Source organism: Vibrio splendidus, from assembly GCF_001557875.1.
Taxonomy (GTDB): domain Bacteria; phylum Pseudomonadota; class Gammaproteobacteria; order Enterobacterales; family Vibrionaceae; genus Vibrio; species Vibrio splendidus_F.
In genome coordinates this window covers 1-40,375 of sequence record NZ_LNRF01000017.1, presented here as the reverse complement: position 1 = coordinate 40,375, position 40,375 = coordinate 1, and the positions used below count along the sequence as shown (strand labels likewise).

Annotated in this window: 34 protein-coding genes, 2 tRNA genes, 2 rRNA genes and 1 riboswitch; of the genes, 24 read left to right on the top strand and 14 right to left on the bottom strand. The window is 45.4% G+C overall.

Annotated elements, in window-relative coordinates; all coding sequences use genetic code 11:
• From ATB74_RS22895 to thiH, 12 genes are all read left to right on the top strand, one after another.
• Positions 1 to 102 (top strand): 23S ribosomal RNA (locus ATB74_RS22895); the annotation flags it as partial.
• 94 nt (positions 103 to 196) lie between these two features.
• Positions 197 to 312: ribosomal RNA gene (gene rrf, locus ATB74_RS22890) — 5S ribosomal RNA — on the top strand.
• A 43-nt stretch (positions 313 to 355) separates the two neighbouring features.
• Positions 356 to 432: transfer RNA gene (locus tag ATB74_RS22885), tRNA-Asp, on the top strand.
• Positions 433 to 491: 59 nt separating this feature from the next.
• Positions 492 to 568 (top strand) — tRNA-Trp (locus ATB74_RS22880).
• A 344-nt stretch (positions 569 to 912) separates the two neighbouring features.
• Positions 913 to 2,295, top strand: a complete 1,383-nt coding sequence (locus ATB74_RS22875) for a multicopper oxidase family protein (RefSeq protein ID WP_061019823.1) — start codon at positions 913 to 915, stop codon at positions 2,293 to 2,295.
• Between the two features lie 100 nt (positions 2,296 to 2,395).
• Positions 2,396 to 2,779, top strand: coding sequence for a fluoride efflux transporter CrcB (gene crcB, locus ATB74_RS22870; protein ID WP_004736665.1), 384 nt, complete (start codon positions 2,396 to 2,398; stop codon positions 2,777 to 2,779).
• A 62-nt stretch (positions 2,780 to 2,841) separates the two neighbouring features.
• A riboswitch (TPP riboswitch) is annotated at positions 2,842 to 2,940 on the top strand.
• Positions 2,941 to 3,069: 129 nt separating this feature from the next.
• On the top strand, positions 3,070 to 5,019 hold the full coding sequence (gene thiC / locus ATB74_RS22865; RefSeq protein WP_061019822.1) for a phosphomethylpyrimidine synthase ThiC: 1,950 nt from the start codon (positions 3,070 to 3,072) through the stop codon (positions 5,017 to 5,019).
• Positions 5,019 to 6,302: a thiamine phosphate synthase gene (locus tag ATB74_RS22860; protein ID WP_060983703.1), complete on the top strand. Its 1,284-nt coding sequence runs from the start codon at positions 5,019 to 5,021 to the stop codon at positions 6,300 to 6,302. Before thiC ends, ATB74_RS22860 begins: the two co-directional genes overlap by 1 nt.
• A complete protein-coding gene (locus ATB74_RS22855; protein WP_061019821.1) occupies positions 6,292 to 7,074 on the top strand; it encodes a HesA/MoeB/ThiF family protein in 783 nt (260 codons plus the stop codon). Before ATB74_RS22860 ends, ATB74_RS22855 begins: the two co-directional genes overlap by 11 nt.
• The gene (thiS, locus tag ATB74_RS22850) at positions 7,071 to 7,280 is read left to right on the top strand and encodes a sulfur carrier protein ThiS (protein WP_061019820.1); all 210 of its coding nucleotides are present in this window, start codon (positions 7,071 to 7,073) and stop codon (positions 7,278 to 7,280) included. The genes ATB74_RS22855 and thiS overlap by 4 nt, the downstream gene beginning before the upstream one ends.
• A gap of 2 nt (positions 7,281 to 7,282) precedes the next feature.
• Positions 7,283 to 8,047, top strand: a complete 765-nt coding sequence (locus ATB74_RS22845; RefSeq protein ID WP_017067772.1) for a thiazole synthase — start codon at positions 7,283 to 7,285, stop codon at positions 8,045 to 8,047.
• 7 nt (positions 8,048 to 8,054) lie between these two features.
• Complete coding sequence (thiH, locus tag ATB74_RS22840; RefSeq protein WP_061019819.1) at positions 8,055 to 9,167, top strand: 2-iminoacetate synthase ThiH; 1,113 nt, start codon at positions 8,055 to 8,057, stop codon at positions 9,165 to 9,167.
• Positions 9,168 to 9,280: 113 nt separating this feature from the next.
• Here the strand turns inward: thiH and ATB74_RS22835 are convergent, their stop codons facing one another.
• Both ATB74_RS22835 and ATB74_RS22830 read right to left on the bottom strand, forming a co-directional pair.
• Positions 9,281 to 11,071 carry an aminopeptidase P family protein gene (locus ATB74_RS22835; RefSeq protein WP_061019818.1) on the bottom strand — a complete coding sequence of 597 codons (1,791 nt, stop codon included), beginning with the start codon at positions 11,069 to 11,071 and terminating at the stop codon, positions 9,281 to 9,283.
• A 122-nt stretch (positions 11,072 to 11,193) separates the two neighbouring features.
• Positions 11,194 to 12,135, bottom strand: coding sequence for a LysR family transcriptional regulator (locus ATB74_RS22830; RefSeq protein ID WP_060983708.1), 942 nt, complete (start codon positions 12,133 to 12,135; stop codon positions 11,194 to 11,196).
• 101 nt (positions 12,136 to 12,236) lie between these two features.
• Here ATB74_RS22830 and ATB74_RS22825 point away from each other — a divergent pair, with 101 nt between their 5' ends.
• On the top strand, positions 12,237 to 13,436 hold the full coding sequence (locus tag ATB74_RS22825) for a multidrug effflux MFS transporter (protein ID WP_208982503.1): 1,200 nt from the start codon (positions 12,237 to 12,239) through the stop codon (positions 13,434 to 13,436).
• Between the two features lie 102 nt (positions 13,437 to 13,538).
• Positions 13,539 to 13,820, top strand: coding sequence for a hypothetical protein (locus ATB74_RS22820; protein WP_009848181.1), 282 nt, complete (start codon positions 13,539 to 13,541; stop codon positions 13,818 to 13,820).
• An 84-nt stretch (positions 13,821 to 13,904) separates the two neighbouring features.
• Here ATB74_RS22820 and ATB74_RS22815 read toward each other — a convergent pair whose 3' ends face one another.
• The 4 genes from ATB74_RS22815 to ATB74_RS22800 form a co-directional block, all read right to left on the bottom strand.
• Complete coding sequence (locus ATB74_RS22815; RefSeq protein ID WP_061019817.1) at positions 13,905 to 14,363, bottom strand: DoxX family protein; 459 nt, start codon at positions 14,361 to 14,363, stop codon at positions 13,905 to 13,907.
• The gene (locus ATB74_RS22810; RefSeq protein WP_061019816.1) at positions 14,356 to 15,132 is read right to left on the bottom strand and encodes an HvfC/BufC N-terminal domain-containing protein; all 777 of its coding nucleotides are present in this window, start codon (positions 15,130 to 15,132) and stop codon (positions 14,356 to 14,358) included. The genes ATB74_RS22815 and ATB74_RS22810 overlap by 8 nt, the downstream gene beginning before the upstream one ends.
• Positions 15,129 to 15,989: an MNIO family bufferin maturase gene (bufB, locus tag ATB74_RS22805; protein WP_061019815.1), complete on the bottom strand. Its 861-nt coding sequence runs from the start codon at positions 15,987 to 15,989 to the stop codon at positions 15,129 to 15,131. The genes ATB74_RS22810 and bufB overlap by 4 nt, the downstream gene beginning before the upstream one ends.
• An 80-nt stretch (positions 15,990 to 16,069) precedes the next feature.
• Entirely contained in the window at positions 16,070 to 16,330 is a 261-nt protein-coding gene (locus ATB74_RS22800; protein WP_060983713.1) for a BufA1 family periplasmic bufferin-type metallophore, read from the bottom strand.
• 264 nt (positions 16,331 to 16,594) lie between these two features.
• Here ATB74_RS22800 and uvrD point away from each other — a divergent pair, with 264 nt between their 5' ends.
• A complete protein-coding gene (gene uvrD, locus ATB74_RS22795; RefSeq protein ID WP_061019814.1) occupies positions 16,595 to 18,772 on the top strand; it encodes a DNA helicase II in 2,178 nt (725 codons plus the stop codon).
• A 748-nt stretch (positions 18,773 to 19,520) separates the two neighbouring features.
• Here the strand turns inward: uvrD and ggt are convergent.
• The 6 genes from ggt to rarD all read right to left on the bottom strand — a co-directional run bounded on the left by ggt (position 19,521) and on the right by rarD (position 27,589).
• Complete coding sequence (gene ggt, locus ATB74_RS22790) at positions 19,521 to 21,278, bottom strand: gamma-glutamyltransferase (RefSeq protein ID WP_061019813.1); 1,758 nt, start codon at positions 21,276 to 21,278, stop codon at positions 19,521 to 19,523.
• 91 nt (positions 21,279 to 21,369) lie between these two features.
• The gene (locus tag ATB74_RS22785) at positions 21,370 to 22,032 is read right to left on the bottom strand and encodes a LysE family translocator (RefSeq protein WP_060983716.1); all 663 of its coding nucleotides are present in this window, start codon (positions 22,030 to 22,032) and stop codon (positions 21,370 to 21,372) included.
• Between the two features lie 98 nt (positions 22,033 to 22,130).
• Entirely contained in the window at positions 22,131 to 22,925 is a 795-nt protein-coding gene (locus tag ATB74_RS22780; RefSeq protein ID WP_060983717.1) for a helix-turn-helix transcriptional regulator, read from the bottom strand.
• Between the two features lie 123 nt (positions 22,926 to 23,048).
• Positions 23,049 to 24,812: a DUF1501 domain-containing protein gene (locus ATB74_RS22775; protein WP_061019812.1), complete on the bottom strand. Its 1,764-nt coding sequence runs from the start codon at positions 24,810 to 24,812 to the stop codon at positions 23,049 to 23,051.
• 3 nt (positions 24,813 to 24,815) lie between these two features.
• Positions 24,816 to 26,318, bottom strand: a complete 1,503-nt coding sequence (locus tag ATB74_RS22770; RefSeq protein ID WP_061019811.1) for a DUF1800 family protein — start codon at positions 26,316 to 26,318, stop codon at positions 24,816 to 24,818.
• Positions 26,319 to 26,683: 365 nt separating this feature from the next.
• Positions 26,684 to 27,589: an EamA family transporter RarD gene (gene rarD, locus ATB74_RS22765; RefSeq protein ID WP_061019810.1), complete on the bottom strand. Its 906-nt coding sequence runs from the start codon at positions 27,587 to 27,589 to the stop codon at positions 26,684 to 26,686.
• A 179-nt stretch (positions 27,590 to 27,768) separates the two neighbouring features.
• Here rarD and recQ point away from each other — a divergent pair, with 179 nt between their 5' ends.
• From recQ to ATB74_RS22750, 3 genes are all read left to right on the top strand, one after another.
• Positions 27,769 to 29,607: an ATP-dependent DNA helicase RecQ gene (recQ, locus tag ATB74_RS22760; RefSeq protein ID WP_060983721.1), complete on the top strand. Its 1,839-nt coding sequence runs from the start codon at positions 27,769 to 27,771 to the stop codon at positions 29,605 to 29,607.
• Positions 29,608 to 29,656: 49 nt separating this feature from the next.
• The gene (locus ATB74_RS22755; protein WP_017061332.1) at positions 29,657 to 29,968 is read left to right on the top strand and encodes a DUF3630 family protein; all 312 of its coding nucleotides are present in this window, start codon (positions 29,657 to 29,659) and stop codon (positions 29,966 to 29,968) included.
• A 245-nt stretch (positions 29,969 to 30,213) separates the two neighbouring features.
• Positions 30,214 to 30,885, top strand: a complete 672-nt coding sequence (locus ATB74_RS22750; protein ID WP_048613244.1) for a 7-cyano-7-deazaguanine/7-aminomethyl-7-deazaguanine transporter — start codon at positions 30,214 to 30,216, stop codon at positions 30,883 to 30,885.
• A gap of 96 nt (positions 30,886 to 30,981) precedes the next feature.
• Here the strand turns inward: ATB74_RS22750 and gppA are convergent, their stop codons facing one another.
• Entirely contained in the window at positions 30,982 to 32,475 is a 1,494-nt protein-coding gene (gppA, locus tag ATB74_RS22745; protein ID WP_061019809.1) for a guanosine-5'-triphosphate,3'-diphosphate diphosphatase, read from the bottom strand.
• Positions 32,476 to 32,481: 6 nt separating this feature from the next.
• Positions 32,482 to 33,792: an ATP-dependent RNA helicase RhlB gene (gene rhlB / locus ATB74_RS22740; protein ID WP_048610414.1), complete on the bottom strand. Its 1,311-nt coding sequence runs from the start codon at positions 33,790 to 33,792 to the stop codon at positions 32,482 to 32,484.
• 111 nt (positions 33,793 to 33,903) lie between these two features.
• On the opposite strand from rhlB, the gene trxA reads away from it, so the two are divergent.
• From trxA to fre, 6 genes are all read left to right on the top strand, one after another.
• Positions 33,904 to 34,230 (top strand): thioredoxin TrxA, encoded by a 327-nt coding sequence (trxA, locus tag ATB74_RS22735; RefSeq protein ID WP_010440700.1) that lies wholly within the window; start codon positions 33,904 to 33,906, stop codon positions 34,228 to 34,230.
• Between the two features lie 200 nt (positions 34,231 to 34,430).
• Positions 34,431 to 35,690, top strand: coding sequence for a transcription termination factor Rho (rho, locus tag ATB74_RS22730; RefSeq protein ID WP_017062978.1), 1,260 nt, complete (start codon positions 34,431 to 34,433; stop codon positions 35,688 to 35,690).
• Positions 35,691 to 35,801: 111 nt separating this feature from the next.
• On the top strand, positions 35,802 to 36,797 hold the full coding sequence (locus tag ATB74_RS22725; protein ID WP_060983724.1) for a hypothetical protein: 996 nt from the start codon (positions 35,802 to 35,804) through the stop codon (positions 36,795 to 36,797).
• Positions 36,798 to 36,895: 98 nt separating this feature from the next.
• Entirely contained in the window at positions 36,896 to 38,737 is a 1,842-nt protein-coding gene (ubiD, locus tag ATB74_RS22720; protein ID WP_060983725.1) for a 4-hydroxy-3-polyprenylbenzoate decarboxylase, read from the top strand.
• Positions 38,734 to 39,003, top strand: a complete 270-nt coding sequence (locus tag ATB74_RS22715) for a 2Fe-2S iron-sulfur cluster-binding protein (RefSeq protein WP_008224727.1) — start codon at positions 38,734 to 38,736, stop codon at positions 39,001 to 39,003. Before ubiD ends, ATB74_RS22715 begins: the two co-directional genes overlap by 4 nt.
• Before the next feature lie 20 nt (positions 39,004 to 39,023).
• Positions 39,024 to 39,737, top strand: a complete 714-nt coding sequence (gene fre / locus ATB74_RS22710) for an NAD(P)H-flavin reductase (protein WP_061019808.1) — start codon at positions 39,024 to 39,026, stop codon at positions 39,735 to 39,737.
• The last annotated feature ends 638 nt before the right edge of the window (positions 39,738 to 40,375 follow it).

Below are 40,375 nucleotides of genomic sequence, written 5' to 3'. Positions count from 1 at the left end.
GTCCTAAAGGGTTGTCGTAGACTACGACGTTGATAGGCAGGGTGTGTAAGTGCTGCGAGGCATTGAGCTAACCTGTACTAATTGCCCGTGAGGCTTAACCATACAACACCCAAGGGGTTTTGTGGACTCAAAGACAGACCTTGAATGAGTTTGAAGAGATAGACTTTTAGATAAGCTTTCCGAATTTTAAAATTTGCTTGGCGACCATAGCATTGTGGACCCACCTGATTCCATGCCGAACTCAGAAGTGAAACACAATAGCGCCGATGGTAGTGTGGGGCTTCCCCATGTGAGAGTAGGACATCGCCAGGCTTTAAATTTGAACACTTGTCAGCGACGACAAGTATTCCACTGCGGAGTGGTAGTTCAGTTGGTTAGAATACCGGCCTGTCACGCCGGGGGTCGCGGGTTCGAGTCCCGTCCACTCCGCCACTTATTCGATAACCTCGCCTAGTGCGAGGTTTTTTCGAATCTGTAGTAATGAAAGTTTTAGGGGTGTAGCTCCAATTGGCAGAGCAGCGGATTCCAAATCCGCGTGTTGGGAGTTCGAATCTCTCCACCCCTGCCATATTTAAGGCTCTAGCAGAAATGCTGGAGCCTTTTTGCTTTCTGAATCTAATATACGCCATTAGCAAAGCAGCGGATTCTCTGACTTACTAAAACAGCGCGTGTTGGGAGTCTAAACCTCCAACCTTTCCATATACTAAGCCTCAGCAGAAATGCTGGGGCTTTTTTGCTTTCTATTTTTAGTCGATAATTCTTAGCTTTAATAAAACCGAGCCTTAAAAGTGTAAGTGCTTACTTATCTCAGACTCTTTTATAAACAACCAACAGCACAAACCACGCTTCTTTATGAGAATTATTCTCAATATTTTGTTACATTTTGGTCGTTATTACTAAAAGGTAACAAATATGGATATCTCCCGTCGTAAGTTTATTCAATCATCTCTCGCTATATCTGCACTAACCGTCCTACCAGCTTGCTCAATGAAGCGGTCTGTTGATGAGCAAGGAAAGTTCGTTTATGACTTAACAGCTGAGCCTTCAACCGCTGAGTTGGTGAAGGGATTTAGTACTAATGTTTTAGCCTTTAATGGACAGACTCCAGCGCCGATTATTCGCTGTCGACAAGGCGAAAAGGTAACGATTCGATTTACCAACAAGCTATTAGAACCGACCACAATTCATTGGCATGGCCTGAGAATTCCGATTGAAATGGACGGGGTTCCTTTCTTAAGTCAGTCTCCGATTATGCCCGGTGAAACGTTTGTCTATGAGTTCACGCCACCAGATGCGGGTACATTCTGGTATCACCCACACATGAACAGTGTTAAGCAACTTGGTATGGGCTTGGTCGGGCTTATTATTGTCGAAGAGAGTGCGGCAGTTCAGTTCGATGAAGAGCATGCTCTTATGCTTAAACATTGGCATATCGACAAACAAGGTCAGTGGAAAGACTTAATGATCCCTCGCCTCAGCGCTCGTATGGGCACGCCGGGAGAGTGGAGTAGCGTTAATGGAGTACATGAACCTATCTATCAATTGAAGCAGCATGCAACGACTAGGCTGCGTATCGCTAATGTTGATAACACGATTACCTATCCTATAGCCATTGAGGGCGCTGAGGCATGGGTCATTGCTATTGATGGTAACCCTGTAAAGACACCTTATAAGCTGACTCAACACAAGATTGGCCCAGGTATGCGTGTCGATCTCGGGCTAATTGCTCCCAAGGTGGGGGAGCGAGTGAGTGTCCTTCAAATGAAAGGGCGTTTTCCTTTTTCCTTGTGTGAGTTTGAGGCTGTTGATTCAACGTTAATCGAAGGCCAAACACTTCCTTTATTGCCCCTCAATCCTGTGCCTAACTTAAATCTCGCTAATGCAGAAGAAATCGATTTTGTGTTCGAGTGGGAGGGTGCAGTTTCACCTCTATCTAAAGATGGTAAATCGATGCCTAAATTTTGGCTTACTAATAAACGAGCGTGGGAGGGGATGAGCAAAGACAATATCCCTGAGCCGTTGGCGATTTTAGAACTAGGTAAAACTTACATATTCGATCTTAAGAACGTCACTCAATATCATCACCCGATTCATATTCATGGGTATACATTCACTGTATTGGAACTTGATGGTAAAAAAATTGACGAACCTTTCCATACCGATACCGTGCTACTTGGAAAAAACGGTCGAGCGAAAGCCGCATTTGTTGCCGACAACCCAGGACGTTGGATGTATCACTGTCATGTTATAGAACACATGAAAACGGGTTTAATGGGATATATCGAAGTTAAGTGACACCTGTAACGTTTAATATTTGCGCATGCATTCTTAGTTTCTACCCTCGCTTTTATCGGCGTTAAAGCTAGAATATAGGGATTATTGTTTGGGAGGATTCATGGGTCAGTTATCTATTTTAGGTTTTATTGCCATTGGTGGCGCATTTGGTGCTTGTTCGCGCTATTTGATTTCAGAGTTATGTGTGGTGATGCTAGGGCGTGGTTTTCCTTATGGTACGCTAACTGTTAACGTGATTGGCTCTTTAATTATGGGCTTACTCATCGCAGCGTTTGAGAATGAGATGGTTGCAACAGAACCATGGAGACAAATTATCGGTCTTGGCTTCCTTGGAGCACTGACTACATTTTCTACATTTTCGATGGATAACGTGCTTCTTATGCAGCAGGGTGCTTTCTTTAAGATGGGACTCAATGTGCTGCTCAACGTGGTTCTCAGCATCTCAGCTGCATGGATCGGCTTCCAACTTTTGATAAAGTCTTAAAACTTTCTTACGATTTGTTAACAACTCGGCTTGGTTTATCCAAGCCGTTTTTATATACTCGATCGAACTTGTCGGAGTGCCATATGGCTGAGACCGTTAACTCGGGATCCGTTGAACCTGATCAGGCTAATACCTGCGAAGGGAACAAGAGTAGATATCTAACTAGAATCCTTCTAGAGATCTATCTCCAGATCACAACTGTATTTCTTACCGTGATCCCTCTTGTAGCATCTAATCCGTCAAGCATTTTTATCCCTATAAATAATGGCTAAAAGCCAAGGAAAAATGCTATGTCGAGTCGTAAACAAGCAAGACTGGAAGCGAAGAATTTCATCGATTCTTTATCCGTACAACCTTATCCAAATTCAAAAAAAGCTTACATCCAAGGATCTCGAGAGGATATTCAAGTCCCTGTACGAGAAATATCACTCGCAGATAGCCTTGTTGGTGGTACCAAAAAAGAGCCTGTATACGAACCTAATGCCCCAATTCATGTATACGACACCTCTGGTGTTTATACTGACCCTACGCACGAAATTGACCTTTACAGCGGCCTTCCTAAGTTACGAGAGCAATGGATTGAAGAGCGTGGTGATACGGAACTGTTAGACGATGTAAGCTCTGTATACACCAAAGAGCGTTTAGAAGATGAAACTCTAGACGACCTTCGTTACGGTAATCTGCCTAGAATTCGTCGCGCGACTGGCGATCAATGTGTTACTCAGTTGCACTATGCTCGTCAGGGAATTATTACTCCTGAGATGGAGTACATTGCGATACGTGAGAACATGGGACGTCAGAAATTTGCTGATGAGCAGTTGAACCACCAACACCCTGGCCATAACTTTGGCGCAAACCTACCGAAAGAAATCACCCCTGAGTTCGTGCGTAAAGAAGTCGCTGAAGGCCGAGCTATCATTCCGTCGAACATTAACCACCCTGAATCCGAGCCGATGATTATTGGCCGAAACTTCTTAGTGAAAGTGAACGCCAATATCGGTAACTCTTCAGTAAGTTCTTCGATTGAAGAAGAAGTTGAGAAGCTAGTATGGTCTACTCGCTGGGGTGGCGATACCGTGATGGACCTTTCTACCGGCCGTAATATCCACGAGACTCGCGAATGGATCCTACGTAATAGCCCAGTACCAATTGGTACGGTTCCTATGTATCAAGCGCTTGAAAAAGTGAATGGTATTGCGGAAGACCTTAACTGGGAAGTGATGCGCGATACCTTGATTGAACAAGCAGAGCAGGGTGTTGATTACTTTACTATTCACGCAGGCTTATTGCTTCGCTACGTTCCTATGACCGCTAAACGTGTGACTGGTATTGTCTCTCGTGGCGGCTCTATCATCGCGAAATGGTGTCTTGCTCATCACCAAGAGAGCTTCCTTTATACCCACTTCCGCGAGATCTGCGAGATCTGTGCGAAGTACGATGTGGCTCTGTCATTAGGTGATGGTCTACGTCCTGGCTCGATTGCAGATGCCAACGATGAGGCTCAATTCTCAGAGTTACGCACTCTAGGTGAGTTGACTAAAGTGGCTTGGGAATATGACGTTCAGGTGATCATTGAAGGCCCTGGACATGTACCTATGCATCTTATTAAAGAGAACATGGACGAGCAGTTAGAGCACTGCCATGAAGCGCCTTTCTATACTTTAGGTCCACTGACTACAGATATTGCGCCGGGTTATGACCATATTACCTCTGGTATTGGTGCAGCCATGATCGGTTGGTACGGCTGTGCGATGCTTTGTTATGTAACTCCTAAAGAGCATTTAGGCTTGCCAAACAAAGAAGATGTGAAGACTGGCTTGATTACTTACAAGTTGGCAGCACATGCTGCAGACTTGGCAAAAGGGCACCCGGGCGCACAAATACGAGATAATGCATTATCTAAAGCGCGTTTTGAATTCCGTTGGGAAGACCAATTTAATCTAGCTTTAGATCCGGAAACAGCACGTTCTTTCCACGATGAAACCTTACCGCAAGAGTCGGGCAAGGTTGCTCATTTCTGTTCAATGTGTGGCCCTAAATTCTGCTCAATGAAGATATCTCAAGAAGTTCGAGAGTACGCGAAAGACACCGAACAAGTAGCCGCTGATCAGGCTATCGAGATTAAGATGCTAGACAACCCGTTGGAGGGAATGCGTCAAAAATCACAAGAGTTCCGTGATACTGGCTCTGAACTTTATCACCCTGCAGTAGGCGCAAAAGAAGCTCAACTAGAGGAGTAATGACAGTGAAGATTCTCATCCCATCTCAAGACATCGAGTTAACGGGAGAGGTTCAAAACTGTCTATTGGTTGCTAAGCGACAAGGTTTAGCAACTGATGCAGTTGAGTTGGGCGTAAGCCCAACTCAATACTTCTCTATCATTGATGCTCAACAGGTATTAGCCATTGGCTTTGCTGATGATGTTGATTCATTGGCGGAATGTCGCTCAAGAGATCTTGATCATATCGTTGATTACAGTCATTCAGTGGCGCTAGCCGATGTCTTGTCACAAACTCCGAGTACCATCTATATCGGTGTCTTAGATGACTCAGCTGTATTGGATATCTGGTCACAGCTAGATTCTAATCGTGCTATCAAGAGTGAAACTTCAGCTCATCAGGAGTTAGATAGTCGTGGTCACTTTGCTTGGCTACTTACTTTGTTGGCGTTGGAATTCCCATTAGAAGACGCACTGGTTTTAGCCCGCGCAGCATCTAATGTTTCACGTGGAACATGGCCAGCAAACTACCAAAATTTCCCTATTCCTGTTCTCGAAGATGAGCGCTTAGATATTAGTGTTGGTTGGGCGTACCAAGGAACATCACTTTCGTTCCCTGAATTAAGCAAGAGTAGCCTAGGACTATACCCAGTAGTTGATGATGTTGAGTGGATCGAAAGGCTGCTCAAGCTTGGAATCAATACAGTTCAACTGCGTATTAAGAACCCGCAGCAAGCAGATTTAGAACAACAAATCGCACGATCTATCGAACTCGGTAGAGAGCACAACGCACAGGTTTTTATCAATGACTATTGGCAATTGGCACTTAAGCATGATGCTTTTGGTGTTCATTTGGGCCAAGAGGACATCGAAGAATCCAACCTATCTCAATTGAGCCAAGCAGCTATTAAGATCGGTCTTTCGACTCATGGTTATTACGAGTTGCTACGTATTGTGCAAATCAACCCAAGCTATATTGCGCTGGGGCATATATTCCCAACCACTACTAAGCAGATGCCATCGAAGCCTCAGGGGCTTGTGCGTTTATCTCTCTATCAGCAGCTGATTGATACTATCCCATACACAGAAGAACTCACTGGTTATCCGACGGTTGCGATTGGTGGAATTGACCAGTCGACTGCTGCACAGGTGTGGAGGTGTGGGATATCGAGCCTTGCTGTTGTACGTGCGATTACGTTAGCCGAAGACCCAAAACAAGTGATTGAGTTCTTCGAAGCATTAATGGCTGACAGTTCTACAAGTGCTGCTAATGAGGTAACTCAGGAGCTAAGTCATGCTGAGTGATTTCGAATTCATTCGTTATCAACGACAACTCGCACTTCCTGAAGTGGGTGAGCAAGGGCAACGCAATCTACTAGACAGCCATGTGTTGGTTATTGGTTGTGGTGGCTTAGGCAATGCAGCGGCTCTCTATATTGCGGCTTCCGGTGTCGGAAAAATCGTGTTGGTTGATGATGACTGTGTGGATTCGTCCAACCTGCAACGACAGGTAGCGTTCAAGGAAAGTCAGTTAGGTTCACCTAAGGTTGGAGCTCTGAAGCAACAACTGACTGAGCTTAATGGTCGAAGTCAAGTAAGAACCATCAATAAGCGAATGACTCAAAGCCAACTTGAGCTTGAGGTGATGCTCGCTGATATGGTGTTGGATTGTACTGACAACTTTGAGTCGCGCCAACAGGTTAACCAAGCATGTTTCGGCAGCAATACGCCTTTGATTTCTGGTTCTGCGATCGGCTGGAAAGGTCAGTTTATTGTCTTTGATTATCAGAAGCAGAAAGGGTGCTATCACTGTTTGTTCCCGTTCAATCATCATCCACAAACGACACGTTGTAGCGATAGCGGGATCATTGGTCCAGTCGTTGGCACGATAGGCAACCTCCAAGCACTGGCTGCTATTCAACGTATTAGTACTGGCGAGTTCCAGGTTGCAACACATCAGCTCAAACTGTTTGATGGCCAGACGATGAACTGGCAAAACTTAAGTGTCACTCAAGATAGTGAATGCCCCGTTTGCTGCACATCTACAGTTAACTATTTAGAAGAAGAAACCAAATGAGCCAGATAACTATTTCTATAAACGAGCAACCAGAGCAGGTCGCGCAATCGTCGTCTCTAGCGGATATCATCCAAGCGCTCTCGTTGCCCGATCTAGGTTGTGTCTTTGCTATCAATAATGCGGTTGTCCCGCGTAGTCAGTGGCAACAAACGGTCGTCAATGAAGGCGATGCTATTTCTCTTTTCCAAGCCATTGCAGGAGGCTAACTATGTTAACTATCGCAGATAAAACGTTTCAATCACGACTCTTCACTGGAACGGGTAAGTTCGCGAATAAGCACTTGATGGCGAGCGCTATCGAAGCTTCCGGTTCTCAACTGGCAACCATGGCGTTGAAGAGGGTTGATATTCGCTCTGAGCAAGATGATATTTTGCAGCCGATTATTGATGCTGGTGTGAACTTGCTACCGAATACCTCCGGGGCGAAGAACGCAAAGGATGCGATCTTTGCTGCACATTTGGCTCGCGAAGCGCTAGGCACAAATTGGCTCAAACTTGAAATTCATCCAGACCCAAAGTACTTGATGCCAGACCCGATCGAGACATTAAAAGCAGCTGAGCAATTGGTTAAAGATGGCTTTGTTGTGTTGCCTTACTGCCATGCCGACCCAGTATTGTGTAAACGCCTAGAAGAGGTGGGTTGTGCTGCGGTTATGCCGCTAGGTGCGCCGATTGGGTCGAACAAAGGTATCGCTTCGGCAGACTTCTTAGAAATCATTATCGACCAAGCGAATGTCCCTGTGATTGTTGACGCCGGTATTGGTGCGCCTTCTCATGCTGCTCGTGCAATGGAAATGGGCGCAGATGCCGTGTTAGTGAATACTGCAATAGCTGCCTCTCAACAGCCTGTTGATATGGCAATTGCTTTTAAACTGGCAGTTGAAGCTGGGCGTATGGCTTATCTTTCTGGTCTTGCTGGTCAGGTGTCTCACGCGGTTGCTTCTAGTCCGCTAACTTCATTTCTAGACGAGTAGTGTCCCTATGACGTTTGTTGATCGATTTAAACAGCTCAACTGGGATGACATTGGTATGTCCATCTTCAGTAAAACGGCTGCGGATGTTGAGCGTGCTCTGAGTAAGCCAAAACGCGATTTGGAAGACTTTAAGGCTCTTATCTCTCCGGCAGCAGAACCTTACTTAGAGCAGATGGCACAACAATCGTTGGCACTTACACGCAAGCGATTCGGCAATACGATATCGTTGTATATTCCATTGTACCTTTCAAACCTATGTGCGAATGCGTGCACCTATTGTGGTTTCTCTATGGAGAACCGTATTAAGCGTCGCACACTTACTTTGGATGAAATCGATGCTGAAAGTGCAGCTATCAAAAAGATGAAGTTTGATAGTGTACTGTTGGTGACTGGTGAACATGAAACCAAGGTCGGGATGAAGTACTTCCGTGAAGTGCTACCGAATATTAAGGCACAATTTAACTATCTTGCGATGGAAGTGCAGCCGCTTGATCAAGATGACTACGCAGAGCTTAAAACTCTCGGCTTAGATGCGGTGATGGTTTACCAAGAAACCTATAGCCCAAGTACCTACGCGGAACACCACTTGCGTGGCAATAAAATGGATTTCGAATACCGGCTCGAAACACCCGATCGTTTGGCAAGCGCGGGTATTGATAAGATAGGTATTGGCGCTTTGATTGGTTTGGAAGATTGGCGTACCGACAGCTTCTTCGTGGCCGCTCACTTAGACTATCTTGAGCGTACTTATTGGCAAACACGTTACTCGATTTCATTCCCACGTCTTCGTCCGTGTGAGGGTGGTTTACAGCCTAAATCGATTATGAGCGATAAACAGTTGGTTCAACTTATCTGTGCGTATCGCTTATTAAATCCTGAGGTTGAATTGTCTCTCTCGACTCGAGAGTCTGCAGTTTTCCGCGACAATGTATTGCCATTGGGAATCACCAGTATGTCGGCTGCGTCTAAAACCCAACCCGGTGGTTATGCTTCAGGTGAACAAGAGCTCGAACAATTTGAGATAAGCGACGAGCGAAGTGCTGCTGATGTTGAGTCAATGATTCGTCAGCGTGGTTTTGATCCTGTGTGGCGAGACTGGCATAGCGCTTACTCTGGTTAGTGAGCATATAGATTGATGTTCCACGTGAAACATCGACGAAGTTAAATCGACAAATAAAAACGGCTACCCTAAGGTCGCCGTTTTCATTTCATTAAGTTTGAATTAGCTAAGCATTAAACATGAGCAAGTGGGGTGGTTGATTGACGTAACCATTCCAACGTATCACCTTCAACTAATGGGCTAACATCGTTCCATACTTTCTGGTGGTAATCGTTAAGCCATGCAAGTTCAGGTCGTGTCAGTAGATCGACGTTGATGTTGCGCTTATCGATAGGGCAGCGTGTTAGCGACTCAAACGTTAGTACTGAGAAGTCACCTTGAGTTGGCAGCTCAGCCACCAGTTCTAGGTTTTCGATACGGATACCAAATTCATCTGCACGGTAGTAACCCGGCTCGTTTGATAACACCATGCCTTCAACAAGAGGTACGTCGATTAGCTTCTTAGAGATGCTTTGCGGACCTTCATGAACACTTAGGAAATGACCAACACCGTGACCAGTACCGTGGTCGTAGTCGAAGCCTTCTGCCCATAAGTGTTGGCGAGCTAGGATGTCCAGTTGGAAACCACGAGTACCCTGTGGGAAACGTGCACGCGCGATACCGATGTGACCTTTAAGCGCTAGCGTGAACTGCTGGATCATTTCGCCGCTTGGCTGGCCAATTGCGATAGTACGGGTAATGTCGGTCGTGCCATCTAAATACTGACCGCCTGAATCGACTAGGTACAGAGTATTCATCTCTAACTGACCTGGTTCAGGTTGGTTCTCGTGGTTGTAGTGACACATTGCTGCGTTGCCGCCTGCTGCTGAAATCGTGTCAAAACTTAGGTCCATCAGCGTTGGGTCTTGCTCGCGGAATGACTGTACTTTGTCTGCGAGTACAGCTTCGTTGTGCAGATTACCTTGCGCGACTTCTGCATCAATCCAAGATAGGAATTTCGCCATCGCAACACCATCACGAACGTGACATGCTTTCATGCCGGCAATTTCAGTTTCATTCTTTGCTGCCTTTGGCATTAGGCATGGGTCTGCAGCTTCAATGATATGAGCACCAGCATTTTGCAGAACCAGCGTGTACCAAGCGTTACTGGTACCTGAATCGACAGATACATTCTTTCCTTCTAAAGATTGAAGTCGGGCTTCAAGCTCTGATGGGTGAGATACACGAATACCATTGCCAACGTGTGCTTCAAAGCCAGTAGGAATACGAGCAGGGTCTAGGAAAAAATCTACGCTTTCATCTTCGTGAATGATCGCGTTGGATAACACAACAGGTAGGCGTGATACGTCCAAACCACGAATGTTAAGCAACCAACAGATCGAATCGAGTTCCGTAAGGATAGCGGCATCAGCACCTTTGGCTTTTAGTAAGCCAGCAATCTCCGCACGTTTGCTTTCACTTGATTGGCCTACGGCGTCTGTTGCCATTAGGCGAACATCAGATACCACAGGCTCAGGACGATCAGACCAAAGCTCATCAATTGGATTTGAAGATAGCGTTGTTAGTTCAACTTTCTCTGCAAGTTTAGCTTGGGCGCCTTTCAACCAAGCAGCAGTGTGCATGCGTGGATCGAATGCAACCTTGCTGCCTTGTGCTAGAGAATTGATGATCCAATCTAAAGCCGGTTCTTCAATAAGATGGCGATACTCAAATAACTCTGCTGGTACCTGCTTACGAACCTGAACCGTGTAGCGACCATCAACAAAAATAGCAGCGTTCTCACGAGTGATAACTGCCGCACCAGCAGAGCCAGTGAAACCTGTTAGCCAGTGAAGTCGCTCGTTATGAGCTGGAACGTATTCACCTAAATATTCGTCTTCGTGTGGAATGATAACGGCATCTAGGTTGTTTGTTTCAAGCCAAGCTCGAACCGCAGCAACGCGTTCAGCAGTGATATTGTGCATCTGTGTTTATCCTTATTGTTAGGGTCCTTGTTAACACTCACAGTAGATATACCTATGAGGGGACTTATTAGGTCAATAAGCTAGCGCTTTTGTTCGTTTGCTGCAAACGCTGTACGCCATTTTTATCTAAGATGCAGAGTTTTTTCTTTGATGATATCTCGTAGCCAAGTTAGCGCTGGGTCATTTTCTCTATCACGGTGCCAAAACAGAGTGTATGCCATCGGCGGGAACTCCATTGGTAAAGGCACAACCACTAAGTCGAGTTGTTTGGCGACAAGGTAAGTAAAGTGGCTTGGTGCGGTAAAGACAAAGTCGGTGTAGGTACACAGGCTAGCGGCGCTATTGAAGTCCGGTACTGAGATTGCGATATCACGTTGGTGGCCAAGGTCGGCAAGTTTGTAGTCGAGCAGCCAACGGTCGTTACCATCGCATCTTACTTGTACATGACGCTGGGCGAGATAGGTTTCTAGATCCCATTTGCCACTCAGAGCAGGGTGGTTGCGTCTTAACACACACATTTGTGCATCGCGGTAGATCTCTTGTTCGCAGATGTCATCTGGCGGCAGCATGGTTAAACGTGCATCGTTAATATCGATGTCTTTTCCGGTCAGTCCAATATCTAATTCACCAAGCTGTAGCTTTTTAAAGGTTTGTTCGGTCCACGCGTGGGTGTTGATATTGACCTTAGGCGCTTGTCGAAATATAGCCGGTAAGAAATGGGGAAGAATAAGCGGGTATACACTCTCAACAGCCGCAATGTGAAAACTGTGGTCACTGTTGTTGGGAATGAATGTCTCAGGTTGAGTGATCAGATCAAGCTGGTTGATCAACGTTTCTAAGCGAGGCTTCAGGAAAACGGCTTTTGGTGTTGGCCTCAAGCCATGAGCGCTTCGTGTGAAAAGGGGATCATTAAATTGTTCACGAAGTTTGGCTAGTGATTTACTCACTGCCGATTGGCTTAAGCACAATCGATGTGCGGTGCGCGTGACGCTTAGCTCTTCCATCAGCACCTGTAAGCAAACCAGTAGGTTTAAGTCGAGGCGCGATAGTTTCTCAATATTCATGTAAGTTTCCTATTTGGAATAATGCTAATGAGTATATGCCATTTTTGTTCATATCTTTAGTTGGTTATTATGCACCTAAATTAACTCATCCGGAGAATCTTGTGCCTTCTAACGCGCTTCCAACCCCTAGTAAACTGCAGGTTGCTTTATTGGCAATGTTGGTTCTATTTAGCCCTTTGGCTATTGATATCTACCTACCAGCTCTGCCACAAATTTCGACAGCGTTTCACGTGGAACATGCACTAGCACAAGATACGATTACTTGGTTTTTATTTGCCATGGGTGTCGGCCAACTGTTTGCTGGCCCTTTGGCTGATAAGTTAGGACGTCGAACCGTTGCATTGGGAGGTGTTAGTATCTATGCATTGAGTGCTTGCTTGGCGTGGGCAGCTCAATCGATTGATATGATGCTAATAGCTCGGCTGCTACAAGGCTTAGGAGCTTGTGCGACTTCTGTAGCAGCCTTTGCAACGGTTCGCGATCTATTTGGCCCAGAGAAGAGTGGCCGTATGATCAGCTACCTTAATGGTGCAATCTGTTTTATTCCTGCTTTGGCACCGATTCTTGGCGCTTGGTTAACTCATCAATTTGGTTGGCGTTCGAACTTTAGCTTTATGGCGGGCTTCGCTGTCGTTGTTGGCACTATCTTATTCTTCCAAATGAAAGAGTCTAACCCTGCGACAGAAAAGGTTGCGGTGTTCAAGCTTGAGCGATATTGGTCAGTATTGAAAACACCATCATTCCTTTTTCACGCAACCTTGTGTTTGATGGCGATGGCGGTCATCCTCGCTTATGTAACCTCGGCACCGGTTGTGTTGATGGAAAGCCTAGGCTTGACCATGAAAGAGTTTACTTTCTGGTTTGGTGTTAATGCAGCCATCAACATCGTAGCTGCGTTTACTGCACCTAAATTTATGGACCGTTTTGGTACCTATAAAGCACTGGTCGTTGGTATCTCAACGCTAGGTTTAGCGGGCGTGATTATGTTAGTGCTTGCAGAACACGCTAGTCCAATCGCATTCATGCTGCCAATCTTCTTATCGTCAGTGGGTTTTGCTTGGATTCTCGGTGCAGCAGCCGGCAAGGCGCTTGAACCTTTTGGTGACCGTGCGGGGACCGCAGCTGCGTTGCTTGGCTTGTTCCAAATGAGCGGTTCAGGGTTACTTGTTGGTACCATGCAGCGTCTTGATTTAACGTCTCAAGTGATGATTGCGCTGCAAATGTTCCTTATTGTTCCGGCATTATTAGTGCTTGCGAGCAAAGCAGGTAAGTCGTGGCACACGACGTTTGCCAAGGCGTAAGTCTCAAGGGTGACAAAATATACAAATGGCGGTTTGCGAAACGTTAAAACATGGTATATTTGTCACTCATTGAAACGTTAGTCCCCAACGGAAAATACTGTAATGTCATTAACAACCTACGAAATGGCGCGCGTCTTAGAACAAATGGAAGATGCACCTGAAAAGGTCATGTTTGGTAAACTGCTTAAAGAGCTAGGCAACCAAAGTGAAGAGCGTATTCGCAGTGCGGCAAAACAAGTTCCAATCGATACTTTGCGAGACATCATTTACCAATTTCAGCGTGTGGTAGAGTCTCGTAAGGGTGAGCAGGTTCAGCTACTAGCAAAAGAGCTAGCCGAGCAAGGCATCTCTGCTGAAGAGCTACAAGCTTTTTTGAATAAGTAGTTTATCCCAGTTAAAAAAGAAACCACTCAATTGAGTGGTTTTTTGCGTTTAGGCTGTAGCAATTTAATAGAGGTGAAAGCTCATTTAATTCCTGAACTGCGCTTTTAAAATTCTATCAAGTGAGAATGGTCCTGCGCCCCACACAACAACGATAAGAATCATTAATCCCCAAAGTTGATGGTCGTAGAAGCCTTGATCCCATAATACAGGGTAAGAAACGACTGCAATGATATTGAAAACGAATAACACCGCAGCCATAGGTCGTGTTAATAAACCGAGAGCTAAGAACACCGGTAGAATCAATTCAGCGGCAGTACCCATATAGGCCGATAACTCCCAAGGTAACAGCGGTACTTGGTATTCCAACTCAAACAAGTAAAGGGTGCTATCCCAAGTCGCTATCTTGGTGAGGCCAGAATTAAAGAATATCCACGCCACCCATAGGCGACAAAATAGCAGTAGCAGCGGAACAAAGAGTGCCTGTGATTTCTCAATCAAGCTGTCGTATTGAGCCATCATGTTCGTGACTGTATTGTTATCCATAATATGTCTCCAATTCGGCATTGATTGAAAAGCCTGAGATGACGTTAAGCGTCATGACAGCATTCAGATGTTGTAGTAATGAAGGGTCTATTGCTGAGAGCGTTTGACCCGATTGCAATTCAGTTAATAGTTGATGGCATTCTTCACTCAAGCGATGGCTCTCAATCTGTGAATTCTCGGCTCGGATTAACACTCCAAATTCAGGTTGGTTGATGTCTAATCCGTCGAGTTGTTGCTGGTAGATAGCTTCTTCAAGCGCGATAACCGTATAGCTAGAATTGACTAGCGTTATTGAACCTTTGAGATGAAAGACTAACGCGCCTTGTTGTTCTTGTGGTACCTCAGCTAAACGAAAAAGAGGACGTTGGTCGACATGTGATTCTGAAACACATCTTACCAAGCTATCTTTTCGCCATTCATACAAAGCCATTTCACCGAGATAAGGTGCAGCTTCGATAACGGTAGGAAAGGTTTGTATGGTTTGATCAAAGTGTTCACCGTAGCTACTGACATCACCAGAGGTTGATGGATAACTTAAGACATGTTGACGAGCCATTTGTTGGAAGCACTCTTCACCAACCAGCATTTCAGTCAGCGGATACGTAGCAGCCAGTACTTCGCTCAAGCTGATCACAAAGTTATTGCGGTAAATCTGAATGCGTTGCTCATCCGTAAAATGGTCGCTCACTATGTCACAGAGCTCACCATTACTTTGGTAGCGCAGGGCGTTAGCAAACTCTAATTGAACATCTGCTAGGGAGTGGCTCATGATACGCGACTCCTTTGGTTGAAGCTGTTGTGTTGATACAAGATATCACTGGCTTTGGTGGCTTCAACCAATAAAACTTGTGGCTCAGGGATATCTAAATCCCACTCAATCAAGGTATGGCGCAAACCATGTTGCGCTATCCAGTCAGTGTAGAGCTGCCACACTTCATCACAGACAGGTTTACTGTGAGTGTCTATCCAGATCTCACCTTGTTCGAGTTTCTTCTTGGTGAAACCTGCCAAGTGGATCTCTTCCACTTTGTTTGCAGGTATTCCACTTAGATACTCTTTGCAGCTGAAGCCATGATTAAAAGATGAGACAAAAATATTATTGAAATCGAGCAGTAGGCGACACTCGGTGCGCTTCTGTACCTCGGCTAAAAATTCCCACTCTGGAATCGTTGAATGCTTGAAGGCAAGGTAGCTCGATGGATTCTCTATCAGTATAGGGCGTTGCAGGCTGTCTTGTACTTCGATGACATTGCGACAAAAGATTTCTAGCGCTTCTTCGGTATAAGGCAGCGGTAACAAGTCATTGAAGTAATGACCGCCAGTCTGACTCCAGCTGAGATGGTCAGAAACCAAAAACGGCTCTATATCATCGATAAGCTCTTTTAATTGAAGTAGATGGTGTTGATTGATGCGCTCAACAGAACCTAGAGACAATCCAACACCGTGACAACTGATGTTGTGTGCGCTACGAATTTCTCTGAGTTGTTGACGTTGCGGTGATTGAGCTAAGAAGTAGTTCTCGCTGTGAACTTCTAACCAACTTACTAAGGCTGGATTTTGGCTAAAGAAGTCCAAGTGCGGTGTTCTAAGGCCAACCCCTGTGTTGGGGTGAAGAGTCTGAGCCACAACGATTCTCCTAATAGGAAGTGGAGATGAGCCGAGTCTCAGCTCATCTTACTTAGTTGTTTAATTATGTCTGAAGGTGATTATGATGATTGAGTACTACCACCTGACAATTTGCCGCACAGTCCTTTAGGAACAACCACGAATGCATCAGACTGGTTGTCTTCTTTTGCTGTACCCGCACATGAACTTGTTTTGGTCGCACAATCATTTTGCCCAGCTTTTGCCACGCCGTAGCATTTTTCTTTTGCTGCTGCTTCCGCAGGTGCTGATGTAAGAACTGCACCGCCGAATGCTAGTACACTTGTGATTGCAGCTGTAACAGCAAGATTAGAATTTTTCATAGTCATTCCCTCTAGGACTTAATAGTATTTTCACATCGCAGGTTAATGAGTTGTTAACTTGCTTACTAAAAAGGATAGGAACAACCGGGAAATAATTTCACGGCATTATAAAAAATATCAATATTAATGATGTTTTATCGTTTAACTTGTTGAATTTATGATGTTAATTTTTGATTGTTTTTTCTTCTTATTATCCTAAACGCAGCCTAGTGTTTAGGTTATAATCAACTTTTATGTATAAATACCCAGTAGTGAGCATATCCAATGATAGATCCTTCGCTTTTACTCGATGGCCTAAACGATAAACAACGTGAGGCGGTCGCGGCACCTTTAGAAAACCTACTTATTTTGGCAGGTGCAGGCAGTGGTAAAACGCGAGTGTTGGTGCATCGTATTGCTTGGCTGCAAAGTGTAGAGCAAGCATCACCGTTCTCTATTATGTCGGTTACCTTCACCAATAAAGCGGCCGCAGAGATGCGTGGTCGTATTGAAGAGTTGATGATGGGTAGTTCGTCAGGCATGTGGAACGGTACTTTCCACGGTATTTGTCACCGCATCCTTCGTGCTCACTACCTAGATGCAAAACTGCCAGAAGATTTCCAGATCATAGATTCTGATGATCAGATTCGTTTGCTACGTCGCTTAATCAAGGCGCAAAACCTGGATGAAAAGCAGTGGCCTGCCAAGCAAGCTTCTTGGTGGATTAATGGCAAGAAAGATGAGGGATTACGTCCAAGTCACATTGACGCCTATCATGATCCAATAACTCAAACGTGGTTAAAGATCTACTCTGCTTACCAAGAAGCGTGTGACCGTGCTGGATTGGTCGACTTTGCGGAGATTTTGCTGAGATCACACGAGCTATTGCGCGATAAGAAACACATTCGCGAGCACTACCAAGCTCGCTTTAAGCATATTCTGGTCGACGAATTCCAAGATACCAACAATATCCAATATGCTTGGCTGCGTATGATGGCTGGCCCAGATTGTCGCGTGATGATCGTAGGTGATGATGACCAATCTATTTATGGTTGGCGTGGTGCGAAGATCGAAAATATTCAGAAGTTCTTGGATGAATTCCCAGGTGCTTCGACGGTTCGACTCGAACAAAACTACCGTTCAACCAAAACCATTCTACAGGCGTCGAACGAGCTTATCTCGAACAACACTGAACGTATGGGTAAAGAGCTGTGGACCGATGGTAATGATGGCGAGCCCATCTCTGTGTACTCAGCATACAACGAGCTCGATGAAGCGCGTTTTACGGTCAGTAAAATAAAAGAGTGGCAAGAGAAAGGCGGCGCGCTAGAAGATACAGCAATGCTTTATCGTAATAACGCCCAGTCTCGTGTCCTGGAAGAAGCGCTGATTCAAGCGGGCTTACCATACCGAATCTACGGCGGCATGCGATTCTTCGAGCGTCAAGAAATCAGAGATGCTTTAAGCTACATGCGCCTAATGAGTAACCGCAGTAATGATGCGGCGTTTGAACGTGTCGTAAATACGCCAACGCGTGGCTTGGGTGATAAAACGTTAGAAACAATTCGTCTTGCAGCGCGTGATCGTGGTGCAACCATGTGGGAAGCAAGTGTTGCTTTGATAGAAGAGCAAGTGCTCCCCGGCCGTGCTGCTGGTGCGTTGAGTCGCTTTATCGAGCTTATTAATGCGCTTGAAGACGATACGCTAGAACTTAGCCTGCACGAGCAAACTGACCACGTGATCAAATCGTCGGGTCTGTTTGCGATGTACGAGCAAGAGAAAGGCGAGAAGTCGAAGGCACGTATTGAGAACTTGGAAGAATTAGTAACGGCAACGCGTCAGTTTGAAAAACCAGAAGAAGCGGACGAGATGAGCATGCTAACGGCATTCTTAACTCATGCGGCTTTGGAAGCGGGTGAAGGTCAGGCTGATGAGTTTGATGACGCGGTTCAACTAATGACTTTGCACAGTGCCAAAGGCCTAGAGTTCCCAATAGTATTCATGGTGGGTGTCGAAGAAGGCATGTTCCCAAGCCAAATGTCTGCAGAAGAAGCGGGGCGTTTAGAAGAAGAGCGTCGCCTGTGTTACGTCGGCATGACTCGTGCGATGGAGAAGCTTTACATCACTTACGCTGAGATGCGTCGTTTGTACGGTCAGGATAAATACCATAAGCCATCACGCTTTATTCGTGAGCTGCCAGAGACCTGTTTGGATGAAGTGCGTATGAAGGCGCAAGTGAGCCGTCCAGCAAGCAGCGGCCGCTTTAGCCAAACCGCCGTGAAAGAGAACTTTAACGAGACTGGATTTAGCTTAGGTGCTCGAGTTAAGCACCCTAAGTTTGGTGAAGGCACTATCATTAACTTTGAAGGTAGTGGTCCACAGAGTCGAGTGCAAGTAGCGTTTAACGGTGAAGGTATCAAGTGGTTGGTGACAGCCTATGCTCGCTTGGAAAAGCTAGGTTAATTGCTAACGCGACAAGATGTAAACTATGAATTGCTGCCTCAGGGCAGCTTTTTATTGCTAGTGAGTATGGCTATAGCGATTACAGAACTCTTATTGCCATGAATAAGCGATTAGTAGACTAATAAAGAAAAACCCCGAGAGCTTACGCTCATCGGGGTCTATAGTCTTACTCGCAGCAATCCGGCTACTAAGTGTGCTCCATGCATCAAATCCATGATAGTGTGCTGTTATCCTTCAGCGTATTCCTTTCGTCGCCTTCCTAGCGGTGTCCTTGATCTTATCCTGATCTGCCAACAATCCTCGTCAGCGCGCGTCACTTGTTCCTTGAGCGGTGTCCTTTACATCATCCTGATGTTCAGTCCTTTCCTCGTCCAGAGGTGTCCATTGTCTTTCCTTAGTAGCAACCATCCTAGTTACTATTGCGTCCATTCAATGTCCATTTCGCTATCCGTGCCGATTATTCATCCTGAGTAATCGAATCTTCATCCTGAAGATAACCAAGTCCTTGGCGTTTCCTGTTCCGTGTCAGCATCCTTCCGACACCATTCATATTACCGATTCCTTATTTATCAGCAATGGTGCATAAGCGAATTTCTATATAATTATTTGAAGGATAAATGTACGTATTGTTTAATTTCAATCGGTTACGATATCTAGGTGCCTAATTTCGCAGTTAAATATCGATATTTACTCACTGCCTTGTGAGAGATCTCGCACAAGGCAGCGAGTAAAAAGGGAGGGTTATTCCCTACTGACCAATGGCTGCTCCTTCACGACGAGGGTCTGCAGCGCCTTCTAAGCCGTCTTTTGTGATGCGAATCGCGTGTAAACCAGAGTTAAGATCACGAACGTTGACCTCAAATCCCATATTTTCTAGCTCAGGTTTGAAGTTTTCCGCTGATGTTCCTTTTTCTAAATCTAAGGTACCGAAGCGGTTTAGGAAGTGCGGTTGATTGATGGCTTGTTGAATATCCATGTCCCATTGGGTATGGGCAATAATCGCTTGTGCTACATAGCCTATGATACGGCTGCCACCCGGAGAGCCAATCGCCATGTAAGGCTTATCGTTTTGCATGATGATAGTCGGTGCCATTGAAGAGCGTGGACGCTTGCCCGGTTCAAGTCGGTTCGCGATAGGTTTGCCGTCGTTGTGGGTCTTGAACGAGAAGTCGGTCAGTTCGTTGTTGAGTAAGAAGCCTCTCACCATTAAGCGTGAGCCGAATGCATTCTCAATGGTGGTCGTCATAGATACGACATTGCCATCACTATCGACAATATTGAAGTGGCTGGTGGACGGCAGTTCAATAGATACATCTTGGCTGCGTAGCATTGCGTGATCCCACGGCGGGGTGCCTGATGGCGCACTCTCTAGTGCCTTACCTGCGGTAATTAACTGGGCACGTTCCTGCAAATAGTCAGCATTCACTAACCCTTGAGTCGGCATTGGTACGTAATCTTGATCTGCCATGTACATACCACGGTCTGCAAAGGCTAGGCGAGAAGCGTCCGCTAACACTTGCCAAGATTTCGCATCGTTTGGTCCCCAGGATTTGAGGTCAAACTGCTCGGTCATCGCTAAGATTTGGCCAACGGTTAACGCGCCTGAACTTGGCGGCCCCATACCACAGATATCGTAGCTCTCATAAGTAGAACAAACTGGTTCGCGTTGTTTGATTGAATAGGTGTCGAAGTCTTTTTGTGCCAATACACCCGGATTGCCTTTGGCGGTTTGTACCGTGTTGATGATATCAGCAGAAATCTTGCCTTGGTAAAACGCCTTAGCACCATCCTTTGAAATAGCGTTTAACGTTGCGGCGTATTCAGGGTTCTTAAGTAGTGTACCCGCTGTTTTTGGGCTGCCATCGGCATTAAAGAAGTAAGCTTTTGTCGTGGCAAAACGGCTAAGTCGTTCTTGGTCATTTTCAATCAAGGTGGCTAAACGTGGGCTGATGGTAAAGCCTTTTTCAGCCAGTTGAGCAATAGGTTTGATCAGCGATGCCCATTCTAACTTGCCATATTTCTGGTGAGTGTCCCACAACAATTGCACGGTGCCCGGTGTAGCAACAGAACGACCGCCAACCACGGCATCATAAAACTTAAGCGGTTGACCGTTTTCATTTTGGAATAGACGTGGTGTTGCATCAAGCGGTGCGGTTTCGCGGCCATCGTAGGTTTTGAGTTGCTTGTCTTTGCCATCAAAATAGACAAGGAAAGCACCACCGCCAATACCGGACGACTGTGGTTCAACTAAGCCAAGCATCAGCTGTACCGCAACCATGGCGTCAATGGCGTTACCACCACGAGCAAGTACATCGGCACCAGCTTGGGTCGCCAGTGGGTTGGCCGCGGTGACCATCCAGTCATTGGCTTTAACGAGTTGTTTGGTTTCTAAACCACTACTTTGTTCGGGTGCGACGGAATCGGCAGCTTGGTTTGCCCAACTGACGTGAGAGGCAAAAAGTAGGGTAGAAGTGGCGAGGGTTGTTAGTTTTGTTTTCCACTGCATGATCTTCTCCTTTTAATATGCAGAGCTAGATTGGCAGTGGAAACATGAGATAGCCAGTGTGTTGTTAACGAATTGTAATCTTGATTCGAATTTAAGCGATTAAATCAGATAGTGACTGCCAAAGGATACTCGCGCCAATTAGGCTGAACACCACGCCACACAAGCCATCGATGTATACCGTTGCTTCGCTAAGTTTCTTCTGTAGAGCCTTAGTAGAAAGCATCCACGCCAGTAGTGAGAACCAAAACAGAGACAGACCAAATAGGATGATAAGCGCAAAGCCTTTACCCGACAGAGACATGTCGGCAGGGACTAAGCTCGACATCAAGCTAATAAAGAACACCAAAGCTTTTGGGTTGAGAATATTGGTCGCAAATCCTTTCGAAAATGCCTGACGCTTGTTGGTCAGAATCAGATCTTTGGCATTGACGGTATCGTCGTCATCGTCGTGGTTCTGAATGATTTGCCAGGTTGCTTTAAGTGCACCGAAACCTAAGTACAGCAAGTAGCTACCGCCAGCTAATTGGATAATGGCAAATAGGGTTGGTTGCTGGTGGACTAGGTAACTGATTCCCGTCAGGCTCAGTAACGAATGCAGTAAGATCCCGCAAGATAAACCAAGCGCGATATACAAGCCTGTTTGTCTGCCGTGACGTGTCGCATTTTGCACGACTAACGCAAAGTCAGGGCCGGGGCTCATCAAAGCGATGAAATGGATAGAGGCGAGGGTGATCAGTATGGTGACTTCGTTCATGTCAGTTCTCAATAACGTTGCCGCTATTTTTAAATAAGTAATCGTATTGAGCGTAGCTTACCGTGATTTGAAATCGAGCAATTGTAAATTATCAACACTTAGTTGATTTGTGAGGGTGGTACGCCGAATGTGGTTTTGAATGCCTTGGAGAAGTGTGCCTGATCATAGAAGCCCACTTGGTGCGCGACTTTTGTACCACATATTCCAGACTTAATCAGGCGCATGCTCTGCTCCATGCGTAAACGGCTCAGCCATGCGTAAGGCGTAATGCCCATTTTGTTTTTGAAATGGCGTTGGAATTGAGTCGTGGTTAAACCACACAACTCAGACAGTTGTTCTAGTCGCACTGGCTGATCCAAATTCGCCATTAAATAGTCTTTTAGTGCATCAATCGATTGATTACCCAGTTTGATGTCGCTCTTCGATCCAAATTTCGCATAACGATCGACAATCGTCGAGAATCCCTCGAATGGTAAGCAATCTTGAGCGAGTTGGCTGATGTTTTGATTGATTAACAGGCCGTGTAAGTTGCGTAATTGTAAAAATGCAGCTTGATCGGAGAGGATCAACTCAGAGAAGCCTAATGTGTGACCATTTTGCTTGGGATCGGCAAGATCTTGAAACCACTTAGGAGAAACTGCAAACACACTGACTTGATAACCTGAATCGAGTTTGGAGTGCCCATCATGCAGCTCATCAGGTGGCATGATAACAACTTGGCCAGCACCAACATGGTGGCTCGTCCCTTTATAGACGAATTTTTGCTGCCCTTGGGTAATTAAGCCGACGTGAAAGTCCAAATGATAGTGGCGCTGAAAGGCAAACTCTTGGTATTGAGCTTGGATCAGGCTGATATCTTCTGTTGGGGTAGAGTAATAGTGGACTTTATCCATGGTACAAAAAAGCTTGGTCAAATAGTCATCAATTTAACCAAGCTTATCTTCGTATTCAGCGGTTGTCTTGTAAAAAACGATCAGTGCTAGTGGTTTCTGACTGATTATTGAAGTGTCGTGATACTAATAACCGACCACTTTGAGTTCTTGGAAGTTATTCCATAGAACTAAGCTTGAAACATCGCCATTATTACCGTTACAAGTGAGGCGAATAAACTTAACCGATGTTCTATTCACGGCTTGTTCCACCAAACTGGTTGTGGTTCCAGGCGTCAAGACGTTGGTTACCAGATCGAAGCTGATGCCATCGTTACTAACTTCGAGATCAAATAGGTATTGTCGAACATCCCCTTTAGCTTGAGAGTAGAGGAGCTTAGTGACGTTCGCTGCAGCGCTAAGTTCAATTAGATATTGAATACCTTGCCCTTTCGCTGTCCACTTGGTTGTACTGTCTCCGTCTACGGCCATTTGCGGTGTATGGTCGGCGCGAGTTTCAGTGGCATTGACGTTAGCAATGGATAGTTCGGTTTCTTGCCCTTCCTGATGATAGTCTCCCAGAACGCCAAGATATCGACTAGCAAATGGATTGCTGTTGGCTGGCAAAAGCGATGGGAAAATGACATCCACACCTTGTTCACTTAACCCCATCCAACGACATAAGGTCGCAGCAAGTTGTTCTGAGGATTGGCTCGGGATAAATTTATTGCCCCAAGCATCTTGACCATCTTTGATAAATTCGGGGTATCGCCCATAGCTGTTACCTCCATTGACGGCATTACCGACCACTAGCTGATTACTTCCCCAACCATGGTCGGTGCCTGATTTACTGTTGTTTTCTATGGTTCGCCCAAAATCTGACATGGTCGATGTCACAACACTGTCTTCCAAGCCAAGTTCAGCAAGAGAGGCATGGAAAGCGCTAACGGCTTGGTCGATGGTAGAAAGAAGCCCATCATGGCGTCCACGTTGGTTACTGTGATTATCAAATCCACCAATATTAACAAAAAAGACCTGACGGCTATGACTGAGATCGGATGATGCTTGGATCATTCGTCTGACCATTTTTAGTTGTGAGCCTAGTGAGCTACTTGGAATGGAGCCGTCTTCTGGGTATGAATCGAGCACGAGTTGGATCTCCTGCTGGAAGTCTAATATGCCTTTCAGCCGTTTTGTATACTCTTGTTTGAACGGTGAACCGTAAGGTGCATTAACCAATTTGATGAAGTTATTGTTTATTGCACTTGAATGCCCAAGAGCATCCATAGCTCTTACACCACCAGAGGACATCGAGATATCTTTAGAATTTGCGCCAGTTAATAGTTCATTTCCAGCAAATGAAATGGAGTCGGAAATGATCGCTGTTTCACTGCGAAGGACATCCATCATCATTCCTGCCCAACCGTAGCTATGGTAACCATTATCTCCCCAACTCGACTGCCAAGCGGCTTGTTGCTTATTGTGGGCTCCAAGGTTCGATGGCTTCCTGACATCGTAAAGGTTGGATTTGTTGGTTGGCTCTACTAATGGTCCTACGTTAACTATGGCTGCGGCTTGGCCTGAGCTCATCATGCTGGCAAGGTTAGACATGCTAGCGTTGATGCCAAGCGCTTGCCCAGATTCTGTGTTTGGAATGGCTAAGATCTCAGAGCTGGCGAGTTGGATGTTTGGTCTCGCGGATTGGTAGTTACTTTGGTTGTTAGCGTCGGTAGGCACGATCATATTGAACGAGTCATTTCCGCCATGTAAGAAAAGACAGACCAACGCTTTATATCCACCTTGTTCATTAGCAAAGGCGCTGCTGACTGGGATGGATAAAGAGAGTGGGACCATCCCAGATACGGCTGTACCTGAGGCACCTTTGAGAAAACTTCTGCGTGTAATTGACATAATCTACTCCTGAACCATGAAATCGGGTGAAATGAATGCCATGAACAGCATCTTGGGTACTGCGTAATATTTGTTCCCATGACCGTGATAGATAGCGGATAGTAGGTCAGTAATTTCCTGGGACGCTTGTCCATTGAGAATGCGCAAATTAATCGCTTGAATAAGCTCAGTTTCACTTTCTGCTCTCGCTAAATCTTCTAAATCAGAAGGGGCAATATAGAGCTCTTTATTGTTGTTGCTATTTCCACGGTTCTGCCCAAAGTCTTTGAGTGTTCTGTAAAAAATGTTGTTCATGTCGATAAGTTGATTCCAGTCAATAATCTCTAATTCGGGTGCTGTTAGGCCTGCATCTGCAAGCGCACCTTGTGGGCTGTGACTCGGCTGATAAAAATTAAATACCGAATTAGACCCAAGTGGGTACTGATTAAAGCTTTCTTTATAGTTCATTGGGTCATAAACAATATCTCCGCTGCCACCTACGTACGCTTCCATTGCTCTATAGAGATAGGTCATCGCTAGGATAGGCTCTCTGACTTTGGTGACATTGATATCACTAGTTTTGAGTAACTCTGAGTCGGTTAAAATTGCTTTGATCACCGAGCCTAAATTTCCGCCTGAATTAATAAACTCAGCGGATACACGAGAAACGTACGCTTGAGTTGGGTTAGAGGTCGTTAACTGTTTAATCAGCATTATTGAAATAAAAGGCGCGACATTGGTATGGGTGGTGATTTGGGCAATAAATTGGTCAAGATCTTCTTCAGCAGTTTGGCCGGGAGGGTAATACTGACCAAGTACCCATTTTTCATCCATGTCATGCAGTGAGTTGTCTGCAGTCATGGGTTCAAGCGTGTTGTTATTGGTGATATCCCAGCCAGTAAAGACTCTTGCAGCTCCTTCAACATCGACATCATCATACGTCTCGATAACGCTACCATCTGGGTAAGTGGCTTGAGTTCCATCTTGGTTTAACTCATAAAGCCCAATGGTAAAGAGTTGCATGACTTCTCTGGCGTAGTTCTGATCGGGCGCTTGTCCGGTCACGCTTTCCGGTTTATTGCCATTCATGGTGAGATACTGTCCCATAGCAGGAGAGAGAGTGATGTGCTTAAGTAGCGTAGCAAATGATTCAAAGGCATTGTCGGCAAGCAAATCATAGTAGTTTGCTAACGCTTCTGGATCGGTAGCAAGGTTGGCATCTTTTTCACTGACTACAAATATTTGGCTTAGCGCGAACGCGATCCGTTGACGTAGTTGTGCTTCGTCCCATAACGCAGTGTCAAACCATGCCCCTACACGACACTCCTGATTTGGGTTGGTGAGATTCCTTCGGTTCGCTTGATGATAAGTTCGCTCAAGATGGCGCATGTATGGTTTAGCAATTTGTTGATCTATCCAATAAGAGCGATCGTCTTGTTCTTTAAACGCATTTAACTCCGATTGACGAACCCCCATGGTTGCCAAGTCTAAGAATCGAGAAGCCTGTTGGTGAGTTAAGTTATCCATATGATTTCCTCTAGCCAAATAGTGATCCCCAGAAAATGAATAGCTGGTTTCCATTTATATTTCTGGTGTATTAAGGATTAGTTGCTAGAAGGAGATGAATCTAGTCAGAAGTTGAGGGCTTCCCGAGAGTGTGAACCTGTGTGAAAACCCCAATGAAATGCATGATGTTGCATACCGAAATGTTGAAGTGGAATGCTATCTAAATGTATGAATTTATTGGATAGATCAATTCAGTGAATATCACTTAGAGTTACTTTGAGTCATCTGTGGTGAATGGGCGGTAGCAGGGTTTATAGCTAAAGGGGAAGAACTTGGCGTGATTACCAAGCTCTGATTTGATGTTTAGGTTGATTATACGCTTGAGGTTAGAGCTGCTTTTTGCTCTTTTTATTCGTTCGATAAGCATCAAAGGTAAAGACAAGCAGCGCGCTCCAAATAAAGGCGAAGGTGACTACTTTATCTTGGGTGAATGCTTCTCCATAAATCAGTACGGCCAGCAGTAGCATCAAGCTTGGGCCTATGTACTGGAAGAAACCGAGTGTCGATAGCTTCAATCGAGTTGCAGCGCCAGTAAAACACAGCAGTGGGATGGTTGTAATAACACCTGCAGCAACCAGTAATAGGTTGAGTTGCATTGGGTTCATCGATAAGTCTGAAGTTGGGCTATCGGCAATAAACAGTAAGTAGGTAGCTGCGAGAGGTAGCATCACCAGAGTTTCAATGAACAACCCCGTTTGCGCTTCTAAGCTAACTTTTTTACGCAGCAAACCATAAAAACCAAAGCTGAAGGCTAGGGCAATGGCGACGATCGGCACTGAGCCAAATGCAATCAGTTGGACTAATACACCAATGGCAGCCAGAGCAACCGCAAACCATTGTAGTTTACGCAACCGTTCGCCTAGGAAGAGCATACCGAGCAACACGTTAATCAGCGGGTTGATGTAATACCCTAAACTGGCATCAAGCATGTGATTAGAGTTGACCGCCCAGATAAAGATCAGCCAGTTGGCACCCACTAAAGTGGAGGTCGCCACTAAATAGAGCATTTTTGGTTTTGATGTCAAGGTGTCGCGCACTTTACGCCAGCTGCGGCCAATGTGTAGTAAAAAAGCGAGTAGGAAAAAAGACCATACTACACGGTGGCTAAGGATCTCTAACGGGGAAACGTCACTTAAAGATTTGAAATATATAGGGGCGATACCCCACATGGTGTAAGCACCGACAGCAAGCAAAATACCTTGGCGCGTACGTTGTTGTTCTTCTGGAGTCATGCATCTTTCTCTAGCACTGAGTGCTTATTAATAAGATTTATAAGAGAGTTGGTCAGTATAGGAGCGATAACCCTTTTCACCTAACAATTTGCGGTTTAATTCGCCAGCGTTCCCCTCTACAATGTGCGACTTGCTTGCCGAAGATGCTTGCTGATTTCATACCTCGATTAGGAACCACAATGACCGCCACTCTGATTGCTGAGCAAATACCAACTCCCGCGAATGATGCGCAAACCATCTTACAAGATGTGTTTGGCTATCAAAGCTTTCGCGATGGTCAGCAAGAGGTCATTGACCTGGCCGTTGAAGGCAAAGACAGTTTGGTGATAATGCCAACCGGTGGTGGTAAATCACTGTGTTACCAAATTCCCGCCTTGGTTCGTGAAGGGCTGACTCTGGTTATCTCGCCGTTGATCTCGTTGATGAAAGACCAAGTCGATCAACTGAAGGCCAACGGTGTTGCTGCTGAGTGTATTAACTCTTCAATGCCCCGCGACCAGTTGCTGAATGTGTTCAATCGTATGAATTCAGGTCAGCTGAAAATGGTGTATGTGTCACCAGAGCGTGTGTTGATGCGTGACTTTATCGAGCGCCTTCAGGGTTTACCGCTTTCGATGATTGCGGTTGATGAAGCGCACTGTATCTCTCAATGGGGACACGACTTCCGCCCTGAATACGCATCATTAGGTCAGCTTAAACAGTATTTCCCGCATGTGCCTTACATGGCGCTAACGGCAACCGCTGATGATGCGACGCGCAAAGATATTATCTCGCGGTTACAGCTCCTGGATCCGCATACTTATTTAGGCAGCTTTGATCGCCCTAATATTCGCTACAACCTGGTTGAGAAGCACAAACCCGTGTCACAGGTGGTTCGTTATCTAGAAACACAAAAGGGTAATTGCGGCATTATCTATTGCGGTAGCCGTAAGAAAGTGGAGATGGTGACCGAGAAGCTGTGCAATAACGGTATTCGTGCCGCTGGTTATCACGCTGGCATGGACACCGATGAGCGCGCTTATGTTCAAGAAGCCTTCCAGCGTGATGATATTCAGATTGTTGTCGCGACTGTGGCTTTTGGTATGGGTATCAACAAGCCCAACGTACGCTTTGTGGTGCACTTTGATATTCCACGCAACATCGAATCTTATTATCAAGAGACAGGCCGTGCAGGTCGTGATGGTTTGCCTGCTGAAGCAATGATGTTGTTTGACCCAGCTGATATGGGGTGGCTGCGTCGTATGCTGGATGAGAAAGAAGAAGGCCCACAGAAACAAGTTGAGATGCACAAGCTGAATGCGATGAGTGCTTTTGCCGAAGCGCAAACCTGTCGTCGTCAGGTTCTGCTTAACTACTTTGGCGAATATCGCGAGAAGCAATGTGGCAACTGCGATATCTGTCTCGATCCACCCAAGCATTTTGATGCGACCCAAGAGGCGCAAAAGGCGTTGTCTTGTGTGTACCGTGTGAATCAGTCCTTTGGTATGGGCTACGTGGTTGAAGTGATGCGTGGTATGCAGAATATCCGTGTCCGCGATAATGGTCATGACAAGCTCTCTACCTACGGTATTGGCCGTGACCATAGCCACGACTACTGGATCAGTATCTTCCGTCAGCTGATTCATAAAGGCTTGTTGTTCCAGAACATCACTCGTAACTCGACATTACAGTTAACAGAAGAAGCCCGCCCGCTGCTGCGTGGTGAGATGTCTTTGGAGTTGGCTGTGCCTCGTTTAGATACAGCGGTGCGCAATGCTAAGTCTGACAAGCTAAGCAGTAAGAACTACGATAAGAAGTTGTTTGCTAAGCTGCGTAAGCTACGTAAGTCGATTGCAGATGAAGATGGCTTGCCACCATATGTGGTATTCAGTGATGCGACGCTGATTGATATGGCTGAAGTATTGCCAACCTCATACGGAGAGATGCTAGCGGTTAATGGTGTTGGTCAACGCAAGCTCGATAAGTACGCCGATCCATTCTTGGATTTGATTCAAGAGCACATCACGACACACGGCTAGTTTATAAAAAACGATTGGCTCATAGAAAAAGAATAAGGTTGATAGGGACATGACAACACAAACAGAATTTGGCTTAAGAGAGTATTTGGCTGAGGAAGGGCGTTTATTGATTACGTCTCCAAGTTTTGATTTTGATTCTTATGAAGTGCTAGGTGAAAAGCTGGTGGCATTGCTGTCAGCGTCTGTTGTTGAAAAGCAATGGGACGCCGATATGCACTCTTGGTTAATTGATTTTGAAGATTGTCGGATGTTTTTAAAGTCTGAACATTACAGTGAATCAATCTGGTTTGAGTCGCTAAACGCTGAAGAAAGCAGAGAAGAGTTTGATTATCTCGCGACGCTTTTCAAACGCGGTTTCTAACTTTTTGCATCGTTTCTAAAACACAACTTCTAGCGCTATTCACCAATAAAAGTGAGAATAAACGTTTGCGTTTGTTCTCACCGTTGCAGCCAATATTGATTAATGTATAATCGCCCGCCGCTCAGTAGAGCAATTTTTTGATACATTTTTTAATTCACATTATTGGTAAGAGCTTTCTTGGATTATTCGAAGAAATGACTCGATTTGGGTTCCCTCACCCCCAAACCAAACTAAAAAGGTACAGCATGAGTAACTTTACCCCTGCGCAACAGCGCAAAGCCCTAGCATTATTAGTTTTGTTCCATTTGGTGATTATTGCGTCAAGCAACTATCTGGTTCAGCTACCTTTTACCGTCTTCGGTATGCACACCACTTGGGGCGCTTTCACTTTCCCGTTTATCTTCCTAGCGACCGATCTAACAGTACGCATTTTTGGCGCGCAGCTTGCTCGTAAAATCATTTTCTTAGTGATGTTGCCTGCACTGGCCGTTTCTTACTTCTTGTCAGTGGTGTTCTTTGAAGGTTCATTCCAAGGCTTTAGCCAATTAGGTGAGTTCAACTTGTTTGTTGCACGTATCGCCGCGGCGAGCTTCATGGCTTATTTACTGGGTCAGATCTTGGATGTGCATGTTTTCAACCGCCTACGTCAGCTCAAACAATGGTGGGTTGCCCCAACATGCTCAACGTTATTCGGTAATGCTATTGATACCATCGCGTTCTTTGCGATTGCTTTCTACCAAAGCCCAGATCCATTCATGGCCGAGCATTGGACTGAGATTGCCTTAGTCGATTACGGATTCAAACTTATCATCAGCCTAGGCTTATTCGTGCCTATGTACGGCGTGCTTCTGAACTACATTGTTAGAAAGCTAACCGCAGTGAACCCTGACTTTAAAGCGACAGGCGTGAACGTTTAAGGATCAGATTAGAAACGCATTAATGCAAAGATAAGAAAAAGCCCAAGTTAGTCTACTAACTTGGGCTTTTTTAATTTCTAGCGTCAGATACTAATATCAGAGGCATTCAATATTCAATGGCCAGCCAATATCGGTTTGTCTATTCGACTCGATTTCTAGCTCTGCAGCGGTCAGCGGATTGTCAGCTAACCATTGCTTAGAAAGCGTTAAGGTTAGATTGTTGTCATTCGTCGTCAGCTTGAACTCAGGTTCTAGCACTGGGTTACGACGGTGAGTCAGCAAAATAGCCAAGCGCAGAATACGTAAGATTCGCTTGCTGCTGGTGCCTGAGATAGCGTGCTGCTCTGGTAATGAAGTTAACTGTTCACGGTAGCGACGAGTTAACTCACCCAAGTAGTACTTTTGTGCTCGAGTAAAGCCAGGCAGATCTAAGTTCTGCAGTAGATAAGCGCTGTGCTCACCGCCTTTTTTGAAATCGATGGTTAAACCAATCTCATGAAGCTTAGCTGCCGTTTGCAATAGCACACCAGCTTGAGGCTCTGAAACCCACGCTTCGGCGCCGGCTTGCTTTAGTAGAGTCTGTGCAACTACAGCAACTTGTTCACCGTAGCTTACGTCCATCTGGTAGCGTGATTGTACGCTCTTGATGGTACGTGCACGGATATCTTCTTGACGTAGTTCATCAACCATCTCATAGGCTAGGCCTTCACGGAGTGCGCCGCCTGCAAGTGTCATTGAATCTATTTCAAGCAGCTCAAAAATAGCAATAAGAATAGAAAGGCCACTCGGGAACACTAATGCGCGTTCAAGAGTTAGTCCTTCGATTTCTAGCTCTTCTAAGCGCTCTGTAATCATGGCTTGTTTCTGTAGGCGCTTAAGTTTGGCATGAGTAATCACTTCATCCATGCCTTGCGCCAACATGATTTCTTGCAGTGCCTGAACGGTACCACTAGCGCCAACACACACATCCCATCCGATATCAGTGTAGCTATCTAGGATAGGAGCCAACGTCGACTTCGCCGCTTCAATGGCGTTGTTAAAGTTGGTTGCGGTTAATTGGCGATCTTTAAAGTGGCGCTCAAGCCAAGTAACACAGCCCATCTTTAGGCTAGTTAGTGCTTTCGCTGAGAAGCCTTCACCAATGATCATCTCGGTGCTTGCGCCACCAATATCAACCACCAGTCGGCGCCCACTGCCACCAGAAGTGTGTGCTACACCTTTATAGATAGTCGCAGCTTCTTCTTCACCAGAGATAACATTGATGTCGTAACCAAGGATCTGGTTCGCTTTCTCTAGAAAGATATCCACATTGATAGCGGTACGTAGGGTCGCTGTACCCACAATGCGGATATTTTCTTTCGGAATATCTTGCAGTCGCTCTGCAAAGAGACTCAAACAGTCCCAACCGCGCTGCATAGCTTCTCTACTAAGCGCATTATTTTCATCTAAGCCTGCAGCTAAACGCACTTTGCGCTTAATCTTAGCCATGGTTTGTACGCTGCCATCGATATGACGCACAACGAGCATATGAAAACTGTTCGACCCGAGGTCGATTGCAGCGTAAAGCGGGGGTGACACTGTTTGACTCATAAGCGACTAAGCTTCCTTGTTATGACGCGGTTGGCGTGGGCGACGGTTCTGGTTTGGTTTACGGTTACCGTTGCGTGGGCCATTGTTGTTCGAGCGGCGTTGTTGCGGGTTACGTGTACGTAAGCGCAATGGTGCTGGTAGATCTTCTAGCAGTGCAGAAGCATCGTAGTCAGAGACAGGGATAGCGTGCTCAATGTACTCTTCGATTGGTGGCAAGTTGATTGCGTAATCTTCGCAAGCAAAGCTGATCGAATGACCACTTGCACCAGCACGACCTGTACGGCCGATACGGTGAACGTAATCTTCACAGTCATCAGGTAGGTCGAAGTTGAATACGTGTGTTACTTGAGGGATGTGTAGGCCACGTGCTGCAACGTCGGTTGCGACAAGTAGGTCAACATCACCTTTAGTGAATTGCTCAAGAATCTTTTCACGTTTCTTCTGAGGAACATCGCCAGTTAGTAGGCCAACACGGTGACCATCTGCAGCTAGGTGACCCCAAACAGACTCACACTTGTGCTTAGTGTTAGCGAAGATGATAGCGCGCTCTGGCCACTCTTCTTCAACTAGCGTCTGCAGAAGTGCCATTTTGTGTTCGTTTGACGGGTAGAACAGCTCTTCCTGAATACGGTGACCTGTTTTACGCTCTGGCTCAACAACCACGTGCTCAGGGTTGTGCATGTGTTCGAACGCTAGCTCTTGTACGCGGTAAGACAATGTCGCAGAGAACAGCATGTTCAGGCGATCTTTTGGCTCAGGCATACGGCGGAACAAGAAGCGGATGTCTTTGATGAAACCAAGATCGAACATGCGATCAGCTTCGTCAAGAACAACGGCTTGAATGTGATTAAGGTTAAATACCTTTTGCTTGTAGAAATCGATGATGCGGCCAGTCGTACCAATTAAGATATCTGCGCCTTCTTCGATCTTACCTAGTTGCTTGTCGTAGCTTTCGCCACCGTAAGCAAGTGCTGCCTTGATACCTGTGCTTTCAACCAGAGAGTCAGCATCGTTGTAGATCTGAATCGCGAGTTCACGCGTTGGTGCCATAATAATCGCACGTGGCTGGTTAGGCTTACGCCCTTCATGCTCAGGTGTTTTTAGCAGGTGGTTAAAAGTAGCAGTAAGAAACGCAAGCGTTTTACCAGTACCCGTTTGGGCCTGGCCTGCAATGTCTTGGCCGGTGAGCAGTACCGGGAGCGCCAAGGCTTGGATAGGGGTACAATAATCGAACCCTTTTTTCTCCAATCCTTCAATGACTTGCGGAAGTAAATCCAAGTCGGCGAACTTTTGCTCTGTGATATGCGTCTTTTTCATTGCTATAGAATATCAGCTTAAGCTTGCAATACGAAAGTAAATACATTCCAATAGGGCATCTATTTACTGGTTATCATCCAACCAGTTCTAAAAAATACATTGGAGTGGAAGATGAGTGATAAGATTTTGCAGCTAACTGATGACGGTTTTGATAACGATGTAATCAACGCTGCAGGCCCTGTTCTTGTTGATTTTTGGGCAGAATGGTGTGGTCCATGTAAAATGATTGCGCCGATTCTTGACGAAATCGCAGACGAGTACGAAGGCAAGCTCACAATCGGTAAATTAAATATCGACCAAAATGCTGGTACTCCACCAAAATTTGGTATTCGCGGCATTCCAACGCTACTTCTTTTCAAAGATGGCGGCGTAGCAGCGACTAAAGTTGGTGCACTATCTAAAACTCAACTTAAAGAGTTCTTAGACGCTAACCTTTAATAAGGTCAGCTTTTGAAAAGAAACCGTGCAGTTAACAAATGCGCGGTTTTGTTTTTTCTAAGCTATGGACTAGTCTTAGTTTTAGTGCTAATTTATCGCACGTTAATTGAACGAATTTCTCTTCTTGGTCGATCCTGTGACCAAATCCTTCTTAACTTAAGAAAACAGATCCTATTTTGACTAAACAAACTTCCACCACTATGAATCTTACTGAACTGAAGAACAGACCTGTGTCTGAGCTTGTTAAACTTAGCGAAAGCTTAGGTCTTGAAAATCAAGCTCGCCTAAGAAAACAAGACATTATCTTCTCCATCCTTAAAGCGCATGCAAAAAGTGGTGAAGACATCTTTGGTGATGGTGTTCTAGAAATTCTTCAAGACGGTTTTGGTTTCCTACGTAGCGCCGACAGTTCATACCTGGCTGGCCCAGATGATATCTACGTATCTCCAAGCCAAATTCGTCGTTTTAACCTTCGCACTGGTGACTCTATTGGCGGTAAAATCCGTCCACCTAAAGATGGCGAACGTTACTTTGCACTGCTTAAAGTAAACACGGTTAACTACGACAAGCCAGACAACGCTCGTAACAAGATTCTTTTCGAAAACCTTACTCCTCTTCACGCCAACGAACGTATGGTGATGGAAGCGGGTAATGGTGCGACTGAAGATATTACGGCTCGTATTCTTGACCTTGCATCTCCAATTGGTAAAGGTCAGCGTGGTCTGATTGTTGCTCCGCCTAAAGCGGGTAAGACAATGCTTCTGCAAAACATTGCTCAAAGCATTGCGCGTAACCATCCTGAGTGTGAACTAATGGTTCTACTTATCGATGAGCGTCCAGAAGAAGTAACAGAAATGCAGCGTCTAGTTAAAGGCGAAGTAGTTGCTTCAACATTCGATGAGCCAGCATCTCGCCACGTACAAGTTGCAGAAATGGTTATCGAGAAAGCGAAACGCCTTGTTGAACACAAGAAAGACGTGGTTATCCTGCTGGATTCTATTACTCGTCTAGCTCGTGCCTACAACACTGTGATTCCTTCATCAGGTAAAGTTCTTACTGGTGGTGTTGACGCGAATGCTCTACATCGTCCAAAGCGTTTCTTCGGTGCGGCACGTAACGTAGAAGAAGGTGGTAGCTTAACGATCATCGCAACAGCACTGGTTGATACTGGTTCTAAGATGGATGAAGTTATCTACGAAGAATTCAAAGGTACAGGTAACATGGAACTGCACCTTAACCGTAAGATTGCTGAAAAGCGCGTATTCCCAGCGATTGATTTCAACCGCTCTGGTACTCGTCGTGAAGAGCTTCTTACGAAGAACGATGAACTACAGAAGATGTGGATCCTGCGTAAGATTGTTCACCCAATGGGCGAAATCGACGCAATGGAATTCCTTATCGATAAGCTAGCAATGACCAAAACGAACGATGAGTTCTTTGACGCAATGCGTCGTCAGTAATATTGATTAGCTGATCGTTATTTAATAAGCGCTGCCTTCGGGTGGCGCTTTTTATTTGCATTTTGTAGCGACAGCTTGCAGAATGAACAAAAGTGTTACAAGGAAGTTAAAATGCAACATGGACTGTTGTCATCATTACTCCTGTCTACTTCACTGTTATTTTCACCGGTTGGTATGAGCTATGCCACTGAGATGTCTCCACTTACAGTAGAGTCTTGGCTTGAGAATGATCAAGTAAAACTGAAAACTGCTGAATTACTCGAGCTTGTCGTACGTGACGAAGTCAATTCGCTACGTTTTGCACTTGAGCGCCTGACATTCCCCCAACAAGAGGTGGCTCGTTACCAACTCTTGAAGAAGCTCGAGCAGCAAAAAATCGTACTCACACCTAAGATGTCCATCTTCATCGAGCAGCAACTCGCTATCACGCCCACTTATCAAGTATTAGAGCGTGGAGATGGCTACGAGTTTACGGTACCGGCCTTTAATTATCCTTCAATTGCTAATCGTCTCATCAAACAGTGGCGTCAAGATCAGAAGATACTGGTGTTTGTACTAGATGCAGAGAAGCAGGAACTCGACCTAAAAGAGTGGTTATCTGGTTCTGAGCATCAAGTTCAAACGCGAGAAGCGCTGCTCATTAGAGAGCTAGACAGTTTGTCTCCTGAAGCGGTTGATTATCTAACTAAGCAACTCACCGCATCTTCTATTGTTAGCTGGTTACCTTCCACTGAAGTGGTGGTTCGATTAGCGCAAGTGAGCGAAGACCCAGAGGTCTATAAGATTCTATGGCGAATGAAGGCTGATTATCATAGTCAAGCTGAGTTAGTTCGCCTTGCTGAAACCAAACAAGCGTTCGCGTTAGAACAAGTAATGGCTGCGACTAAAAATCCGCGTTTGAAAGATGAAGCGATTACCTTGCTCACCAAGGTTAACCCGTTATCAGAAGAGGTGAAGCAGTTCCTTGTCTCTAGGATGGCGATTGCCGATGAAGCCCCATTAGTCGCTCGTGAACTCGCTAAACAAGGTCATACGCGATGGTTGCAAGATCTCGTCAATGATAACCCTCAGGTGAAGAGCTCTTTGATCGAGCAAGCATTACCGTAAGGTGGATTTTTCCTCTCAATAACCACACTAAAAAGGGGGATCTCAGCGTCACCCTTTTTGATATACTGAGCGCAGAATAATCAGCATGTAGAAGTCCTATGAGTTTTAAAGATTTACGTGATTTTATCGACCATCTTGAAAGTATTGGTCAGTTGAAACGCATTTCTCACCCAGTCGATCCAGACTACGAAATGACCGAGATTAGCGACCGTACTCTACGTGCTGGTGGCCCGGCTCTTTTGTTTGAAAATCCAGTAGGCTATGACATGCCTGTTTTGACCAACCTATTTGGTACACCTAACCGGGTTGCTATTGGTATGGGGCGTCAGGAAGTCAAAGAGCTGCGTGAAGTAGGCAAGTTGCTTGCTTACCTAAAAGAACCAGAACCACCAAAAGGTTTTAAAGACGCTCTTGATAAACTGCCTGTGTTTAAGCAAGTCTTAAACATGCCGGCTAAGCGCCTTCGCAAAGCGGCTTGCCAACAAGTGGTATGGCAAGGCGATGACGTCGACCTAGATAAAATCCCCGTGATGAGCTGTTGGGCTGACGATGTTGCGCCATTGCTAACGTGGGGTTTAACGGTTACTCGTGGTCCGAACAAAAAACGCCAAAACTTAGGCATTTATCGTCAGCAGAAGATCGGTAAGAACAAAATCATCATGCGTTGGTTAGCCCACCGTGGTGGAGCGCTGGATCTGCGCGATTGGATGGAAACCAACCCTGGTAAACCATTTCCGGTATCGGTAGCGTTTGGTGCCGACCCAGCTACCATTCTTGGTGCGGTTACGCCAGTGCCGGATACTTTATCTGAGTACGCGTTTGCAGGCTTACTACGTGGTAGTAAAACTGAGGTCGTTAAATCAATCAGCAACGACTTAGAGGTTCCTGCAAGTGCGGAAATCGTGATGGAAGGTTACATCGACCCGAATGAATTTGCGGATGAAGGTCCTTACGGAGACCATACTGGTTACTACAACGAGAAAGAAAAGCATCATGTGTTTACTATTACTCATGTAACCATGCGCGAGAACCCTATCTATCACAGCACCTATACTGGCCGTCCACCGGATGAGCCTGCGGTATTGGGGGTTGCGCTAAATGAAGTGTTTGTGCCTATTCTTCAAAAGCAGTTCCCAGAGATTGAAGATTTTTATCTACCGCCTGAAGGCTGTTCGTACCGAATGGCAGTCGTGACCATGAAGAAGCAATACCCAGGTCACGCTAAGCGAGTAATGATGGGTGTATGGTCTTTCTTACGCCAATTCATGTACACCAAATTTGTATTGGTGTGCGATGAGGATGTCAATGCACGCGATTGGTCTCAAGTAACCACAGCGATGTGCGAACATATGGATCCGTCACGCGATAGCTTGATGATAGAGAACACGCCGATCGATTCATTGGATTTTGCATCACCCGTGGTTGGGTTGGGTTCTAAGATGGGTCTAGATATCACTAAGAAGTGGGACGCAGAGTTAGCGCTATCGCCAGATGCCCAATTAGCACCTGAAAATAGTGAACATATAGAGGGTAGCTTGGCTGAGTTAACCAAGGTTCACCCTGAAATTATTGATATTCACCTGCAAAACGACAATGCCAGCATGGTTGTGGTGTCTATTGATAAGCAAGCTGCCGGTAATGGTAAGAAAATCATGGAAGCGGTTTGGTCTCAATTTGATGAGAACAAATTCGTTATCGTGTGTGATGGCGATGTTAACGTGAGTGACTGGAACGACATCATCTGGGCGGTAACCACTAGAATGGATCCTGCTAGAGATACCTTGTTCCTTCAGAACGAAACTGGGCACTCCAAAATGGGTCTCGATGCGACCAATAAATGGGAAGGTGAGTGTCTACGTGAGTGGGGTGTTCCAATCACAAAAGATCCTGAGTTGGTCAAAAAGATTGATAGCATCTGGGAACAACTAGGAATTTTATGAGCTACCAAGTAGTCTTGTATCCAGAAAACATCAGTTTCACCGTAGAAAAAGGGCAAACGGTCTTGGATGCTGCGCTCAACAGCGATATCTATTTCCCTAACCGTTGCCAAGTTGGCGCATGTGCTATGTGTATGTGCAAAAAATTAGAAGGGCAAGTGAGTTACCACCTTGAACCCATGCTCACAGAGAAAGAGCAGCAACAGGGTTGGATTTTCGCTTGCCAAGCATTTGCAGAAAGTAATTTAGTTCTAACCTTTGCCGATTAAGGGTTAGTGAGAGGAAGAACATGACTATTAAATGTAAAGTTAAGTCTATCGAGCCTTTGGCTTGTAACACTTACCAAATCCTACTTCACCCAGAGACACCTGTTGCCTTTAAAGCTGGTCAGTACCTGATGGTTGAAATGGGTGAAAAAGATAAGCGTCCATTTTCAATTGCGAGCAGCCCTTGTCGCCACGAAGGTGAGCTTGAGCTACATATTGGTGCTGCTGAACACAATGCTTATGCATTAGAAGTGGTTGAAGCAATGAAAAAGGCACAAGCTGAAGATGGCGATATCGCGATTGATGCACCACATGGTGATGCGTGGATTAAAGAAGAAAGCGAACGCCCTCTACTATTGATTGCTGGTGGTACGGGTTTTAGCTACGTACGTTCTATTCTTGATCACTGCATCGCACAAAATAGCTCGAAAGAGATCTACCTATACTGGGGCGCAAAAGATGAGTGTCAGTTATATGCGAAAGAAGAGCTGGTTGGCATTGCAGAACAGCATAGCAATGTGCACTTTGTACCGGTAGTAGAAGAAGCACCGGAAGTTTGGCATGGTCAAACCGGTAATGTGCTTGAGGCTATCACGCAAAGTTTTGAATCATTAGCTGATTTCGATATCTATATTGCAGGTCGTTTTGAAATGGCGGGCGCTGCAAGAGACCTATTTACTCAGAATAAAGAAGCAAAGCGTGACCATATGTACGCTGATGCTTACGCATTTATCTAACAATACCTTTAGATTTTGAGTAAAAAGAGAGCAGAAATGCTCTCTTTTTTACGTTTAGGTGAACTATTAGGCAGTTAACCCCTATTTATTCATTTTTTATGAAAAAGTAGTTGCTAAGCTGAGAGGGTTCCCTATAATGCGACACCACTGAGACGGCAGACGCCACAAGGCTTCAGCAAGAATCAGTAAGGCGGAAAGCGACAAAAAATTAATTTTCAAAAAGTGTTTGACACTGAATGTTAATTCGCTAGAATGGCCGTCCACTTCGAGAGGCTCCTTACTTAAAAGGAACGCTCAAGAAGTTAAGCTCTTTAACAATTTAAACCTATCAATCTGTGTGGGCACTCGTTGATGAATATCAAAACGTTATTACTTAGGTAGTAACAGTTACTTCGGTAACAAATTGATTTCAATGAACTGAGTGACCAATACGTTTAACTACTTGTAGTTATTCGGCACAGTCAATTCATTATCATTCTGTTGGAATGGTAATAGCTTTAGAATTACACAGTAGTTTTGAAGTCAGTATTCGTTGAGTCACAAAATCTTAAATTGAAGAGTTTGATCATGGCTCAGATTGAACGCTGGCGGCAGGCCTAACACATGCAAGTCGAGCGGAAACGACACTAACAATCCTT

Bases quoted from the DNA above. Each gene is read 5' to 3' on its own strand.
- ATB74_RS22875 (WP_061019823.1), top strand. From the start codon at position 913: ATGGATATCTCCCGTCGTAAGTTTATTCAATCATCTCTCGCTATATCT.
- crcB (WP_004736665.1), top strand. From the start codon at position 2,396: ATGGGTCAGTTATCTATTTTAGGTTTTATTGCCATTGGTGGCGCATTT.
- thiC (WP_061019822.1), top strand. From the start codon at position 3,070: ATGTCGAGTCGTAAACAAGCAAGACTGGAAGCGAAGAATTTCATCGAT.
- ATB74_RS22860 (WP_060983703.1), top strand. From the start codon at position 5,019: ATGACAGTGAAGATTCTCATCCCATCTCAAGACATCGAGTTAACGGGA.
- ATB74_RS22855 (WP_061019821.1), top strand. From the start codon at position 6,292: ATGCTGAGTGATTTCGAATTCATTCGTTATCAACGACAACTCGCACTT.
- thiS (WP_061019820.1), top strand. From the start codon at position 7,071: ATGAGCCAGATAACTATTTCTATAAACGAGCAACCAGAGCAGGTCGCG.
- ATB74_RS22845 (WP_017067772.1), top strand. From the start codon at position 7,283: ATGTTAACTATCGCAGATAAAACGTTTCAATCACGACTCTTCACTGGA.
- thiH (WP_061019819.1), top strand. From the start codon at position 8,055: ATGACGTTTGTTGATCGATTTAAACAGCTCAACTGGGATGACATTGGT.
- ATB74_RS22835 (WP_061019818.1), bottom strand. From the start codon at position 11,071: ATGCACAATATCACTGCTGAACGCGTTGCTGCGGTTCGAGCTTGGCTT.
- ATB74_RS22830 (WP_060983708.1), bottom strand. From the start codon at position 12,135: ATGAATATTGAGAAACTATCGCGCCTCGACTTAAACCTACTGGTTTGC.
- ATB74_RS22820 (WP_009848181.1), top strand. From the start codon at position 13,539: ATGTCATTAACAACCTACGAAATGGCGCGCGTCTTAGAACAAATGGAA.
- ATB74_RS22815 (WP_061019817.1), bottom strand. From the start codon at position 14,363: ATGGATAACAATACAGTCACGAACATGATGGCTCAATACGACAGCTTG.
- ATB74_RS22810 (WP_061019816.1), bottom strand. From the start codon at position 15,132: ATGAGCCACTCCCTAGCAGATGTTCAATTAGAGTTTGCTAACGCCCTG.
- ATB74_RS22800 (WP_060983713.1), bottom strand. From the start codon at position 16,330: ATGAAAAATTCTAATCTTGCTGTTACAGCTGCAATCACAAGTGTACTA.
- uvrD (WP_061019814.1), top strand. From the start codon at position 16,595: ATGATAGATCCTTCGCTTTTACTCGATGGCCTAAACGATAAACAACGT.
- ggt (WP_061019813.1), bottom strand. From the start codon at position 21,278: ATGCAGTGGAAAACAAAACTAACAACCCTCGCCACTTCTACCCTACTT.
- ATB74_RS22785 (WP_060983716.1), bottom strand. From the start codon at position 22,032: ATGAACGAAGTCACCATACTGATCACCCTCGCCTCTATCCATTTCATC.
- ATB74_RS22780 (WP_060983717.1), bottom strand. From the start codon at position 22,925: ATGGATAAAGTCCACTATTACTCTACCCCAACAGAAGATATCAGCCTG.
- ATB74_RS22775 (WP_061019812.1), bottom strand. From the start codon at position 24,812: ATGTCAATTACACGCAGAAGTTTTCTCAAAGGTGCCTCAGGTACAGCC.
- ATB74_RS22770 (WP_061019811.1), bottom strand. From the start codon at position 26,318: ATGGATAACTTAACTCACCAACAGGCTTCTCGATTCTTAGACTTGGCA.
- rarD (WP_061019810.1), bottom strand. From the start codon at position 27,589: ATGACTCCAGAAGAACAACAACGTACGCGCCAAGGTATTTTGCTTGCT.
- recQ (WP_060983721.1), top strand. From the start codon at position 27,769: ATGACCGCCACTCTGATTGCTGAGCAAATACCAACTCCCGCGAATGAT.
- ATB74_RS22755 (WP_017061332.1), top strand. From the start codon at position 29,657: ATGACAACACAAACAGAATTTGGCTTAAGAGAGTATTTGGCTGAGGAA.
- ATB74_RS22750 (WP_048613244.1), top strand. From the start codon at position 30,214: ATGAGTAACTTTACCCCTGCGCAACAGCGCAAAGCCCTAGCATTATTA.
- gppA (WP_061019809.1), bottom strand. From the start codon at position 32,475: ATGAGTCAAACAGTGTCACCCCCGCTTTACGCTGCAATCGACCTCGGG.
- rhlB (WP_048610414.1), bottom strand. From the start codon at position 33,792: ATGAAAAAGACGCATATCACAGAGCAAAAGTTCGCCGACTTGGATTTA.
- trxA (WP_010440700.1), top strand. From the start codon at position 33,904: ATGAGTGATAAGATTTTGCAGCTAACTGATGACGGTTTTGATAACGAT.
- rho (WP_017062978.1), top strand. From the start codon at position 34,431: ATGAATCTTACTGAACTGAAGAACAGACCTGTGTCTGAGCTTGTTAAA.
- ATB74_RS22725 (WP_060983724.1), top strand. From the start codon at position 35,802: ATGCAACATGGACTGTTGTCATCATTACTCCTGTCTACTTCACTGTTA.
- ubiD (WP_060983725.1), top strand. From the start codon at position 36,896: ATGAGTTTTAAAGATTTACGTGATTTTATCGACCATCTTGAAAGTATT.
- ATB74_RS22715 (WP_008224727.1), top strand. From the start codon at position 38,734: ATGAGCTACCAAGTAGTCTTGTATCCAGAAAACATCAGTTTCACCGTA.
- fre (WP_061019808.1), top strand. From the start codon at position 39,024: ATGACTATTAAATGTAAAGTTAAGTCTATCGAGCCTTTGGCTTGTAAC.